The organism is Pseudomonas sp. CNPSo 3701 (assembly GCF_028674975.1).
GTDB lineage: Bacteria > Pseudomonadota > Gammaproteobacteria > Pseudomonadales > Pseudomonadaceae > Aquipseudomonas > Aquipseudomonas straminea.
Genome location: NZ_JAQZSI010000002.1, coordinates 227825 through 283235 on the forward strand (window position 1 = coordinate 227825; position 55411 = coordinate 283235).

General features: G+C 62.3%; 55 protein-coding genes and 4 tRNA genes (2 of these 59 cut by a window edge). 28 read left to right on the plus strand and 31 right to left on the minus strand.

All coding sequences use genetic code 11. From position 1 onward, the window contains the following. Together PVA39_RS07845 and PVA39_RS07850 are read right to left on the minus strand one after the other, a co-directional pair. Positions 1–462: the 5' portion of a TauD/TfdA dioxygenase family protein gene (locus tag PVA39_RS07845; RefSeq protein ID WP_274123602.1), read on the minus strand. 432 nt of this gene lie to the left of the window's left edge; the window shows 462 of its 894 coding nt (coding positions 1–462); it begins with the start codon at positions 460–462; its stop codon lies beyond the left edge, outside the window. Positions 463–861: 399 nt separating this feature from the next. Continuing rightward, positions 862–1641 (minus strand): MetQ/NlpA family ABC transporter substrate-binding protein, encoded by a 780-nt coding sequence (locus tag PVA39_RS07850; protein WP_274123604.1) that lies wholly within the window; start codon positions 1639–1641, stop codon positions 862–864. A 220-nt stretch (positions 1642–1861) separates the two neighbouring features. On the opposite strand from PVA39_RS07850, the gene PVA39_RS07855 reads away from it, so the two are divergent. From PVA39_RS07855 to tcyN, 4 genes are all read left to right on the plus strand, one after another. Continuing rightward, complete coding sequence (locus tag PVA39_RS07855) at positions 1862–2860, plus strand: D-cysteine desulfhydrase (protein ID WP_274123605.1); 999 nt, start codon at positions 1862–1864, stop codon at positions 2858–2860. Between the two features lie 103 nt (positions 2861–2963). Further along, the gene (gene tcyJ / locus PVA39_RS07860; protein ID WP_274123606.1) at positions 2964–3761 is read left to right on the plus strand and encodes a cystine ABC transporter substrate-binding protein; all 798 of its coding nucleotides are present in this window, start codon (positions 2964–2966) and stop codon (positions 3759–3761) included. After that, on the plus strand, positions 3758–4426 hold the full coding sequence (gene tcyL, locus PVA39_RS07865; RefSeq protein WP_070887340.1) for a cystine ABC transporter permease: 669 nt from the start codon (positions 3758–3760) through the stop codon (positions 4424–4426). Before tcyJ ends, tcyL begins: the two co-directional genes overlap by 4 nt. A gap of 11 nt (positions 4427–4437) precedes the next feature. Continuing rightward, entirely contained in the window at positions 4438–5199 is a 762-nt protein-coding gene (tcyN, locus tag PVA39_RS07870; RefSeq protein WP_274123607.1) for an L-cystine ABC transporter ATP-binding protein TcyN, read from the plus strand. Positions 5200–5247: 48 nt separating this feature from the next. On the opposite strand, the gene PVA39_RS07875 is transcribed toward tcyN, so the two are convergent. Beyond that, positions 5248–5871 carry a trimeric intracellular cation channel family protein gene (locus PVA39_RS07875; protein ID WP_274123608.1) on the minus strand — a complete coding sequence of 208 codons (624 nt, stop codon included), beginning with the start codon at positions 5869–5871 and terminating at the stop codon, positions 5248–5250. 7 nt (positions 5872–5878) lie between these two features. Next, positions 5879–7234 (minus strand): glutathione-disulfide reductase, encoded by a 1356-nt coding sequence (gene gorA / locus PVA39_RS07880; RefSeq protein ID WP_274123609.1) that lies wholly within the window; start codon positions 7232–7234, stop codon positions 5879–5881. 117 nt (positions 7235–7351) lie between these two features. Here gorA and PVA39_RS07885 point away from each other — a divergent pair, with 117 nt between their 5' ends. Next, positions 7352–7774 carry a VOC family protein gene (locus PVA39_RS07885; protein ID WP_274123611.1) on the plus strand — a complete coding sequence of 141 codons (423 nt, stop codon included), beginning with the start codon at positions 7352–7354 and terminating at the stop codon, positions 7772–7774. Between the two features lie 76 nt (positions 7775–7850). On the opposite strand, the gene galU is transcribed toward PVA39_RS07885, so the two are convergent. Continuing rightward, complete coding sequence (gene galU, locus PVA39_RS07890; protein WP_093504591.1) at positions 7851–8687, minus strand: UTP--glucose-1-phosphate uridylyltransferase GalU; 837 nt, start codon at positions 8685–8687, stop codon at positions 7851–7853. Between the two features lie 147 nt (positions 8688–8834). Between galU and PVA39_RS07895 the strand changes: the two genes are divergently transcribed. Both PVA39_RS07895 and PVA39_RS07900 read left to right on the plus strand, forming a co-directional pair. Continuing rightward, positions 8835–9086, plus strand: a complete 252-nt coding sequence (locus tag PVA39_RS07895) for a hypothetical protein (protein WP_093504589.1) — start codon at positions 8835–8837, stop codon at positions 9084–9086. Between the two features lie 234 nt (positions 9087–9320). Then, entirely contained in the window at positions 9321–10109 is a 789-nt protein-coding gene (locus PVA39_RS07900) for an outer membrane protein OmpK (RefSeq protein ID WP_274123612.1), read from the plus strand. Between the two features lie 31 nt (positions 10110–10140). Here PVA39_RS07900 and PVA39_RS07905 read toward each other — a convergent pair whose 3' ends face one another. The 6 genes from PVA39_RS07905 to PVA39_RS07930 all read right to left on the minus strand — a co-directional run bounded on the left by PVA39_RS07905 (position 10141) and on the right by PVA39_RS07930 (position 12747). Then, positions 10141–10710 (minus strand): GNAT family N-acetyltransferase, encoded by a 570-nt coding sequence (locus PVA39_RS07905; RefSeq protein WP_274123614.1) that lies wholly within the window; start codon positions 10708–10710, stop codon positions 10141–10143. A 75-nt stretch (positions 10711–10785) separates the two neighbouring features. Continuing rightward, a tRNA-Leu gene (locus PVA39_RS07910) sits at positions 10786–10872 on the minus strand. Between the two features lie 143 nt (positions 10873–11015). Then, entirely contained in the window at positions 11016–11351 is a 336-nt protein-coding gene (locus tag PVA39_RS07915) for a DUF883 family protein (RefSeq protein ID WP_013791518.1), read from the minus strand. Positions 11352–11444: 93 nt separating this feature from the next. Further along, positions 11445–11696 (minus strand): hypothetical protein, encoded by a 252-nt coding sequence (locus PVA39_RS07920; protein ID WP_093504583.1) that lies wholly within the window; start codon positions 11694–11696, stop codon positions 11445–11447. A gap of 80 nt (positions 11697–11776) precedes the next feature. Beyond that, on the minus strand, positions 11777–12028 hold the full coding sequence (locus PVA39_RS07925) for a DUF1652 domain-containing protein (RefSeq protein ID WP_093504581.1): 252 nt from the start codon (positions 12026–12028) through the stop codon (positions 11777–11779). A gap of 515 nt (positions 12029–12543) precedes the next feature. After that, positions 12544–12747: a hypothetical protein gene (locus tag PVA39_RS07930; protein ID WP_274123615.1), complete on the minus strand. Its 204-nt coding sequence runs from the start codon at positions 12745–12747 to the stop codon at positions 12544–12546. Positions 12748–13012: 265 nt separating this feature from the next. Between PVA39_RS07930 and PVA39_RS07935 the strand changes: the two genes are divergently transcribed. Beyond that, positions 13013–13303, plus strand: a complete 291-nt coding sequence (locus tag PVA39_RS07935) for an Arc family DNA-binding protein (RefSeq protein WP_013791523.1) — start codon at positions 13013–13015, stop codon at positions 13301–13303. Between the two features lie 250 nt (positions 13304–13553). Here PVA39_RS07935 and PVA39_RS07940 read toward each other — a convergent pair. From PVA39_RS07940 to gacA, 5 genes are all read right to left on the minus strand, one after another. After that, positions 13554–13627, minus strand: a tRNA-Cys gene (locus PVA39_RS07940). A gap of 38 nt (positions 13628–13665) precedes the next feature. Then, positions 13666–13741 (minus strand) — tRNA-Gly (locus PVA39_RS07945). Positions 13742–13807: 66 nt separating this feature from the next. Further along, positions 13808–14368: a CDP-diacylglycerol--glycerol-3-phosphate 3-phosphatidyltransferase gene (pgsA, locus tag PVA39_RS07950; RefSeq protein WP_093504579.1), complete on the minus strand. Its 561-nt coding sequence runs from the start codon at positions 14366–14368 to the stop codon at positions 13808–13810. A 33-nt stretch (positions 14369–14401) separates the two neighbouring features. Continuing rightward, complete coding sequence (gene uvrC / locus PVA39_RS07955; RefSeq protein WP_274123809.1) at positions 14402–16225, minus strand: excinuclease ABC subunit UvrC; 1824 nt, start codon at positions 16223–16225, stop codon at positions 14402–14404. Between the two features lies 1 nt (position 16226). Continuing rightward, positions 16227–16871: a response regulator transcription factor GacA gene (gene gacA, locus PVA39_RS07960; protein WP_147177636.1), complete on the minus strand. Its 645-nt coding sequence runs from the start codon at positions 16869–16871 to the stop codon at positions 16227–16229. A gap of 329 nt (positions 16872–17200) precedes the next feature. Here gacA and PVA39_RS07965 point away from each other — a divergent pair, with 329 nt between their 5' ends. Next, on the plus strand, positions 17201–17407 hold the full coding sequence (locus PVA39_RS07965; protein ID WP_074888029.1) for a hypothetical protein: 207 nt from the start codon (positions 17201–17203) through the stop codon (positions 17405–17407). A gap of 479 nt (positions 17408–17886) precedes the next feature. On the opposite strand, the gene PVA39_RS07970 is transcribed toward PVA39_RS07965, so the two are convergent. Further along, positions 17887–17977, minus strand: a tRNA-Ser gene (locus tag PVA39_RS07970). Positions 17978–18158: 181 nt separating this feature from the next. Between PVA39_RS07970 and PVA39_RS07975 the strand changes: the two genes are divergently transcribed. Beyond that, positions 18159–18827 (plus strand): Bax inhibitor-1/YccA family protein, encoded by a 669-nt coding sequence (locus tag PVA39_RS07975; RefSeq protein WP_013791529.1) that lies wholly within the window; start codon positions 18159–18161, stop codon positions 18825–18827. Positions 18828–18884: 57 nt separating this feature from the next. Here PVA39_RS07975 and PVA39_RS07980 read toward each other — a convergent pair whose 3' ends face one another. The 4 genes from PVA39_RS07980 to PVA39_RS07995 all read right to left on the minus strand — a co-directional run bounded on the left by PVA39_RS07980 (position 18885) and on the right by PVA39_RS07995 (position 23970). Next, entirely contained in the window at positions 18885–19484 is a 600-nt protein-coding gene (locus PVA39_RS07980; RefSeq protein ID WP_274123616.1) for an START domain-containing protein, read from the minus strand. Between the two features lie 30 nt (positions 19485–19514). After that, positions 19515–19775: a YkgJ family cysteine cluster protein gene (locus PVA39_RS07985; protein WP_274123810.1), complete on the minus strand. Its 261-nt coding sequence runs from the start codon at positions 19773–19775 to the stop codon at positions 19515–19517. Positions 19776–19852: 77 nt separating this feature from the next. Continuing rightward, positions 19853–21757: a sensor histidine kinase gene (locus tag PVA39_RS07990; protein ID WP_274123617.1), complete on the minus strand. Its 1905-nt coding sequence runs from the start codon at positions 21755–21757 to the stop codon at positions 19853–19855. Next, entirely contained in the window at positions 21757–23970 is a 2214-nt protein-coding gene (locus tag PVA39_RS07995) for an EAL domain-containing response regulator (protein WP_274123619.1), read from the minus strand. Before PVA39_RS07995 ends, PVA39_RS07990 begins: the two co-directional genes overlap by 1 nt. 168 nt (positions 23971–24138) lie before the next feature. On the opposite strand from PVA39_RS07995, the gene PVA39_RS08000 reads away from it, so the two are divergent. Together PVA39_RS08000 and ppnP are read left to right on the plus strand one after the other, a co-directional pair. Beyond that, the gene (locus PVA39_RS08000; RefSeq protein ID WP_274123620.1) at positions 24139–24702 is read left to right on the plus strand and encodes an exonuclease domain-containing protein; all 564 of its coding nucleotides are present in this window, start codon (positions 24139–24141) and stop codon (positions 24700–24702) included. Between the two features lie 61 nt (positions 24703–24763). Then, positions 24764–25045, plus strand: a complete 282-nt coding sequence (ppnP, locus tag PVA39_RS08005) for a pyrimidine/purine nucleoside phosphorylase (protein WP_013791535.1) — start codon at positions 24764–24766, stop codon at positions 25043–25045. A gap of 71 nt (positions 25046–25116) precedes the next feature. Here ppnP and PVA39_RS08010 read toward each other — a convergent pair whose 3' ends face one another. Beyond that, positions 25117–25593, minus strand: a complete 477-nt coding sequence (locus PVA39_RS08010; protein WP_274123621.1) for a DUF1289 domain-containing protein — start codon at positions 25591–25593, stop codon at positions 25117–25119. Between the two features lie 396 nt (positions 25594–25989). Here PVA39_RS08010 and acnB point away from each other — a divergent pair, with 396 nt between their 5' ends. Both acnB and PVA39_RS08020 read left to right on the plus strand, forming a co-directional pair. After that, complete coding sequence (acnB, locus tag PVA39_RS08015; RefSeq protein ID WP_274123811.1) at positions 25990–28599, plus strand: bifunctional aconitate hydratase 2/2-methylisocitrate dehydratase; 2610 nt, start codon at positions 25990–25992, stop codon at positions 28597–28599. A gap of 271 nt (positions 28600–28870) precedes the next feature. Further along, positions 28871–30220 (plus strand): pyridoxal phosphate-dependent decarboxylase family protein, encoded by a 1350-nt coding sequence (locus tag PVA39_RS08020; protein WP_274123622.1) that lies wholly within the window; start codon positions 28871–28873, stop codon positions 30218–30220. A gap of 3 nt (positions 30221–30223) precedes the next feature. On the opposite strand, the gene ampC is transcribed toward PVA39_RS08020, so the two are convergent. After that, positions 30224–31387: a class C beta-lactamase gene (gene ampC, locus PVA39_RS08025; protein ID WP_274123623.1), complete on the minus strand. Its 1164-nt coding sequence runs from the start codon at positions 31385–31387 to the stop codon at positions 30224–30226. A gap of 235 nt (positions 31388–31622) precedes the next feature. Between ampC and alaC the strand changes: the two genes are divergently transcribed. The 8 genes from alaC (at position 31623) to PVA39_RS08065 (ending at position 41877) form a co-directional block, all read left to right on the plus strand. Next, the gene (gene alaC, locus PVA39_RS08030) at positions 31623–32867 is read left to right on the plus strand and encodes an alanine transaminase (protein WP_013791540.1); all 1245 of its coding nucleotides are present in this window, start codon (positions 31623–31625) and stop codon (positions 32865–32867) included. Between the two features lie 72 nt (positions 32868–32939). Continuing rightward, entirely contained in the window at positions 32940–34340 is a 1401-nt protein-coding gene (locus PVA39_RS08035; RefSeq protein WP_274123624.1) for a sigma-54 interaction domain-containing protein, read from the plus strand. 289 nt (positions 34341–34629) lie between these two features. Next, on the plus strand, positions 34630–36021 hold the full coding sequence (locus PVA39_RS08040; RefSeq protein ID WP_274123625.1) for a GntP family permease: 1392 nt from the start codon (positions 34630–34632) through the stop codon (positions 36019–36021). A gap of 43 nt (positions 36022–36064) precedes the next feature. Further along, positions 36065–36835, plus strand: a complete 771-nt coding sequence (locus PVA39_RS08045; RefSeq protein ID WP_274123626.1) for a 3-hydroxybutyrate dehydrogenase — start codon at positions 36065–36067, stop codon at positions 36833–36835. A 63-nt stretch (positions 36836–36898) separates the two neighbouring features. Then, positions 36899–38245: a short-chain fatty acid transporter gene (locus PVA39_RS08050; RefSeq protein WP_274123627.1), complete on the plus strand. Its 1347-nt coding sequence runs from the start codon at positions 36899–36901 to the stop codon at positions 38243–38245. 12 nt (positions 38246–38257) lie between these two features. Further along, positions 38258–40213 (plus strand): acetoacetate--CoA ligase, encoded by a 1956-nt coding sequence (locus PVA39_RS08055; protein WP_274123628.1) that lies wholly within the window; start codon positions 38258–38260, stop codon positions 40211–40213. A gap of 144 nt (positions 40214–40357) precedes the next feature. Further along, positions 40358–41074, plus strand: a complete 717-nt coding sequence (locus PVA39_RS08060) for a substrate-binding periplasmic protein (RefSeq protein WP_274123630.1) — start codon at positions 40358–40360, stop codon at positions 41072–41074. Positions 41075–41358: 284 nt separating this feature from the next. Further along, entirely contained in the window at positions 41359–41877 is a 519-nt protein-coding gene (locus PVA39_RS08065) for a thioredoxin family protein (protein WP_274123631.1), read from the plus strand. A gap of 4 nt (positions 41878–41881) precedes the next feature. Here PVA39_RS08065 and PVA39_RS08070 read toward each other — a convergent pair whose 3' ends face one another. Then, the gene (locus PVA39_RS08070) at positions 41882–42481 is read right to left on the minus strand and encodes a DJ-1/PfpI family protein (RefSeq protein ID WP_274123632.1); all 600 of its coding nucleotides are present in this window, start codon (positions 42479–42481) and stop codon (positions 41882–41884) included. A 103-nt stretch (positions 42482–42584) separates the two neighbouring features. Then, entirely contained in the window at positions 42585–43796 is a 1212-nt protein-coding gene (locus tag PVA39_RS08075; RefSeq protein ID WP_274123633.1) for a PilT/PilU family type 4a pilus ATPase, read from the minus strand. 141 nt (positions 43797–43937) lie between these two features. On the opposite strand from PVA39_RS08075, the gene PVA39_RS08080 reads away from it, so the two are divergent. Beyond that, positions 43938–44216 (plus strand): peptidylprolyl isomerase, encoded by a 279-nt coding sequence (locus tag PVA39_RS08080; RefSeq protein ID WP_013791549.1) that lies wholly within the window; start codon positions 43938–43940, stop codon positions 44214–44216. A 91-nt stretch (positions 44217–44307) separates the two neighbouring features. Beyond that, positions 44308–45246, plus strand: coding sequence for an L-threonylcarbamoyladenylate synthase (locus PVA39_RS08085; protein ID WP_274123812.1), 939 nt, complete (start codon positions 44308–44310; stop codon positions 45244–45246). A gap of 13 nt (positions 45247–45259) precedes the next feature. On the opposite strand, the gene PVA39_RS08090 is transcribed toward PVA39_RS08085, so the two are convergent. Then, entirely contained in the window at positions 45260–47704 is a 2445-nt protein-coding gene (locus PVA39_RS08090) for a YbcC family protein (RefSeq protein ID WP_274123634.1), read from the minus strand. After that, positions 47701–49254, minus strand: coding sequence for an NADH-quinone oxidoreductase subunit L (locus tag PVA39_RS08095; protein ID WP_274123635.1), 1554 nt, complete (start codon positions 49252–49254; stop codon positions 47701–47703). Before PVA39_RS08095 ends, PVA39_RS08090 begins: the two co-directional genes overlap by 4 nt. A gap of 102 nt (positions 49255–49356) precedes the next feature. Between PVA39_RS08095 and PVA39_RS08100 the strand changes: the two genes are divergently transcribed. Both PVA39_RS08100 and sseA read left to right on the plus strand, forming a co-directional pair. Beyond that, positions 49357–50217, plus strand: a complete 861-nt coding sequence (locus PVA39_RS08100; protein WP_274123636.1) for a LysR family transcriptional regulator — start codon at positions 49357–49359, stop codon at positions 50215–50217. 115 nt (positions 50218–50332) lie between these two features. Continuing rightward, positions 50333–51184, plus strand: a complete 852-nt coding sequence (gene sseA / locus PVA39_RS08105; RefSeq protein ID WP_274123637.1) for a 3-mercaptopyruvate sulfurtransferase — start codon at positions 50333–50335, stop codon at positions 51182–51184. A gap of 49 nt (positions 51185–51233) precedes the next feature. Here sseA and PVA39_RS08110 read toward each other — a convergent pair whose 3' ends face one another. Next, positions 51234–52109, minus strand: coding sequence for an MBL fold metallo-hydrolase (locus tag PVA39_RS08110; protein ID WP_274123638.1), 876 nt, complete (start codon positions 52107–52109; stop codon positions 51234–51236). A gap of 74 nt (positions 52110–52183) precedes the next feature. Between PVA39_RS08110 and PVA39_RS08115 the strand changes: the two genes are divergently transcribed. Together PVA39_RS08115 and PVA39_RS08120 are read left to right on the plus strand one after the other, a co-directional pair. Beyond that, on the plus strand, positions 52184–52498 hold the full coding sequence (locus PVA39_RS08115; protein ID WP_274123639.1) for an ArsR/SmtB family transcription factor: 315 nt from the start codon (positions 52184–52186) through the stop codon (positions 52496–52498). A 4-nt stretch (positions 52499–52502) separates the two neighbouring features. Next, entirely contained in the window at positions 52503–53021 is a 519-nt protein-coding gene (locus PVA39_RS08120; RefSeq protein ID WP_274123640.1) for a rhodanese family protein, read from the plus strand. 211 nt (positions 53022–53232) lie between these two features. On the opposite strand, the gene PVA39_RS08125 is transcribed toward PVA39_RS08120, so the two are convergent. The 3 genes in view from PVA39_RS08125 to PVA39_RS08135 are tightly spaced (at most 2 nt apart) and all read right to left on the minus strand, a layout consistent with a single transcriptional unit that may run on beyond the window. Next, the gene (locus tag PVA39_RS08125) at positions 53233–53964 is read right to left on the minus strand and encodes an ABC transporter ATP-binding protein (protein WP_274123641.1); all 732 of its coding nucleotides are present in this window, start codon (positions 53962–53964) and stop codon (positions 53233–53235) included. Beyond that, complete coding sequence (locus PVA39_RS08130; RefSeq protein WP_274123642.1) at positions 53961–54782, minus strand: ABC transporter permease; 822 nt, start codon at positions 54780–54782, stop codon at positions 53961–53963. The genes PVA39_RS08125 and PVA39_RS08130 overlap by 4 nt, the downstream gene beginning before the upstream one ends. Positions 54783–54784: 2 nt before the next feature. Further along, positions 54785–55411 carry the 3' portion of an aliphatic sulfonate ABC transporter substrate-binding protein gene (locus tag PVA39_RS08135; protein ID WP_274123643.1) on the minus strand. It continues 366 nt past the right edge of the window, so only the last 627 of its 993 coding nucleotides appear in the window; its start codon lies beyond the right edge, outside the window; it ends in the stop codon at positions 54785–54787.

Genomic DNA, 55411 nt, shown 5'->3' on the forward strand with positions numbered 1-55411 from the left:
GAAGGCCAGCTGCTGGCTGGCGAACAGGGTATCGCCGCCCTCTTCCGGCAGCTCCTGGGCGTAAAGCATGGAGCCCAGGCTGGGAAACTCCTTGTAGGAGAGATCCGAGTGCCAGAACTTGCCGGCATCGCCCAGGCCGATCGGCTGACCGTTCTCCTTGATGTTGGAGATGATGAAGATTTCCGGGTGGCCTTCCAGCAGGAACTGCTTGAGCACGTGGATCTGCAATACGCCGAAGCGGCGGCTGAAATCGATCTGCTGCTGTGGCGTGATGCGTTGATCGCGGAACACCACTACGTTGTAGTCGAGGTGCGCCTGATGAACGCGGGCGAAATCGGCGTCGTTCAGCGGGCGGCTGAGGTCGAGGCCGACGATCTCGGCACCGACTGCAGCGGAAAAGGGGCGTACTTCAAAATTCTGCGTTGGCTGGTGATTGGCAGAACTCAACGACACGGCGGGCATTTGCGTAACTCCACACGGTAAGGGCGCCAACTGGGCGCGTCTCAGAAGCAGGTGTTCGGCACCTGTATTCAGTCGTGCGGCGCGCCGGTTAGCCAGCGGGTACGCATGGGCGAACTATATCGATATAAAAAAATTAATTTAAATACCTTTTTAGCATTTGCTTATGGCGATCCGCATTCGCCTGCATAAATGAAAACGCCGACAGGGTTCAGCCCTGTCAGCGTCTGGTACAGCAAGCCTGAACCCCAGAGCCCGCTCATGACCTTTCGGCTCCACCCCAGCGCCTTGACTGCAACGCCGCGAGAGTGGCAGTGAGGCGCCCCACAATGGATCGGCGACCGGCCGCTTTTGCCTTGCAGCCGCCTCTTCATGTCGCCGAAAAAGATCGTGGAAAGGGCCTTAGAACGCGGGCAACACGGCGCCCGAGTACTTCTTCTCGATGAAGGCTTTCACGTCCGGGCTGGTCAGCGCATCGGCGAGCTTCTTGATGGTTTCGCTGTTCTGGTTATCCGGGCGGGCAACCAGGTAGTTCACGTACGGCGAATCCTTGTTCTCCAGCACCAGCGCATCCTTGTTCGGATTGAGCTTGGCTTCCAGCGCGTAGTTGGTGTTGATCAGCGCCAGGTCGACCTGATCCAGCACGCGCGGCAGCATGGCCGCCTCGAGCTGCTTGAACTTGAAATTGTGCGGGTTGGTAGCCAGGTCCTTCGGACTGGCCTGAATATTGGCCGGGTCCTTCAGGGTCAGCAGGCCGGCATGTTGCAGCAGCTGCAAGGCACGACCGCTGTTGCTCGCTTCGTTGGGGATGGCGATGGTGGCGCCGTCCGGCAGCTCGTCGAGGCTCTTGTATTTGCGCGAGTAGCCGCCGAAAGGCTCGACGTGCACGCCTTTGACGATCACCAGGTGAGTGCCACGGCTTTCGTTGAAGCTGTCCAGATAAGGCTTGGTCTGGAAGTAGTTGGCATCGAGTTGCTTCTGCTCGACCTGCAGGTTCGGCTGCACGTAATCGGTGAACACCTTGATCTCCAGGTCGACGCCCTGCTGCGCCAGCTTCGGCTTGATCAGCTCGAGGATTTCAGCATGAGGAACCGGCGTAGCGGCCACGGTGAGTTTTTCCGCAGCGAATGCCTGGGTGGTCAGGACAGAGGCCAATGCAGCCAACAGAAGCGTTTTTTTCATGTTTATTCTCGGTAGTTGCCGTTGGATCGACAGCGGCATGGGGATGATTGGCCGGACCGGATAGGGTCGGCGCACTGACAATACGGCCCTCAGTTATACGTGGAAAATACTTTTAATTCATTCTCATATTTCTTATCAGAATAAGCAGAGGTCGGCGCACTTGTTGTGTTTCGGGCGGTCACTTCTAAAGTGAAGACACCCCTATTGCGGATTGATGAACATGATCAGCGAAGCCCTGAGCCGTTTCGAACGCCTGGAACTGGTTCCCCATGCCACCCCGCTGCAACACCTGTTGCGCCTGTCGCACCATGTGGGCCGCGACATCTATGTCAAACGCGATGACCTGACCCTGTTCGCCCTCGGTGGCAACAAGGCCCGCAAACTGGAATACCTGGGTTCCGACGCACTGGCACAGCACGCCGATACGCTGATCACCGCGGGCGCCATCCAGTCCAATCACGTACGCCAGACCGCCGCGCTGGCCGCCAAGATGGGCCTGGCCTGCGTGGCCCTGCTGGAAAACCCCATCGATACGCAGGAGCAGAACTACCTGCACAACGGCAACCGCCTGCTGCTGGACCTGTTCGGCACGCGCGTCGAGCACGTCGACAACCTCGAGGAGCCAGACCTGATGCTGATGGCCAAGGCCGACCGCCTGCGCGCCACCGGCAAGAGCCCCTACGTAATCCCGATCGGCGGCTCCAACGCGCTAGGCACCTTGGGTTACGTCAAGGCGGGCCTGGAGTTCGCCGAACAGGTCGCTGACAAGGGCCTAGACAGCGGCACCCTGGTGCTGGCTTCGGGTAGCGGCGCGACCCATGCTGGCCTGGCGCTGGCGCTGGCTCACGTGCTGCCCGAGTGGCGCGTGCTCGGCATCACCGTATCGCGCCCTGCCGATCTGCAACGCCCCAAGGTAATGGGCCTGGTGCAACGGACCGCGGAACTGCTCGGCGTCAACGTGCCGCAAGCGCTGACCATCGAACTGTGGGACGAGTACTACGGGCCGCGTTATGGCGAGCCGAACACCGGTACGCTGGATGCCATCCGTCTGCTGGCGAGCAGCCAAGGCCTGCTGCTCGACCCGGTCTATACCGGCAAGGCGTTCGCAGGCCTGCTCGACGGGGTGCACAAAGGCGCGTTCGAGGAAGGCAAGCCGATCGTGTTCCTGCATACCGGCGGTGCGCCGGCGTTGTTCGCGTATCAGTCCTTGACTCTCTGAACGGCATATACAAATAATTTTTTATTATTTTCTCGACTACTCAGGCAACCGTAGAGTGCCGCGTCCCGAACGCACCTGACAAACCACCCACCGAGGCTCGATCATGATAATCGCCACCCTGCGTCGAAATTTCCTTATTGGCAGCCTCGGTCTGGCGCTGTTCGCCGGCTTCGGTGGCCAGGCTCATGCAGCCGATGACCTGCAGAAGATCAAGGACAGCGGCAGCATCAAGGTAGGCCTGGAAGGCACTTATCCACCCTTCAACTTTCAGGACGAAAGCGGCAAGCTCGCCGGCTTCGAAGTGGACCTGGCCAATGCATTGGCCAAGGAGCTGGGCGTGACCGCGAGCTTCCAGCCGACCAAATGGGACGGCATTCTCGCCTCCCTCGAATCGGGCCGCATCGATGTGGTGATCAATCAGGTCACCATCTCCGACGAGCGCAAGAAGAAGTACGATTTCTCCACGCCCTATACCGTCTCCGGCATCCAGGCGCTGACCCGCAAGAGCGAAGCGGACAGCGTGAAAACCGCCGCGGACCTGGCCGGCAAGAAGGTCGGTGTGGGCCTGGGCACCAACTATGAGCAGTGGCTGAAGGAAAACGTGCCGCAGGCTGACATCCGTACCTACGACGATGATCCGACCAAGTTCCAGGACCTCAACGTGGGCCGCATCGACGTGGTACTGGTCGACCGCCTGGCCGCATTCGAAATGGTCGCCAAGACCGGTGAGCGCATGGCCGTTGCCGGTAACGCCTTCTCCCGTCAGGAATCGGGCATCGCGATGCGCAAAGGCAACCCGCAACTGCTCGCGGCTATCGACAAGGCCCTTGCCAAGCTGCGCAGCGACGGCACCCTGAAACAGCTCTCCGAGAAATGGTTCAAGGCTGACGTCACTCAATGATGCCGGACACCTTCCAGCTGGTGCTGGACTCCCTGCCCTTTCTCCTCAAGGGCGCGATTTGGACCATCGTTCTGAGCCTTGGCGGCATGTTCTTCGGCATGCTGCTTGGCTTCGGCCTTGCCCTCGTCAGGCTCTACGCCATCGCCCCACTGGGCTGGCTGGCCAGGGTCTACATTTCGTTCTTCCGCGGTACGCCGCTGCTGGTACAGCTGTTCGTCATCTACTTCGGCCTGCCTGAACTGGGGCTGCAGCTCGAGCCCCTGACCGCGGCGCTGATCGGCTTCTCCCTGAACATGGCGGCCTATGTCGCCGAGATCATGCGGGCGGCCATCGCCTCCATCGACCGTGGTCAGTGGGAAGCAGCTGCCAGCATCGGCATGAGCAAGAGCCAAACGATGCTGCGCGCCATCCTGCCGCAAGCGATGCGCACTGCCCTGCCGCCGCTGGGCAACAGCTTCATCTCGCTGGTCAAGGACACCGCCCTGGCGGCCACCATCCAGGTGCCGGAGTTGTTCCGTCAGGCCCAGCTGATCACCGCGCGCACTTACGAGGTGTTCGCCATGTACCTGGCGGCAACGGTGATCTACTGGATTCTCTCCAGCCTGCTCGCCCACTTGCAGAACCGCCTGGAAGCACGCGTCAACCGTCACGAGGCGGACAACTGATGGCTTCGAGCATGATCACCGTTCGCAACCTGAGCAAATCCTTCAAGGGCCAGAGCGTACTCAAGGGTATCGACCTGGATATCGCTCCCGGCGAGGTCGTCGCCATCATCGGCCCCAGCGGCTCGGGCAAGACCACCCTGCTGCGCTGTCTCAACCTGCTGGAAACGCCCGATGGCGGCAGCATTCGCGTCGGCGACATCGAAATCGATGCCGGCAAGCCGATCGGCCAGCAACAGGGGCTGATCCGCAAGCTGCGCCAACACGTGGGTTTCGTGTTCCAGAACTTCAACCTGTTCCCCCATCGCAGCGCCCTGGAGAACGTCATCGAAGGCCCGGTGGTGGTCAGGAAGCAGCCGCGCGACCAGGCCATCGAGCTGGGCCGGAAGCTACTGACCAAGGTCGGCCTGGCCGGCAAGGAAGACGCCTACCCCAAGCGCCTGTCCGGCGGCCAGCAACAGCGCGTGGCCATCGCCCGGGCGTTGGCGATGGAGCCGGACGTGATCCTGTTCGACGAACCCACCTCGGCCCTGGACCCGGAGCTGGTCGGTGAAGTGCTGGCGACCATCCGCGCGCTGGCCGAAGAGAACCGCACCCTGGTGATCGTCACCCACGAGATGAGCTTCGCCCGTGACGTGGCCAACCGAGCCATCTTCATCGACGGCGGCGTGATCGTCGAACAGGGCGACGCCCGCGAACTGTTCAGCGCGCCCAAACAGGCACGCACCCAGCAGTTTCTCAGCAAGTTTCTCGGTAACGAGCCCGCACGTCCCTGAAGCGAACCTCGACGCAGCCAAATGAAACGCGCCATTCCTGGCGCGTTTTTATTCGCGGTCGAGCAGATGAAAACTCGGCAGCGAAAACCGCCAGCGGATGGCGGCCAGGCGAATGCCCAGCACCACCAGCATGGCCACGCCGGTATCCAGCCAGTGCGGGGTTTCCAGCATGCGCAGCAACACGAAGGTCACTGCGCCGGCCAGGCAGGCGGTGGCGTAGATTTCCTTCTTGAAGATCAGCGGTATCTCGTTGCAGATCACGTCGCGCATCACGCCACCGGCTACGCCGGTCATGATGCCCATGATCACCGCTGTGCTGGAGGGCATCGCGTATTGCAGCGCGACCTCGGTGCCGATCACGGTGAACACGGCCAGCCCGAAGGCGTCGGCGATCAGCAAGCCCTTCTCGTGGATCGGCCGGGTCATGCGCACCCAGATCACCGTGCCCAGGGCTGCCAGGGTAGCGACCAGGATGTAGGTGTCGTTGCGAATCCAGCTGACCGGGTGGTTGTCCAGAATCACGTCACGCAGGGTGCCGCCGCCCAGGGCGGTGATGATGGCGATCACCAGCACGCCGAACAGGTCCATGGACTTGCGTCCGGCCATCAGCGCGCCGGTGATGGCGAACACCGCCACCCCGAACAGATCCGCGAAATAGAACAGCTGGTTCATCGACAAGTCAGTTCACCGGTGTACGCAAGGTCACGAACTCTTCGGCAGCGCTGGGGTGCACACCGATGGTTTCATCGAATACCTGCTTGGTCGCCCCGGCCTTGAGCGCGACCGCCAGGCCCTGGACGATTTCGCCGGCATCGGGCCCGACCATGTGGCAACCCAGCACGCGATCGGTCTTGGCATCGACCACCAGCTTCATCAGCGTGCGCTCGTCGCTCTCGGTCAGGGTCAGCTTCATCGGCCGGAAGCGGCTCTCGAAGATCTTCACTTCGTGCCCCGCTTCGCGCGCCTGTTCTTCGCTGAGCCCCACGGTGCCGATGTTCGGCAGGCTGAACACCGCCGTCGGGATCATCCGATAGTCGACCTTGCGGTATTCGTCCGGCTTGAACAGGCGTCGTGCCACCGCCATGCCTTCGGCCAGCGCCACGGGGGTGAGCTGCACGCGACCGATCACGTCGCCGATGGCCAGAATCGACGGTGCGCTGGTCTGGTATTCGTCATCGACCTCGATGTAGCCCTTGTCGTCCAGGCTGACCGAGGTGTTTTCCAGACCCAAGTTGTCGAGCATCGGGCGGCGGCCGGTGGCGTAGAAGATGCAGTCGGCCTCAAGCGTCCGACCATCCTTGAGGGTGGCCTTGAGGCTGCCGTCGGCTTGTTTGTCGATGCGCGCGATGTCGGTGTTGAATTGCACGTCCAGGCCGCGCTTGCCGAGCTCTTCATGCAGGTGGGTCCGCAGGGAATTGTCGAAGCCACGCAGGAACAGATCGCCACGGTACAGCAGCGAAGTTTGCGCGCCGAGGCCGTTGAAGATCGAGGCGAACTCCACCGCGATGTAGCCACCGCCCACCACCAGAATGCGCTTGGGCAGCTCTTCCAGGAAAAACGCCTGGTTGGAGTTGATCGCATGCTCATGGCCCGGGATCTCGGGCACATGGGGCCAGCCGCCGGTGGCGATCAGAATCCGCTCGGCACTGTAGGTCTTGCCGTCGACTTCCACCCCATGCTCGTCGAGCAAACGCGCATGGCCCTCGACCAGGGCAACGCCACTGCCCACCAGCAGTTTGCGGTAGATGCCGTTGAGGCGTTCGATCTCGCGGTTCTTGTTGGCGATCAGCGTCGGCCAGCTGAAGCTGGCCTGGCCGGGCGTCCAGCCGAAGCCTTCGGCGTGTTCGAACTCATCGGCGAATTGCGCCCCATAGACCAGCAGCTTTTTCGGCACGCAGCCAACGTTGACGCAGGTACCGCCCAGATAACGGCTTTCCGCCACGGCCACCCGGGCGCCATAGCCCGCCGCGAAGCGTGCCGCGCGTACACCGCCGGAGCCGGCGCCGATTACAAACAGATCGAAATCGTAGGTCATAGAAGCCTCCTGAACAGACGCAGAGCATACCGTAAACGCAGCGCACTGCCCGCCTGGCACATGGGGCAAACTTGTCATCGCCACATTGGGTCTAGAGCCGAGAGGAGGAACCAAACCATGCGCCCGATTCTCACCCATCTCGCCCTGCACGTACCGGATCTGCAGGCATGCATCGACTTCTACAGAGACTTCTGCGGCATGCGGGTCATCCACCGGCGCCCTGGCAAGGGGTCGCAGATCGTGTGGATGGCCGAGCCAGGCCGTGAGAGTGACTTCATCTTCGTAATCATGCCCGGAGGCGTGCCTCGCCAGTTGGCCCCAAGCGATTACAGCCACTTCGGCTTCGCCCTGCAGAGCCGTGACGATATCGACGCTGTGGTGGCCAAGGCCGAAGCCGCCGGATGCCTGCTCTGGGCGCAACGCGACGAGCCTTACCCGGTGGGCTATTACTGCGGCGTCCGCGACCCGGCAGGTCATCAGATCGAGTTCAGCTATGGCCAGCCACTGGGCCCCGGTGCGACGCCGATCAACGCCAGCTGAACTGGCCCTAGTTAAATACCGCAGGCATAAAAAAACCGCCCAAAGGCGGTTTTTCCAAGCACGAGGCAGGCGAGGCTCAGCCTTTACCGGTCTTGTACAGATTCTCGAAGCAGAAGTTGGTCGCCTCGATGTAACCCTCGGCGCCGCCGCAATCGAAGCGCTGGCCCTTGAACTTGTACGCCAGCACACAACCGTCCTGCGCCTGTTTCATCAGCGCATCGGTGATCTGGATCTCGCCGCCTTTGCCCGGCTCGGTCTTCTCGATCAGCTCGAAGATGTCCGGGGTCAGGATGTAGCGGCCGATGATCGCCAGGTTGGACGGCGCATCTTCGGCCTTGGGCTTCTCGACCATGCTGTTCACGCGGAAGATGTCGTCGCGGATCATCTCGCCGGCAATCACGCCGTACTTGTGGATCTCGTCCATCGGCACTTCCTGCACCGCCACGATCGAGCAGCGGAACTGGTTGTACAGCTTGACCATCTGGGTCAGCACGCTGTCGCCATCGAGGTTCAGGCACAGGTCATCGGCCAGGACAACGGCGAACGGCTCGTCTCCGATCAGCGGACGGCCGCTGAGAATGGCGTGGCCCAGGCCCTTCATTTCAACCTGGCGGGTGTAGGAAAAGGTGCAGTTGTCGATCAGGCGACGGATACCGACCAGGTACTTTTCCTTGTCGGTGTTGCGGATCTGCTCTTCCAGCTCGTAACTGATGTCGAAATGATCTTCCAGCGAACGCTTGCCACGACCGGTCACCATGGCGATTTCGGTAAGGCCGGCGGACAGCGCTTCCTCCACACCGTACTGGATCAACGGCTTGTTCACGATTGGCAGCATTTCCTTGGGCATGGCCTTGGTTGCCGGGAGAAAACGAGTGCCGTAGCCAGCGGCAGGAAACAAGCATTTCTTGATCATGGAAGTCCCTGAATGAGAGAGGGTTATCGACGCCGCAGCAGTCTAGCAGGACGCGCAAGGCTTACAACGGGAGCAATGCAAACAGCTCAAACGTTTGCGGCAGCGGGCAGTCACAACAGGTGAAACCCACCGCAACGCGAGGTTCGCATGTCCATCGACAATGACCTGAAGAAAGAAGTTCTCACTCGTCTACTGCACGCGCATCCGGCAGGCCTGGGCAAAGAGGTGCTGGACAATTTCCGCGGCGAGTACGCGGTCGTGGACGTGCTCAGGCATCTGCACAAAGGCGGCCTGATCCACGATGGCAACCTATCCGAATCGGACGGCGAACTGTCCATCCATTACCCCATCAAGCTCAGCTCATCCGGCGTCGAGACGGCCAAGCAACTCGACGCCTGATCCGCCCCGCACTCCGTTCAATTTGCGCCGTTTCCCCTTCAAGGGGCAGCGGCGCAGCTGTTTCTGAGGCTCGCTCGAGAGACGCCGTATCGAATACCGGCAAATCCTGTAAACTCCCGCGCCGCGCGCAGCCGGGATGGCCATTGCAGAGCCCTCGCCTGTCTGCGCCAACGCCTTGGGCAACCAGCGCGGCGCTGCGTAGCGACTATTCAACACTTGCCGGAACACCTCTCGATGAAACACACCGCAACCTCCCTGTTGCTGGCGGGCAGCCTGCTGGCGCCTGTCCAGGCCATGGCCGATCTGCTGCTGTGGCAGGACAACAGCCTGACCTACCTCAACGGCATCGACTTCAAGGTCGATCCACCTCGCCAGCAGGCGCTGACCTTCGAGCACGCCAGCGGCTGGAGCTTCGGTGACCTGTTCCTCTTCGTCGACGGCATCAAGTACAACACCGACGCTACCAACGGTGCCGGTGACGGCCACACCTTCTACGGCGAGATCAGTCCGCGCTTGTCATTCGGCAAACTCAGCGGTGCAGACCTGTCCTTCGGTCCGGTCAAGGATGTGCTGCTGTCCGCTACCTACGAGTTCGGCGAGGACGATGTCGACGCCTATCTGCTGGGCCCGGCGGTGGATCTGGCGATTCCCGGCTTCGACTACTTCCAGCTCAATACCTACCTGCGCCGCCCGGACGGCAAGCGCGACGGCCGCAACGTGTGGCAGATCACGCCGGTGTGGAGCTACACAATCCCGGTCGGCCGCTCCGACCTGGTGATCGACGGTTTCATCGACTGGGTGGTGGACAACGACGACACCTACCATGCCAACCTGCACATCAACCCGCAGATCAAATATGACCTGGCCAAGGCCATGGGTTGGGGGCAGAAATTCTACGTTGGCGTCGAGTACGACTACTGGAAGCACAAGTACGGCATCGACAACGACAGCCCGCTCGGTGATGACGTGCTCGGTGGCACCAACCAGAGCGCCATCAGCCTGCTGGTCAAGGCGCACTTCTGATGCGCCGAGCTGGCCGTCGCCGTTGCGGCGGTCAGCCTTCCAGCAATACCCGAGCGGCCTGATCGGTGGCCAGTAGGCTGTATTGATGAAGACTCAAGTAGCGACCGTCCTTGTATTCGACATCGCGCAATGTGCCCTCAAAGCTGAAGCCCAGCTTCTCGGCCAGTCGCCAGCTCGCCACGTTCTCCGGCTCGATATCAAGGTGGATGCGGTGAACATTCATGACCACCAGAGCGTGGCGAAGAATGTGCGGCAAGGCCTGCTGCATAAGACCACGCTGCCAGTGATCCGGCAGCAGCCAATAACCCATCTCAATGCCCTGATGCTCATGACTCCAATTATTGAAGCCACAGGCGCCAATCAGCACATTCCGATCATTCGCCAGCGCCCACCAGATGCCCGCTTCGTCTGCCAGCAACTGCTCATACCACTGCATCTGCTCGCCAGCAGCGGCCAGGCTCGGATAGGAAACACCGTAATGGGCGATGACCTGCGGGTGCGATAACCCCGCGTAAACCTGCTTGATATCACCCGGGAGAATGCGCCGCAATCTGTAGCCAGCAAACGAGAATTCGGGAAATGCGGTAGTCGAGCTATCCATGCTTCACTGCTTGCACCGCATAGTGCGTATGAGGAGATAAAGATGCGTGGGCTTCGCATGAGCCGACGCTTGAAGTGGTGCCCCGAGCCGGAATCGAACCGGCAAGGCCTTGCGGCCGGCAGATTTTAAGTCTGCTGTGTTTACCAATTTCACCATCGGGGCGGCGAAATATGCGAGGGCAGGACTATATACGCCCCCACGCAGCGCCGCAACTTTAAAGCATGCAATAAAAAACCTCGTAAATCAGTGATCTACGAGGTTCTTACGGCAAGCTTGCCGATGCTTGATACGATCTGCGCAAGCGGTTACTTGCTGCTGCGACCCACTAGCAGACCAATCAGCAGACCGAAACCGGAGGCAACGGCGACCGAGGTCCAAGGATTGCTTTCGATACGGTCCTGAGCATTGCCGATGGTTTCACGGCCCAGCTCTACAGCCTCACGCCCCTTGTCGGTGATGGTGCCTTTGGCCTCGTTCAGCAACGCGATCACTTTCTCACGAGCCTCATGAGCCTTGTCGCCGGAAAACGACTCGGCATCACCCAGTGCTTTGCTGGCTTGGTCGAGAAGCTTCTTCAGTTCCTTGGCGCTTTCCTGTTGAAACTGATCCAGGCCGCTTTCAAGCGAAGTTTTACGTGCCATTGGCAAGTGCTCCATAACAGTGATTGACACTATCTAGGAGGCACAGCCAAACGGCAGAGTTCAGGCTTTTTACCCTTAATCCAGCTCACGCACTCAGGCATCGAGCGGAATAATACCGGTATGGGCCACATAGTCGCCTGCCATGCCGCGTACCCGCGCACGCAGATCAAAGGGCATGTCCGATCGGAAGGTGACTGCATGCCCGATCAACTGACCATTTTCGTCTACCCGCTCGCGTTCTTCCTGCATCCAGGTCTGCAGCTCGTCCTCCGTCAGGCCGAGCTCCTGAGCCAGCAGTGCATTGAAACGCTCGAGATCGTAGCCATCGAATTTTCCGCCGTCCATATCCTCGCCCTCCTCAGTTCGGTGTTGCTAACTGAGGCCGCCCAGATGAGTCGACAGTTCCACCAGTCTTGACCAATTGCTCAGGCCCGCTGCTCGGCGGTGCCGGAATTGAGCGTGCGCAGATCCTGTCGAAGCTGCATGACCAATTGCGAAATCTGCCGTGACGTGGACAGCTCGGCGCGGGAAATGCCGGTGACATTGAGATAGACCTGGGCGGTGACCGGGTCCCTGATCTGAATGGTCACCGACTCATTGCCATCGATGTAGCAACTGCATGCCAACGGCAGAAAGGCACACTCGACTATGTGACGCTGCTCGAGAACGGACATCATCCTGAATACTCCTTCCTCACATTGATGACGAATGGAGTCTAGCTGGCTCACAAAAACCAGCATGAGACATGTTGTCCCGTCCATCGGTTGGCCATAGCTGAGCGTGAATTACCAGTAGCGAGCTGCTGTGAACCCACTGCGCCACCCTCTCCCACCGTTCAGCGCCCATTCCGGGCTGCTGATAATCGACGATATGAACCATGGCACAGAAGGTCTCAGGCCCTGAACGCATACCCTAATTGGCGATGGAAACGATGGGAATGCCGAGTGACGTCAGACAAGGCTGTGTAGTCGCCTACTCAAGGTCGACTCCTCTACCATGCTGACCAAGCGCGGGCTGACCGGGAACTGCCAACTCAACCTCAGCTGGCGCCTGCAAATTAACCACCAGCCGAACATCAGGCGACGCACTCACGCACGGAAATCCAACGCTGGACGAGGAACGCCACGTGGAAAGTGCACTAGAAGAAACTTTTTTACCGCCAGCGGCCCGATCGTACCTTGGGCACAACGCCCTAGTGAGCGAGCACGATCAGCATGTTGGTGGGAGTAATCTGCGGCAGCAGTTGCCGAACATGGCTGGGCGTATCGATCTTGAAGAATACCCGGTAGCCGCTGCCATCCGGATAAGGCCACGAATGGGTCACCCAATTCGAAACCACGCTCTCGCAGAGGCCGATATCGGTGGCAATTTTCAACAGGGGAATATGAACAGTCATCACGAGTTCCTTCTCGATCATTCAGATAGTGATGCATACATCACGCTGCCGGACTTCCATGCCGGGCCTGGGTTGACAGGCAATATCACTATGCCACATTAGAGCGCGTATAATCATTATTTTTTGGAGCTGCAGCAAAGAGCTGCTTTTTGCCGAGGTGGCGCAGACCGTGGCCTATTAATTCGCTACCAATCGTCTGCCCGACTGAACTATCGCCGTAGCTACCATCAAATAGCTAGTATTACTCGATATGGAGGAACCAATCGTGAGCAAACCCATTTTCAACGCCCGCACCGCGGACAAGTTCGTTGTTCGTCTGCCAGATGGAATGCGCAAGCGCATTGAGGATCTGGCCAATGACAACTACACGAGCATGAACACCGAAATCATCCGCGCCATTGAGGCCCACCTGGAAGGCCAGGCCAGACAGACCCTGCTGATCGATGCGCTGGAAGCCAAGCTGAAAAGCGAACTGCAAACCGCGGCAAAGCCTGGCAAGAAAGCTCAGGAAGCCAATATCGACTACCTCGACGGTCTCAAGACTGGCACGCGCTGATCTACTCGATGCCGTTCGCACAGCTGTTTTCAAGCCCCGTCCTGCCGGGGCTTTTGTTTATATGGTTATCACTGCCTACTCGACCACTCTGAACAGGACATCACACGACGCGTCTAGTGTCGCCTAGGCTCTATTGCAGAGCCTTCTCGCCGCGCAAGCTTCGGAATTCATGCCCGAAAGTATCGGAACGCATCACTTTTCTGCAGGCACAAAAAAAGCCCCGTAGCCAATGGCTACGGGGCTTTGCGTTTGGAGGCTGAGGTCGGAATCGAACCGGCGTTCACGGATTTGCAATCCGGTGCATAACCACTCTGCTACTCAGCCTTAAACTGAACGGGCCGTACGTGACGGCCCGTTGAAACTGGAGCGGGAAACGAGACTCGAACTCGCGACCCCGACCTTGGCAAGGTCGTGCTCTACCAACTGAGCTATTCCCGCTTGTCTTGTCGACGGGCGCCATTCTATAGCTTCACAACGTCCAGTCAAGCCCTTGATTCAAAAAAGTTATTTCTTTTCGGCAGTGACACTCAGATGCGGCCAGGCAGCAAGCAGATACTGAGCCATCGACCACAGCGTAAGTGCTGCTGCAACGAGCAACAACACGTAGCCGACCAGCACCCACAAACCGAACACTGGCGGGTTGCCAAGGAGGATGACCAGCGCGAGCATCTGCGCGGCGGTCTTCCATTTACCGAGGTTGGATACTGCTACATGGGCCCTGGCCCCGAGCTCGGCCATCCATTCGCGCAGCGCAGATACGACGATCTCCCGCCCGATGATGATGGTCGCCGGCAATGTCAGCCACAGGTTCGCGTGCTCGGCCACCAGCAGTACCAGCGCGGTGGCGACCATCAGCTTGTCGGCAACAGGGTCTAAGAAGGCGCCAAACGGTGTGCTCTGCTCCCAGCGGCGCGCCAGGTAACCATCCAGCCAGTCGGTCACTGCCGCGAACGCAAAAACCGCACTGGCAGCCCAGTAGCTCCAAGAAAAAGGCATGTAGAACAACAGGATAAAGATCGGGATCAGCAGAACGCGGAGCACCGTGAGGAGGTTGGGGATATTCATCGGCTCAACTGGACGGTTAGGTGAGGCGGCATTCTACTCGCTGTGCAGTGCCGCATAAATCAAACCGGCTAGCTTTTTACTGATGCCGGGTGCTTTGGCGATTTCTTCCGTGCTGGCTCGGGACAACTCTTGCAGACCACCGAAATGATTGAGCAGTTCACGACGTCTTTTTGGCCCTACTCCTGCTACCTCCTCCAGGCTCGAAGTACGGCGCGCCTTGCCTCGACGCGCCCGGTGCCCGGTAATGGCAAAGCGGTGCGATTCGTCGCGAATCTGCTGGATCAGATGCAGGGCTGGTGAATTACCCGGCAGGGTGAATTCATGCTCGGCGTCATTCAGGTAAAGGGTTTCCAGACCGGGTTTGCGGGTGGTGCCTTTGGCCACACCCAGCAGTATCAGCGGCGGGACCTCAAGCTCGGTAAGCACCTCTCGCGCCATTGCCAGTTGGCCCTTGCCGCCGTCGACCAGCAGGATATCCGGCAGCTTGCCCTCGTTCTGCTTGACCTTGCTGAAGCGCCGGGTCAACGCCTGATGCATGGCCGCGTAGTCATCACCGCCGGTCACGCCTTCAATGTTGTAGCGCCGGTAGTCCGACTTGATCGGGCCTTCAGGGCCGAACACCACGCAGGAGGCGACTGTCGCCTCACCGCTGGAATGGCTGATATCGAAGCACTCCAGGCGCTGCGGCACCTCACCCATATCCAGCGCTTCGGCCAACGCATCGAAACGCCCGGCCATGTGCTCGCGGTTGGCCAGTCTGGCTCCCAGTGCCTGCTCGGCATTGGTGACCGCCAGTGCCTGCCATCGTGCACGCGTACCACGAACCCGGTAGCTGATGGCCAGCTCACGACCGCGTAGCTCCTGAATGGCCGCAATCAACACGGGATAGTCTTCATGAGGCGCATTGACGATCAGTTCGCTCGGCAAGTCCCGCTCGTGACTGCCGAGGTAATATTGGCCGAGAAAGGCGACGAGTACGTCCTGCGCCTCCTCTTCGATCGCTACCTGGGGGAAGAAATTCTTGCTGCCCAGCACCCGCCCGCCACGCACGCTGATCAGGTGCACGCAGGCGCCGCCTGGGTTGACCATTGCGGCGATGATGTCGACATCGCCGCTACCGCCCTCCATGCTCTGCTGGTCCTGGACGCGGCGCAGCAAGGCCATCTGATCACGCAGCTCGGCGGCCTTTTCGAAATCCAGCGCGGCGGACGCCTGCTGCATGCTGGCGGATAGCTCGGCATTCAGGGCATTGCTGCGCCCTTCCAGAAACATCACCGAGTGACGCACGTCCTCAGCATATTCAGCCGGCTCGACCAGGCCTACGCACGGTGCCTTGCAGCGCTTGATCTGATACTGCAGGCACGGGCGTGTGCGATTGCGGTAATAGCTGTCCTCACACTGACGGACCAGAAAGGTCTTCTGCAACAACGCCAGGCTTTCGCGGATCGCGCCAGCACTGGGATAGGGGCCGAAATAGCGACCTTTGCGATTCTTCGCGCCACGGTGGATGTCCAGGCGCGGGTAATCGCCGTCAGACAGGAACACGTAGGGGTAGGATTTATCGTCACGCAGCAGGATGTTGTACGGCGGGCGCCATTCCTTGATCAGCGTCTGCTCGAGCAATAGCGCTTCGGTTTCGTTGCCGGTAATGGTGGTTTCCACTTGGGCGATCTTGCCCACCAGCGCCATGGTCTTGGTCGCCAAACCGGTCTTACGAAAGTAGCTGGAGAGTCGTTTCTTGAGGTTTTTCGCCTTACCGACGTACAGCAGATTGCCGCTCGCGTCGAACATGCGGTAGACGCCCGGGCGCCCACTGCAGGTGGCAAGGAAGGCACTGGAATCGAACACTGGGGTCACTTCAGCTGGTGGCATCGACCATGCCATGACGGACGGCGAGCAGCGCCAGCTCTACATCGCTGGTGATCGCAAGCTTCTCGAAGATCCGGTAGCGGTAGGTATTCACCGTCTTGGGCGACAGGCATAGCTTATCGGAGATGCTCTGTACCTTCTGGCAGCCGGCAATCATAAGTGCGATCTGGATTTCACGTTCGGAAAGCAGGTCGAATGGCGAGTTGCTGCTCTGCGGCTGAAAGGATTTCAGCGCCAGTTGCTGGGCGATCTGCGGACTGATGAAACGCTGCCCGGCAAATACCATGCGAATCGCCTGGACCATTTCTTCAAGGCCGGCCCCCTTGGTCAGGTAGCCGGCGGCCCCAGCCTGTAGCAACCGAGTGGGGAAAGGATCCTCTTCGCACACGGTAACGGCAACAACCTTGAGATCAGGATGGCTGCGCATCAGCTTGCGGGTCGCTTCAAGGCCGCCGATGCCGGGCATCTTCACGTCCATTAACACGACATCGGGCTTGAGTTCGCGGACCTTTTTCAGCGCCTCTTCGCCAGAGCTTGCTTGGCCAATGACCTGCAGGCCCTCAATGTCGGCCAGCATGCGCGAGATACCCGTACGAACGAGGTCGTGATCATCGACAACCAATACCTTAATCAAACGAACACCTCGTACCTGCGCGAGCGCCGCACCGCGACTAACTGAGAGAAATGCACAATAACAAAAAACCTGGCAGGTGAGTTAGCGGTACGCGCCAAATTACAAGCGCCAAACAAGCTGCCGCTCATTGAAAGTGCTACTCGCTCTCCTATGCTCACCAACCTACATCATGCATCTCGTGCCCATAACCACATCGTCAAATCATGTTCCTCATTGAGCTGCGCAACAGAAGAGAAATAACGCATCACTGCTCGATAATTTATTCGGAACGCCCCAGCACAAGCACCGCTCTGAATTTACAGACAGTGCACCACACCGAGGGCTTTACAATGGATATGCTTATCAAGCAGCTGAAGACCGTAACCGCCGGGCGTTATCACATCGTTACCGAAACCTCTGCCGAGGGACTGCAGGTCGACTGCCTAGACCTCCAATGCAACCTGGTGGCAACGCGTCGCCTGACAGCGGCCCAGCTGCAAAACAAGATTCTGATGACCGCGGTGTATGCCGATTTGAAGGGCACGCTGGGCTATTGAGGCAACGATTCAGCGCTTTCAAGCGCGGCCCCATGCATTAGAGCCGCGCTTAAGCCGCTAACTTTCACGCAACCGCCCTCCTCGCCTTATCCCCTCTATTTGCCTGACAAGCGCTTCGTCACTTGTAGCCACACCGATTGTGGTGCCCTTTGGTCGCCGTGCAAACGTGACTGAACGGTCGCACAAATAGCCTGAACGAAGCTGAAAATCGCCGATTCTATTCAGATCATGCACAGCGTTTGTGTCGCTGCAGCGATGCGCTCTGAATAGATATAGGAATGACATGACCATGATCTGGATAACACTCGGCATTGCCCTTTCTATCGCCTCATTACTGGGCGCAGGCATCTATTCGCTTCTGCAAATCCTTGGCGAATTCAGTCAGAACTGAAAATCACAGCGGCAGCGACTCTGGACGTTCGCTGCAAGCCAAACAGCAGGCGAAAAAAAGCCCGGCAGAAGCCGGGCTTTTTTAAAGATGGTGGAGGGCCAGGGATTCGAACCCTGGGAACGCTATTAACGTTCGCCGGTTTTCAAGACCGGTGCATTCAACCGCTCTGCCAACCCTCCAGGTCGACACGAAATGCCTCGGCTCGCCGAAACATTCCTTTGCAACCTTGCAGGCTGCGGGCGGCATCTTACCGGAACGCAACACACTGTCAAACACTCTGACTTGGCAGCACCTAAGGCTCTGTTAAGATGCTTCTCGACCCTTGGTCACTGACCAATAGCATTCACTAGGAGTGTCGCCATGCGCGAACAAGATTACGCACATAGCCCTACACGGGTTGAACAAACCGCAGTCAGCAGCGTTCTGCGCAACACATACGGTTTGCTGGCTCTCACCCTGGCATTCAGTGGCATCGTAGCGTTCATGGCGCAACGCGCCAACGTTCCTTACCCGAATATCTTCGTGGTGCTGATCGGCTTCTACGGCCTGTTCTTCCTTACCGCCAAGCTGCGTGACTCCGGCTGGGGCATCCTGTCGACATTCGCCCTCACCGGCTTCATGGGTTACACCCTGGGCCCGATCCTCAACCGTTACTTGGGTATGGCCAACGGCGCTGAAGTCGTCAGCTCGGCGTTCATGATGACCGCGTTGGTGTTCTGCGGCCTGTCGGCTTACGTGCTGACCACCCGCAAGGACATGAGCTTCCTGAGCGGTTTCATCACCGCTGGCTTCTTCGTTCTGCTGGGCGCGGTACTGGCCAGCTTCTTCTTCCAGATCAGCGGCCTGCAACTGGCAATCAGCGCCGGCTTCGTGCTGTTCTCCTCGGCCTGCATCCTGTTCCAGACCAGCGCGATCATCCATGGCGGTGAGCGTAACTACATCATGGCGACCATCAGCCTGTACGTATCGATCTACAACCTGTTCGTCAGCCTGCTGCAGATCTTCGGCATCATGGGCGGCGATGACTGATCGTCACCGCCCACAAAAAAACCGCCTTGATGGCGGTTTTTTTATGATCAGGAAAAATTACTGCTGAGCCTTTTGGCGCATGCCCTTGAGCGTGTTGAAGGGCGCTTCGACCACGAACTTGTTGGACAGCCAGGAAGGCACGCTGCCACCTGGGTCGGTGTGCGCTTCGTACACCACCTCGACCATGCCGTCGGGCTTGGGCGTCATGGTCCAGCGACCTTCCACACTGGCAACGCGCACGTAGCCTTTTTCCTCAGGCTGATAATTCGGCACGCCGTGCAGGGTACGGGTCACGCTGCCATCGGCACCCTGCTCGGTGGTGACTTCGATGATCGAATCCCGCGGCGTCACCGGCCATGGCGTGTTGAAGCGGGTGTAGGTCCAGCTCTTGTCACCTTCGTGCTTGATCAGTCGCTGCTCCTGGCACTCGTGGATCCACGCGCATGCCCCCACCACATCTTCCTGCAGCGCTCTGAGCTTGGCCACATCGCTCTTGATCAGCGTGACACCGCGGTAAGCCTTGTAAGGAGAGCCGGCCACTTCGCTGAGGTAGACCTTGATGCCCTCCTCGTCTTTGGCCAGGCGCCAGTCTTCGGCATGGGCGGCAGACGCAATACACAGCGCCGCACTTGCTAGCAACAAACGGGTCAACGACATTTTTGTTCTCCGGGGTAGGTCTGTATAGCTTCAGACGGTGGTCGCCGTGACATCTTCCAGCCAGGCCAGCAGGCGGATGGCTTCTTCACGGCTATTACCGCAGACAGCGGAATCGGCTGAAAATGCGGCGCATACGGTAGGTCGGTCATGCCGGCCAAAAATCGAGCAAAGGTTATCCGCAGCCAGATTCACGCAGCGCTCGCCGGCAGCCTTGCCATTGGGCATACCGGGAATAAATGAACTGATCGACGGGGAAATACAGCAGGCGCCACAACCAGGACGGCATTGCATGGAAAGGACCTCGAACAGGGGCACGCAGAAACGCGGCGATTCTAGCTTGCCGTTTTGCCGACCGGCAGCCCCTGTAATCAGTTCAGCTCGAAGCGAATGCTAAAGCGCGACCCTTTTCCCGGCTGGCTTGCGACTTCCAGTTCGGCGCCCAGCACATCAACCGCCAGCTGATGCGTGATGTGCAGGCCCAAACCAGTACCACCCTGGCCTCGGCGTGTAGTGAAGAAAGGGTCGAATATCTTGGCCTGCAACTCTTCATCCATACCCCGGCCGTCGTCGATTACCTCGATGGCGCACTGCCCTTGCGCCTCATCGATCTGAGCACGAACGGTAACCACGCCTTTCACGCCAGGGCCGAAGGCGTGAACCAGCGCATTGTCGACGAGATTCTGTACGATCTGCCCGAGGGGCCCCGGGTAGCTGTCCAGTAGCTGATTCGGCGCCACCTGCACCACGACTCGGTGCTCGCCCTGGCGCAGCTTTGGCTGTAACAGCAACACCACCTCATCCACCAGCTCGCGCAGATCGAAACGTCGCCGCTCGGTACTGGCACGGTCGGTGGCCAGTTGCTTGAAGGCGCGGGTCAACTGCGACATGCGCTCAAGGCTGATGAGAATGATGCTCAGGCCGTCGTCAGTGCGCTGAACGAAACGCTCCAGAGTGGTGCGTTTAAGACCCTCGCGCATCGCGATCTGAAATTCCTGACTGGCTCTCTCCAGGGTCGAAGCAGCCACGCTGGCAGCGCCAATCGGCGTATTCAGCTCATGGGCGACGCCGGCTACCATGGTGCCGAGCGACGACAGTTTTTCCGCCTGCAATAGCGCACGGCGGGTACGCTGCAATTGCTCGACGGTGCGTTGCAATTGCTCGTTGCTAGCGCTCAGCGCTCGGCTGCTCACATGCAAATCGTGCTCAGCCCGCAGCCGCTCTGCCTCGTCGATCGCACGGCGCACGCTGATCAACAGCCCCACGCCCTGCAGCACGCAAAAGAACAGCAGGACACGCCATAGTACGCCCCAACGCAACTCGCTGAGATTAAGAGCAGGTAGATGAGACAGCAGTAACCAATGATCCGCGTCGTTGGAGGTCGCCGAACCGGCATCGCCGGGCCGAAAATGGCTGTAGGCCCAGAACCCAGCTGGGTCGATGAACGAGCCGCGCTGCTCCTCCTGCAAGCGTCTCCAGCTCGAAGGCTGCTGACTGGCGAGGGTCAGTTCGGGCTTGCCCAGTAGAAAGCCCCAGGCGTGTTCGGGACGCTCGCCAAGCATCCAGTAACCTTCATGATCGAGCAGTTGCAGGGAGCCGCCATAGGCTACCGAGGTTTCACGCAGACGCTGGAGCAGCCGCTCGGCACGATAGTCTAGGATCAGCACACCGCGCCGCTCGCCACGCTCGCTGAAAACCGGCACTGCTGCACGCAGGATCGGCTCTATGGATTCTACGGAACCGTCAGGTCGATAACGGCGCTCCACATCGAAGCGCGACAGATACGATTCACCTTTGTAGAGGTGCATGGTTTCCACGAAGTAATAGGCGGCAGAGTCATTCTGCAGATCTGCCTCGGCAACCTGCTGCGCCTCACCAGAGACACTGTCGACGCGGACCCGCTCCAGGCCCTTCTCGTCGAGCCAGCGAATATGCTGATAGGTACCGCGGCTATCGGAAAATTCAGCGAACAGCTCGCTCAGCGACGCCAAACTTTCGGCCGATTCTTGCCTCAAGAGCTGATCGAGCAAGGGCTGCTGGCTGAGAAACTGCAGATCACCACGCAAGCTGGACAGATGACGCTCCAGCACCGCCACACCCTCGTTAAGGCTATCGGTCTGCGCCTCGAGCAGTGGTTCCAGCCGGTCATTGAGCATGCGGTCATAGAGCAGCAGGCTGAGCACGATGATGAGCAGCGACCAAGGCAGAAACAGCACCAGCAGGTTGCGCGGCAGCGGTTTGGCGAGCGCATTTCGCCAGTCGGCGATGCGCCCCATCACCGCGACGAATGCTCGCCCAGCCAGCTCAACAGCCGCTCGAGCGACATTGGCCTGGCGAATAGATATCCCTGGGCCTCCAGGCAATCATGACGTTTCAACCATTGGACCTGGTGCTGGTTCTCAACACCCTCGGCGATCACCGTCATACCAACGCGCCGCGCAATCTGGATGATCGCTTCGGCGATCGCCTGGCCCTCATCCTCTGCGCGCAGCTCTTCGACAAAACTGCGATCGATCTTCAGGCGATCAGCCGGCAACTGGCGCAGGTAACTGAGCGAGGAAAAGCCGGTGCCGAAATCGTCGATGGCGACCTTGACGCCCATGGCGCGCAACGCCAGCAGTTGCTCGCAGACCTGTTCGAACGAGCGCATGGCCACCGATTCGGTGATTTCGAGCTCGACCTGGCTTGCACTTACCCCGGCGGCCTCCAGGTGCAGCGTGAAGCGCGCGATGAAATCGCGCTGCAGCAACTGGCTGGCCGACACGTTGATTGCCACTCTGACATGACCGAACCCCGCCTCGTCCAGGCGCCGCGCCGCCTGTAAGGCCAGACGCATGAGCAGGTCGCCCAAGGGCAGGATGTAACCGGTGGCCTCGGCCAGCGGAATGAACTCCAGTGGCGGTATCGCCTTGCCGTCGGGCTGGTACCAGCGTGCAAGAGCCTCGACGCCAGTGACCACCCCGCTGCGCATATCTACCTGGGGTTGCAACTCGATGCTGATCAAGTCGCTGGCCACGGCGTCACGTAGCGCCAGCAAAAGGCGAAACGATTCGGCGTGGGCGCTCTGCAACCGACGGTCGTGTACCACATGCTGGTCGTGGCCCAGCTGTTTGGCCTGCTTGAGGGTCAGCCGTGCGTCCTGCAGGGCCACGCTGGCGGTGTCGTCGAAATCGCGCAGATAGAGCGTGACAGTGCTCAGGCTATGCACCTGCCCCAACTCATAAGGCCGGTTGGGCCTCCGGAATAGTGCCACTATGTCCTCGGCACGCACCTGCTCCTCAGGGCCTAGCACTGCGAACAGGTCGTCGCGAATCCGTGCGATCAGCACATTGCCATCGAAGGCATCGCGCAGACGGTTGGCTACCAGGCCGAGAATGAAATCACCGTAGCCGGTGCCGAAAGCGGTATTGGCCCCGGAGAAATTGTCGATATCGAGCAGCACCAGCACACGATCAGCCTTGTTTGGGCTACTCAGCGTCATGTCTAGCATGCGAATCAAGGCGTTGCGGTTGGGGATCTTCAGCAAGTCGTCCTGGTAGGCCATCTCTTCCAGGCGGCTGAACAACGCAACGTTGTAAAGGCCGCGGCTGATACTGGCGCTGAACACTTCGAGCAGTTCCAGTTCGGTGTCGTCCAGCGTCCGTTCGGTGGCCACGTAGCAGGCGTAATCGGCGCCAGCCTGGAAGCGCGGAAAGAACAATACGGTGCAATCGTCAAAGCGCAAGGTGCTCTGCTTTTGCAGGCTGCAGCGCAGCGCACTGGCCACCGCTTCATCTCCCAGACTACTGAGGTTACCGTCGATGGAGCCATAGAAACGCCCACTGGCGCTGATCACGTGCGCATCGGGCAGTTCACCCGGAACGGAATCATGGGCTTTGACGCAGACAATCCCTTCAGCCTGCAGATCGAGCAGCGAGGCGATTTCGGAAAGAATCTTGGCCGACAACTCCCGGGTGTTCTTCGAGCAGAACAGCGCATTGCTGGACTCGACGATCATCTGCAGGCCGCGGCGCGCTCGGGCCATGGCCTTGAGCTGTGAATAGCTGCGCAGCCCGGCGGTGAGCACCGTGCGTAAACGCTCCGAGCTGAGTTCGTTCTTGGACCAGTAGTCGTTGATGTCGTAGTCACGCATCACGCTCTGCACCGGCGCCATGCCGGGTTCGCCGGTCAGCAGCACGATGCGGATCTCGGCATTGCCGATGACCTCGCGCAGAGTCTTGACCAGGCGCAGGCCTGCGTCTTCGGTTTCCATCACCACATCGAGCAGGACCAGGGCGAAATCCTGCTGCTCGGCCAGCAGCATGGCCGCCTCGCGGTTGCTGAATGCCTGCTGTATCTCGACACGCCGCCCAAGGATGTCCATTTCGCCGATCGCGAAGGCGGTCGCGCGCTGGAAGTCCGGGTCATCATCAACGGTCAGAATGCGCCACGCCGGGTGAGCGCTGTCAGCCACCGGCTCGTCATCTGAAAACACCACGGAATCATCCATGAACCACACTCACCTTTCATTAGGTATGAAGAAGCACGGCCTGCCGTGCGCAAGTATAGCCATCGGCAGAAAGACACAATGTCCATGATGGCATTTAGTAATGGCACGAATCGCACCACCTGTCGGTCTGAGCAAGGTGAAGCGAACGGCAGCAGGCAAGGAGAGGCAATGGCGTACTGGCTGGTCATCGACCTAGAGGCCACGACCGAAGAAGGCGGCTGGCCAGTCGAACATATGGAGATCATCGAGATCGGTGCCAGCCTGGTGGACGCCGGCGGACACGAAATCGATCATTTTCAGCGCTTCGTGCGCCCGCTGCGTCGCCCCAAGCTGACCCGGTTCTGCCGACAGCTGACCCATATCAGCCAGGCGGATGTGGACAGCGCCGTCACGCTGCCAGTGCTGTGGCCGCAATTCGAGCGCTGGCTGGATCCCTACCACGCACGTCTACGAGGCTGGTGCAGCTGGGGCGACTACGATCGCCAGCAACTGGAGCAGGACTGGCACCAGCACGACCTGGCCAGCCACCTGCAAACCCTGCCACACATGAATCTGAAACAGCGATTCGCCAAGGCCCGCCAATTGGCACGGCCGGTCGGGCTGAATGCGGCGCTGCAACTGGCAGGCATCAGTTTCACTGGCCAGCAGCATCGCGCCCTCAATGACGCGCGCAATACCGCCCGCCTGCTGCCTCTGGTGATCACCGAACGCGGCAGCACGCGCAATACGTGACGCCGCCGAACGCCTTGGGCATACTTGCCAGCCCTTTATTCTGCCGCTCACGAGGATGCACATGTTCAAGGTCAACGAGTATTTCGACGGTACCGTCAAATCCATCGCGTTCGGCATGGCAGAAGGCCCGGCCACGATTGGCGTGATGGCAGCAGGCGAATACGAGTTTGGCACCAGCCAACTGGAGGTCATGCACGTGATCGCAGGCGCCCTGACCGTCAAACTGCCTGGCAGCGACAGCTGGGAAACCTTCACTGCCGGTAGCCGCTTCACCGTGCCGGCAGACAGCAAGTTCCAGCTCAAGGTCGAGCAGGACACCGCCTACCTGTGCGAATACCGCTGACAGGTCTCGCGGCATGAAAAAAGCCCGGCCAAGTGCCGGGCTTTTTTGCATCTATCCGTCGGGCTATCCACTCAGACGCGCAACTCCATACCTTCCTTGAGAAAACGCGGCGCTATATAGCGCTCGAAATGCGCTTCGGAGAGCAGGAAGAATTCGCGGTCGATGGCGTCACGCAGGTCTGGTAGCTCCCAGTCGCGAAATTCCGGCAGAAGTACGATGCCGTAAGCTTCCAGCTGGGTGATCACCCGGGCGCCGCGGGCCAGCAACTGATAAGCCCAGCAATAAGGTGATTGCTGGGGCAGGAAGCGAATCTGTCGCTGCTGCAGTTGCTTGAGTAGCAAAGCCTCATCGAACACCTCAAGCTTGGCGGTCATCACCTGCACCAGCAACATTTCCAGGCGCGTCCACACCGACTGTTTTTCCTCGTCGCTGTAGCCATTCCAGTTGATCACCTCATGATGGAAGCGCTTGCAGCCGCGGCATACAGTATCGCCGAAAACCGTGGAGCAAAGGCCTATGCAAGGCGTCTTGATACGTTGATTGGGCATGCGTTGAATCGACACACAGAACAATAAGGCGTGCATCTTAGCCCTTTGTCTAATAGGGATCACCCCAGAGGCCGATGGGTCTTTCACTTAACTTCGCCAGAAGATTCGGCTAGAATCAGCGCGCCTTGCGAAAGGCGCCAATGTCCGTTGGAAGCTGTTTTCAAAGCGTCACGAGCACAGTCGATCCTGCAGCACGATAGTTGGCGTGGTCACCCTCAGGCCATGCCAGCCCTCATCAGACCCCGTTCTGCAGGCGTAAAACTTTGAAAGCAGCTTCCGGATGGAAGTATCGAAACCATCGTGCTCAGCCCATGAGGCTGCGCGACGGATGTGTTTGATGCATTCCTGCATGCGTCCCGGACTTCCCATTTGGGACCACTGATGAGGGTAATAACTGTGCTTGAAGCCTACCGCAAACACGTAGCAGAGCGTGCCGCCCAGGGTATCGTGCCCCAGCCGCTAAACGCCGAACAAACTGCCGGTCTCGTCGACCTGCTGAAGAACCCGCCGGCCGGCGAAGAAGAATTCCTCCTCGATCTGATCACCAATCGCGTGCCGCCAGGCGTCGACGAAGCGGCTTACGTGAAGGCCGGCTTCCTGTCCGCCATCGCCAAAGGTGAAGCCACTTCCCCACTGCTCGACAAAAAGCGCGCCACCGAACTGCTCGGCACCATGCAGGGCGGCTACAATATCGCCACCCTGGTCGAGCTGCTCGATAGCGCCGAACTGGGCGCCATTGCCGCCGAACAGCTCAAGCACACCCTGCTGATGTTCGACGCCTTCCACGACGTGGCAGAAAAAGCCAAGGCCGATAACGCCAATGCCAAGGCCGTGCTGGAATCTTGGGCTGCCGGTGAGTGGTTCACCAAGCGTCCGGCGATTGCCGAGAAGTACAGCCTGAGCGTCTTCAAGGTACCGGGCGAAACCAACACCGACGACCTGTCGCCGGCTCCGGACGCCTGGTCGCGCCCTGACATCCCGCTGCACGCTCTGGCCATGCTGAAAATGGCCCGCGACGGCATCGTTCCCGAGCAGCCTGGCGCCATCGGCCCGCTGAAGCAGATCGAAGAAGTACGCGCCAAAGGTTTCCCGGTCGCCTACGTCGGTGACGTGGTCGGTACCGGTTCCTCGCGTAAGTCCGCCACCAACTCGGTGCTGTGGTTCTTCGGCGACGACATTCCTTATGTGCCGAACAAGCGCGCCGGTGGCTTCTGCTTCGGCTCCAAGATCGCTCCGATCTTCTACAACACCATGGAAGATGCCGGCGCCCTGCCGATCGAGTTCGACGTGTCGAACATCGAAATGGGCGACGTGATCGACGTCTACCCGCACGCTGGCAAGGTCTGCAAGCACGGCACCGACGAAGTTATCACCACCTTCGAACTGAAGACGCCGGTTCTGCTCGATGAAGTTCGCGCTGGCGGCCGTATTCCGCTGATTGTCGGCCGTGGCCTGACCGACAAGGCACGTGCCGAGCTGGGCATGGGCCCGACCGACCTGTTCGCACTGCCGGAAGCGCCGGTCGACACTGGCAAGGGCTACACCCTGGCGCAGAAGATGGTCGGCAAGGCCTGCGGCCTGCCGGAAGGCAAAGGCGTTCGTCCGGGCACCTACTGCGAACCGAAGATGACCACCGTCGGCTCCCAGGACACCACAGGCCCGATGACCCGCGACGAGCTGAAAGACCTGGCATGCCTGGGCTTCTCCGCTGACCTGGTCATGCAGTCGTTCTGCCACACCGCGGCCTATCCGAAGCCGATCGACGTCACCACCCACCACACCCTGCCGGATTTCATCCGCACCCGTGGCGGCGTGTCCCTGCGTCCTGGCGACGGCATCATCCACAGCTGGCTGAACCGCATGCTGCTGCCCGACACCGTCGGCACCGGTGGCGACTCGCACACTCGTTTCCCGATCGGCATCAGCTTCCCGGCCGGTTCCGGCCTGGTCGCCTTCGCCGCTGCCACCGGCGTCATGCCGCTGGACATGCCCGAGTCGATCCTGGTTCGTTTCAAGGGCAAGCTGCAGCCTGGCATCACCCTGCGTGACCTGGTTCATGCCATCCCTTACTACGCCATCCAGAAGGGCCTGCTGACCGTCGAGAAGAAAGGCAAGAAGAACGCCTTCTCCGGCCGCATCCTGGAAATCGAAGGCCTGGACGAGCTGACCGTCGAGCAGGCGTTTGAACTCTCCGACGCCTCGGCCGAGCGCTCCGCTGCCGGTTGCACCATCAAGCTGCCGGAAAAGGCCATCGCCGAGTACCTGAAGTCGAACATCACCCTGCTGCGCTGGATGATCAGCGAAGGCTACGGCGATGCACGCACCATGGAGCGTCGCGCTCAGGCCATGGAAGCCTGGCTGGCCAACCCGGAACTGCTGTCCGCCGACGCCGATGCCGAGTACGCCGAAATCATCGAAATCGACCTGGCCGACGTCAAGGAGCCTGTGCTCTGTGCGCCGAACGACCCGGACGACGCGCGTCTGCTGTCGACCGTTCAGGGCGAGAAGATCGACGAAGTGTTCATCGGTTCCTGCATGACCAACATCGGTCACTTCCGCGCTGCCGGCAAGCTGCTCGACAAGGTCAAGGGTTCCATCCCGACCCGTCTGTGGCTGTCGCCGCCGACCAAGATGGACGCTCACCAGCTGACCGAAGAAGGCTACTACGGCATCTACGGCAAGGCCGGTGCACGCATGGAAATGCCGGGTTGCTCGCTGTGCATGGGTAACCAGGCACGTGTGGCGGCGAACTCCACCGTGGTATCGACCTCGACGCGTAACTTCCCGAACCGTCTGGGCGATGGCGCCAACGTGTACCTGGCATCGGCCGAACTGGCCGCTGTCGCCTCGATCATCGGCAAGCTGCCGACCGTCGAGGAGTACATGGAGTACGCGAAGAACATCGACAGCATGGCTGCCGACGTTTACCGCTACCTGAGCTTCGACCAGATCGCCGAGTTCCGCGAAGCCGCGGCCAGCGCGAACATCCCGGTCGTTCAAGCCTAAGGCGTCACCCGCGTCCAAAGGAGCCCCGCCCAGTGCGGGGCTTTTTTATGCTTCTTCGCACTTCAGCCGCGAGCCCTTCACAAGCTGTCGCGGATCCCTGGCCCCCTCCCCACGAAGACACCGTTCGCCCGAGAATTGCCGCGAACTGTACCGGATACAGCTGTGCTGGCCGCTTCGCTGTAGCGGACAAGCAGCCGTGGGCTGTATCTGACAGGTCGCCATGGCCCTCGGTTAGGGTTGCACATCGCCGCTAACTGCCGAGACCCACCCAATGCGCACTGCCGAACACGCCCTGCTGAACGACGCCGACCGCCGCGCCATCGCCTATAACGACTCGCTCGAGCAGCGCCGGGTCTATCCCGTTGAGAGCGCCATCGCCGCCCTGGATGCCTTCGACCAGCCCCTGCCAACCACGGGGCAGGATGCCGGACAAGTGCTGCACGCACTCGATGAACTCGGTTCCCCCGCCACCGTCACCAGCAACGGGCCGCGCTATTTCGGCTTCGTGATCGGCGCCACCCTGCCTGCCGCCGCAGCCGCCGAACGGATGGTGCTGGCCTGGGATCAGTGCGCGTCATCCGCGGACGGCTCGCCCATCGCCGACAAACTGGAAAAGGTCGCCGCCCGCTGGGTCTGCGAGGCACTCGGCCTGCCAGGCGAAAGTGCCGTCGGCTTCGGCACCAGCGCCACTGCCTGCACCCTCGCCTGCCTGGCAGCCGCACGTCGCACGTTGCTGGCCAGGCAGGGTTGGGATTTCGATCAGGACGGCTTGACCGGCGCCCCGGAAATTCGTGTGGTGATTTCCGAAACAGCCCATATCACCGTGAAGAAGGCGCTGCGCGTGCTGGGTTTCGGCATGCGCCGGCTGCTTCTGGCTCCGGTGGATCAGCACGGCCGCATCGATCCGGCCCGGCTTCCCGAACTGGACGAACGCACCGTGCTGATTCTGCAGGCTGGCGAGGTCAATACCGGCGAGTTCGACCGCTTCGCCGAACTGATCCCCAGGGCCAAGGCCGCCGGCGCCTGGGTGCACGTCGATGGCGCCTTTGGGCTGTGGGCACGGGCGTCGTCCTCGGCCGGGCTGGCCGACGGCGTGGAGCTGGCGGACAGCTGGACCACCGATGGCCACAAGTGGCTGAACACCCCCTACGACAGCGCCATGGCCATCTGCCGTGACGGTGACGCCCTGGCCGCCGCGATGAACAGCGACGCCGCCTACGCCATGGCCTCGAAGGACTCGCAAAAGAACCTGACCCTGGAGTTCTCGCGCCGCGCGAGGGGCGTCGCGATCTGGGCAGCGCTGGCCAACCTGGGCCGCGATGGCCTGGCCGAGATGATCGACCGGCACATCCGCCAGGCCGGGCACCTCGCCGAGGCGCTTCGTGCCGGCGGCTACCAGGTGCTCAACCGGGTGCGCCTCAACCAGGTACTGGTACGCGCCGACTCGGACGAACAGACCGCCGCGATTCTCAAGGCCGCCCAGGCGTCTGGCGAAGCCTGGTTCGGGTCAACCGTCTGGCAGGGGCAGCCGGCCTTTCGCCTGAGCGTCAGTTCCTGGCGCACCACGGACGCCGATATCGACGCCTTGATCGCCCTGCTCCTACGCCTGAAAGACGCCTGAATCTCAACGGTCAGCTTTCAAGACCTGCTGCAGCAGCTTGAAGGACGCATCGACCCGGGCCTCGAGCGGCACGTTGCGGTTGGCCAGCAGCACCACGCCGATGCGCTCGTCCGGCACGAAGGCGGCGTAACCGCCAAAGCCGTTGGTCGAACCGGTCTTGCCGAACAGCACGCCCTGCTCGCTCGTTTCAGGCTCGGGCAGACGGGTAGCCGGTTGCGCTTCAACAGCCATCGACGGCGCGTTGCCCGCCAGCAGTTGCTCGCGGGAAACGGGCCATGGGTATCGCTCCCACACCATCGCCTGGGTGAAGCGCTCGGTGCGGGTCACGCCCTGGTGCGTCGTCTTGATCGCGGCAGCCAGTGGCGCCGGTGCCCGGGTTTCGCCCAGGTTGATATCGACGAAACGCAACATGTCGTCGATGTTGGACTTCAGGCCATAAGCCTCGGCATCCAGCACGCCAGGGCTGACGCGAATGGCCTTGTTGTTCTGCCGCGCATAGCCGTAGGCGTAATTCGGCATCTGCGCCGCTGGCACCTGAACATGGGTATGGTTCAGCGCTAGCGGAACGAGCACCTGATCATGCAGCGCCTTGGCATAGGCCTCGCCGAACGCCTGGGCGGACACCCGCCCGAGCAGGCCGATGCTGACATTGGAATAGGAGCGCTCATGACCGGCGCCCGTGGTCGGTTTCCATTGCCGCAGCCAGTTCAGCAGGCCGTTGTCATCCTTGACCTGATCCGGCACCTGCAAGGGCATGCCGCTGCTCTGGTGGGTGGCCAGATCAATTAGGCTCAGCTCACCTGCGGAGCTTCCCTGCAGCAACGGCATGCGGGCAGCGAGCGGGTCATCGAGCGACAGCAGCGAGCGCTGCTGAGCCAGCGCCGCCAGGGTGACGTTGAAGGTCTTGCTCAGCGAGCCCAGCTCGAACAGCGTCTCGCGGGAAACCGCCCTGGCCGCCTCACGGTTCGCCAGCCCCTTGGTGAACACGTAGTGCTTGCCTTGCCAGGTCACGCCCACTGCGAGGCCAGGGATGTCGTACTCGGCCATCAATGGCGTGAAGAGCGTGTCGGCCTCGGCTCGAAACTGCTGCTCGGTCATGGCCGCGGCCGGCAGCGTCACGGTGAGGCCGGCGGCCAGCAGGCCCAGGGCGATAGTGCGGTGAGTCATCGGGTATGTTCTCTATCTTGTTGTAGGGCGGCAGCGGAACGAGCGCTGCCTGGAGGATGGGTCAGGATTCGAGTCGCGGCCAAGCATATCGTTCGAGGCGGCCAGCAGGCACTGCGGGAAAAGCGCTTGCAGGCACTCGACAAAGCCCTCGCCGGGCCTTATTGTCCGGCCAGGCCACCCCATGTGGCCAACGTCGCTCGGACGGTTCCGGGCGCTTACGTCTCTCGAGGAAAGCATGGCTGACCAGGCTTCGCGCCGCTTTGCGCGCATCGATCGTCTCCCCCCTTACGTTTTCAACATCACCGCTGAACTGAAGATGGCCGCCCGCCGCCGTGGCGAGGACATCATCGACCTGAGCATGGGCAACCCCGATGGCGCCACACCGCCGCACATCGTGGAAAAGCTGGTGCAGGTCGCCCAGCGAGAAGACACCCATGGTTACTCCACTTCCCGCGGTATTCCGCGCCTGCGCCGGGCCATTTCGCACTGGTACAAGGATCGCTACGAGGTCGACATCGACCCGGAAAGCGAAGCCATCGTCACCATCGGCTCCAAGGAAGGCCTGGCGCACCTGATGCTGGCCACCCTGGATCACGGCGACACGGTGCTGGTGCCCAACCCCAGCTACCCGATCCACATCTACGGCGCAGTGATCGCTGGCGCCCAGGTGCGTTCGGTGCCGCTGGTGCCGGGCGTGGATTTCTTCATCGAGCTGGAACGGGCGATCCGCGAGAGCATCCCCAAGCCGAAGATGATGATCCTCGGCTTTCCATCCAACCCGACCGCGCAGTGCGTGGAACTGGACTTCTTCGAGCGCGTGGTGGCCCTGGCCAAGCAGTACAACGTGCTGGTGATCCACGACCTGGCCTACGCCGACATCGTCTACGACGGTTGGAAAGCCCCGTCGATCATGCAGGTGCCGGGCGCCAAGGACATCGCCGTGGAGTTCTTCACCCTGTCCAAGAGCTACAACATGGCCGGCTGGCGGATCGGCTTCATGGTCGGCAACCCGGAGCTGGTCGGCGCCCTGGCGCGGATCAAGAGCTACCACGACTACGGCACCTTCACCCCGCTGCAGGTCGCGGCCATCGCCGCGCTGGAAGGCGACCAGCAATGCGTGCGCGACATCGCCGAACAATACCGCCAGCGCCGCAACGTGCTGGTCAAGGGCCTGCACGAGCTGGGCTGGATGGTCGAGAATCCCAAAGCCTCGATGTACGTGTGGGCGAAGATTCCCGATGCCTATGCCCATCTCGGCTCCCTGGAATTCGCCAAGAAGCTGCTGGCCGAGGCCAAGGTCTGCGTGTCGCCGGGCATCGGCTTCGGTGACTATGGTGACGATCACGTACGCTTCGCGCTGATCGAGAACCAGGATCGTATCCGCCAGGCGGTGCGCGGCATCAAGGCTATGTTCCGCGCCGACGGGCTGATCGACGCGCCTGCCGCGAAAACATCGCGCAAGGCCAGCGAAGCAGGTTGACCGCCACGGCGCGGCACCGCAAGGGTGCCGCGCCGCGTTATGATCGCCGCTCACCCCGCAGACGAGCGCGCTATGCAGGACCTCGGCAACTACCCCCACATTCGCCAGTCGGCCATCCGTTCGCTGTTCGAGATCTTCGAGCAATCCAGCGAAGGCACCATCATCGTCGACCGCGACGCCCATATCGTCTGGATGAACGAGCGCTACGCCCAGCGCTTCGGCCTGCAAAGCGCCAGCGAAGCCATCGGCCGCCCGTGCGAAAGCGTGATCCCCGGCAGCCTGTTGCGCGATGTGGTGAACAGCGGCCGGCCGATCCTGCTGGACATGATGGACACGCCCCGCGAACCGCTGGTGGTCATGCGCCTGCCCATCCATGACGACGCCGGCCAGGTGATCGGCGCCATCGGCTTCGCCCTGTTCGACGAACTGCAATCGCTGTCACCGCTGCTGGCCCGCTATCAGCGCATGCAGCAGGAGCTGGCCTCGACCCGCTCGCAGCTCAAGTCGCGTCAGGCGAAATACAGCTTCGCCCAGTTCATCGGTACCAGCGCCCGCAGCCTGGAGGTCAAGCGCCTGGCGCGGCGCAGCGCGACCAGCGACTCGGCGGTGTTGCTGCTGGGCGAGACGGGTACCGGCAAGGAGCTGCTGGCCCACGCCATTCACAATGCCTCGCCGCGAGCCAGCAAGCCCTTCGTCAGCCTGAACACGGCGGCGATCCCGGAAACCCTGCTGGAAGCCGAGTTCTTCGGCACCGCGCCGGGCGCCTTCACCGGTGCCGACCGCAAGGGCCGCGCCGGCAAGCTGCAGATCGCCCATGGCGGCACGCTGTTTCTCGACGAGATAGGTGACATGCCGCTGCCCTTGCAAAGCAAACTCTTGCGGGTGCTGCAGGAAAAGGAGTTCGAGCCGGTGGGCTCCAACGAGGTGCTGCGCAGCGACGTTCGGCTGATTGCCGCCACCTCCATCGACCTGGAAGCGGCGGTGCGCAAGGGCACCTTTCGCGCCGACCTGTATTACCGGCTCAACGTGCTGACCCTCGCCGTGCCGCCATTGCGCGAGCGCCTGGAGGATTTGCCGGCGCTGTGCGAGGCGATCTTCGATGCGCTGCAGGGCCGTCACGAACTGCACCCCGAGGCCATGGCCCTGCTCGGTCGCCATGCCTGGCCGGGCAACGTGCGTGAGCTGCACAACGTGCTGGAACGGGCCTGCCTGCTCAGCGATGACAGCGTGCTCGACTGCAAGGCGGTCGCCACCGCGATCGGCACCTTGCATCCTTTGCCCGAGACGCAGGACATCGTTGCGCAAACCGATGAAGTCGAAGACTTCCATCAGGCCCGCGCCAACTTCGAACGCGAGTTGATCCGCAAGGCGCTGGCCGCCACCACCGGCGATGTGCCGCAAGCCGCGCAGCGCCTGGGCTTGGGGCGCTCAACCCTGTACCGAAAGATGCTTGAGTTGGGTCTCTCGTCCTGATTCCGGGACGCATCCCACTTTCGGGATTGGCGCACAGGCCATGCTGGAAGGGGCAATCCTCCATCATCGTCCCAAATTTGGGACGAGCGCCACGGCGCGAGGCCAGGAATAAAATAAAACCCTTCAGATTCAATCGCTTAAAAATATGGCACAGAACTCGCTATAGCCAGGCTGCGGGCTCACCCGCCGCCGACAACAAAAACAAAAGCGCCCACAGCGCCTGAGCGAGTTACTCGAAGGCTAACGGCAGCCTGTCGATTCGCCGCGTTGCAGGGTCAGGAGATCGTCGATGAGTGTCATCATCGCCCTCGCTGCACTGGCTTTACTGATGCTGGCTGCCTACCGGGGCTACAGCGTCATCCTCTTCGCCCCCATCGCTGCGCTCGGCGCGGTACTGCTCACCGATCCCAGCGCCGTGGCGCCCGCGTTCACCGGGGTGTTCATGGAAAAGATGGTCGGTTTCATCAAGCTCTACTTCCCGGTGTTCCTGCTCGGCGCCGTGTTCGGCAAGCTGATCGAGCTGTCCGGCTTCTCGCGCTCGATCGTCGCCGCCGCCATTCACCTGCTGGGCACAGGCCAGGCGATGCTGGTGATCGTGCTGGTGTGCGCCCTGCTCACCTACGGTGGCGTATCGCTGTTCGTCGTGGTGTTCGCGGTCTACCCGTTCGCCGCCGAGATGTTCCGCCAGAGCAACATTCCCAAGCGGCTGATTCCGGCGACCATCGCCCTCGGCGCGTTCAGCTTCACCATGGACGCCCTGCCCGGCACCCCGCAGATCCAGAACATCATCCCCACCACCTTCTTCAATACCACCGCCTGGGCCGCGCCCTGGCTGGGCCTGATCGGCAGCCTGTTCGTGCTGGGTATGGGCATGCTCTATCTGCGCCGCCAGTTGAACAAGGCGGTGCGCGCTGGCGAAGGCTACGGCACCGAGCTGCGCAACGAGCCGGAAACCCCGGATGACATCAAACTGCCAAGCCCCTGGCTGGCCATCGCGCCGCTGATCCTGGTGGGCGTGGCCAACCTGTTGTTCACTCACTGGATTCCCCAGGTCTACGGGCCGACTCACAGCTTGCAACTGGCCGGTATGGCCGCGCCGCTGCAAACCGACGTCAGCAAGCTCACCGCCATCTGGGCCGTACAGGCCGCGCTGCTGCTGGGCATCCTGATGGTGCTGGTCAGCGCCTTCGGGGTGATCCGCGAAAAGCTCGCCGAAGGCACCAAGAGCGCTGTCGGCGGCTCGCTGCTGGCAGCGATGAACACTGCATCGGAATACGGCTTTGGTGCGGTGATCGCCTCGCTGCCGGGCTTCCTGATCCTTGCCGATGCGCTCAAGGGCATCCCCGATCCGCTGGTCAACGAGGCGGTGACGGTCACCTTGCTGGCCGGCATCACCGGCTCGGCCTCGGGTGGCATGAGCATCGCCCTGGCGGCCATGTCCGACACCTTCATCGCCGCGGCCAACGCCGCCAACATTCCGCTGGAAGTCATGCACCGCGTCGCCTCCATGGCCAGCGGCGGCATGGACACCCTGCCCCACAACGGCGCGGTGATCACCCTGCTGGCGGTCACCGGGCTGACCCATCGCGAGGCTTATAAGGATATTTTCGGCATCACCCTGATCAAGACCCTGGCGGTGTTCTTCGTGATTGGCGTCTTCTACACCACTGGCATCGTCTAGTTTTCGTGACAGGTGCGCCTCGCTGCGCACCCAAGGAGTTGTTATGAACCTCAAAGGCAAGACCGCACTGGTCACCGGCTCCACCAGCGGCATCGGCCTGGGTATCGCCCAGGTGCTGGCCGAGGCCGGCGCCGATCTGCTGCTCAACGGTTTCGGCGACGCCCAGGCGGCCATCGACAGCGTGGCCGCATCTGGCGGCAAGGTGCTTCACCACACCGCGGACATGAGCGACCCGGAGCAGATCGAGGCGATGATCGCCTACGCCGAACGCGAGTTCGGCGCCATCGACATTCTGGTCAACAACGCCGGCATCCAGCACGTCTCGCCGGTGGAGGATTTCGCCCCCGAACGCTGGGACGCGATCATCGCCATCAACCTGTCCTCGGCCTTCCACACCACCCGCCTGGTGCTGCCTGGCATGCGTCAGCGCAATTGGGGGCGCATCATCAATATCGCCTCGGCCCATGGCCTGGCCGCCTCTGCCGGCAAGAGCGCCTACGTGGCGGCAAAGCATGGGCTGGTCGGTTTGAGCAAATCGGTGGCACTGGAAACCGCCACCACCGGTATCACTTGCAACGCCATCTGCCCCGGCTGGGTGCTGACGCCCCTGGTGCAGGCGCAGATCGATGCGCGCGCCGCCGAAAGCGGTGACAGCGAGGGTGAACGGCGCAATCTGCTGGCCGAAAAACAGCCCTCGCTGGAGTTCGTCACACCCCGGCAGCTCGGTGAGCTGGCGTTGTTCCTGTGCAGCGACGCCGCTGCTCAAGTGCGCGGCGCGGCCTGGAACATGGATGGCGGCTGGTTGGCCCAGTAATCGCGATAGACTGCAGGAATCGGCGCCAGCAGGCGCCGCACAACAACAATAAGAGGTCACCCGATGTTCAATCGAATCACCCATTGGAGCGTGCAGCTGGTCCAGCGCTACCTGCCCTCGTCGTTCGTGTTTTCCGCCCTGCTCACCCTGTTCGTTCTGGCGCTGGCCATGTACAGCACCGAGCAGAGCCTGCCGGCCATGGTGCGCCACTGGAACGTCGGTTTCTGGGCCTTGCTGGCTTTCGCCATGCAGATGGCTCTGGTGTTCGTCACGGGCCATGCGCTGGCCAGTGCGCCGCCGGTGCGGCGCCTGCTGGACCGGCTGGCGGCCATTCCGCGCACGCCTACCCAGGCCATCGTGACGGTCAGCCTGATCGCCCTGGCCGGCTGCTGGATCAACTGGGGCTTCGGCCTGGTGATCGGCGCGGTGATGGCCCGCGCCCTGGCCCGTCAGGTCAAGGGCGTGGATTATCCACTGCTGGTGGCTTCGGCTTATTCGGGTTTTCTGGTCTGGCACGGCGGCCTGTCCGGCTCCATTCCTTTGGCCCTGGCCGGAGGCGGCCCCGATGTGGCCAAGGTCAGCGGCGGCGTGATCGATGCACCGATCGGCGTAGCGCTGACCCTGTTCACCCCCCTCAACCTGACCATCATCGCTTTTCTGGTGGTCGGCCTGCCGCTGCTCAACCGCGCCATGCACCCGGCGCCTGCGCAGACCAAGGTGGCCGACCCCGAGCTGCTGCGTGAGCCCCAGGCCGAAGTGCCCGAGCGCGAGACCCCGGCCCAGCGCCTGGACGACAGCCGCCTGCTGGGCCTGGCCCTGGTGGCCATGGCCGCGTTGTTCTACGTAGGCCACTTCATGGACAAGGGCCTGGCGCTGGACCTGAACACCGTGATCGGTCTGTTCCTGTTTCTCGGCCTGCTGCTGCACGGCAGCCCGGAACGCTACATGCGCGCGGTGGACATCAGCGTGCGCGGTATCGGCGGCATCGTGCTGCTGTTTCCCTTCTATGCCGGCATCATGGGCATGATGACTGGCGCCAGTGCGGGCGGCGTCTCGCTGGCTGGGCAGATCAGCCAGCTGTTCATCGATGGTTCATCGGCGCAGAGCTTCCCCCTGCTGGCGTTTCTCAGCGCCGGGGTGGTCAACGTCTTCGTGCCCTCGGGCGGCGGCCAGTGGGCCGTGCAGGGCCCGATCATGCTGCCCGCCGGGCAGGCATTGGGCGTCGAGCCGGCAGTCACCGCCATGGCCATCGCCTGGGGCGACGCCTGGACCAACATGATTCAGCCCTTCTGGGCGCTGCCGCTGCTCGGCATCGTCGGCCTGGGCGCCCGCGACATCATGGGCTACTGCCTAATCGCCCTGATCTACTCCGGCCTGGTTATTGCCGGCTGCTTCTATTTTCTCGCCTGACTGGATGTATTGATGAACACACCACTCTGGACACCCTCCGCTTCTCGCGTCGCCACCACCCGCATGGATGGCTTTCGCCGCTTCATCAACCAGCGCCACGGCCTGGACCTGGCTGACTACCCGGCGCTGCACGCCTGGAGCGTGAGCGAGCGAGAGGCGTTCTGGCAGGCCATCGTCGAGGTCTTCGACGTGCGCTTCGACCAGGCGCCGCGGGCGGTGCTCGAAGAAGGACCGGCGATGCCCAGCGCCCATTGGTTCCCGGGCGCTACGCTGAATTTCGCCGAACATTTGCTGCGCCGTCGTGACGACCACCCGGCCATCGTCGCCATCGGCGAAGACGGCAGCCGCGAGCAACTCAGCTACGCGCAACTGGCCACCCATGTCGCCGGCTTGCAGCGCAGCTTGCGTGCGGCTGGCGTGGGCATTGGCGACCGGGTCGCGGCGTTCATGCCCAATACCTGGCAAACCCTGGTCGGCATGCTCGCCACCGCGAGCCTCGGCGCCACCTGGTCGAGCTGCTCGCCGGACTTCGGCACTCAAGGCGTGATCGACCGGTTCGGACAGATCGAACCCAAGGTGCTGATCGCCTGCGCCGGCTATCGCTATGCCGGCAAGAACCTCGACCTGACCGACAAGCTCAACGAAATCCTCACCCACCTGCCGACGCTGCAGCAGCTGGTGGTGGTGCCTTACGCCAACACCGGCTGCAAAGCCGACGATTTCAGGACCCAGGCGACGGTCGCCTGCTGGGACGACTTCTACCAGGCCGAGGGCGAGCCGCAGTTCATCGCCGTGCCCTTCGAGCAGCCGCTGTACATCCTCTACTCCAGCGGCACCACCGGCGTGCCCAAGTGCATCGTCCATGGCGCCGGCGGCACGCTGCTGCAACACGTCAAGGAGCTCGGCCTGCACAGCGACGTGACGGCCGAGGACACCCTGTTCTACTACACAACCTGCGGCTGGATGATGTGGAACTGGCTGGTTTCCGGCCTGGCCCTGGGCGCCACCCTGGTGCTGTACGACGGCTCGCCGTTCCACCCCGAACCCACGCGACTGATCGACCTGATCGACGCCGAAGACATCAGCGTGTTCGGCACCAGCGCCAAGTTCATCGCCGCCCTGGAGAAGGCCGGTGCCAAGCCGCGCAAAACTCATGAACTGAGCCGCCTCAAGGCGATCCTCTCTACCGGCTCACCCCTGGCCCACGAAAGCTTCGATTACGTGTACCGCGACATCAAGACTGATGTCTGCCTCTCGTCCATTTCCGGCGGCACCGACATCGTCTCCTGCTTCGCCCTTGGCAACCCGGTTTCGCCGGTGTACCGCGGCGAAATCCAGTGCAAGGGCCTGGGCATGGACGTGCAGGTGTGGGACGACGCCGGCAAGGCGGTGATCGGCGAAAAAGGCGAGCTGGTCTGCGCCAGGCACTTCACCTCCATGCCGGTGAGTTTCTGGAACGACGCCGACGGCGAGAAATTCCGCAGCGCCTACTTCGAGACCTTTCCCGGCGTCTGGGCCCACGGTGACTACGCAGAACAAACGCCTACCGGCGGGCTGATCATCCATGGCCGCTCCGACGCCGTGCTCAACCCCGGTGGCGTGCGCATCGGTACCGCCGAGATCTACCGCCAGGTGGAAAAGGTCGAGCAAGTGCTCGAATCCATCGCCATCGGCCAGGAGTGGGACGGCGACGTGCGCGTGGTGCTGTTCGTGCGCCTGCGCGACGGCGTAACGCTCGACGAAGCGCTGCAGAAACAGATCTGCCAGGTGATCCGCGCCAACACCACGCTGCGTCACGTGCCGGCGCGCATCGTTGCGGTGGCCGACATTCCACGCACCATCAGCGGCAAGATCGTCGAATTGGCGGTGCGCAACGTGGTGCACGGCAAGCCGGTGAAGAATACCGATGCCCTGGCCAACCCACAGGCGCTGGAGCTGTTCCGCAACCTGCCGCAACTGCAGCAGTGATCCCCCATCGCCCGGGTTCACCACCTGGGCGATGGCCTACCACCGACGGCAGCTCGTCGCTTTTGCTCGCTAATAATCAGCGGTTCACAGATATCTCGCCGGGCAGTTCCTATACTCATGGCATAACGCCAAGGAATGCCCACGTTGCGCCTTCTCACCTGCCTGTTGCCATTGCTGCTTTGCTGCTCGGCAGCCGCCGAACCACGCACCATCCAGCTGTTCATGCCGGATGCCCCGCCCTTGGCGTTGCAAGGCGAGGATGGCCATGGCATCACCGGTGATGCCGCCATCATGGCGTTGCAGCGCGCCGGTTATCGCGTGGCGGTGCAGAACATGCCCTGGCCAAGGGCGCAGAAACGCACCCAGGAACTGCGTGATGCGTTGATCGTGCCCCTGTCCAGAACCACGGAACGCGAGGGCCTCTACACCTGGGTGGTCAATATCCAGCCGCTGTACCGCGCCTTCTTCACCCTCGACGATTCGGTTGCCAGCCTCGAAGAGGCACGTCAGCGCTACCGCATGGTGGCCGTTGGCCTGGGTTCTGCCCAGGAAGAAATCCTCAGGCGCGCCGGTTTCACCCGTGAACAACTGTATGCTCTGAAGCTCGGCGACCGGCCGATTCAGCTGGTCAGACGTGGCAGGGTGGACGCCTGGTTCACCACCGACCTGGAGGGCCGCCACCAGTGGGATGACGGCCCGGCCCTGGCCATGAGCGCCCTGCTCGCGCCCCAAGACATGTTCATTGCCTGCTCCCTGCAGTGCGACCCACAGCTGGTCAAATCGGTCCATGACGCGCTGGAGGGCATGCGCGCCGATGGCAGCCTGCAGCGCATCATCGAACACTATGTGCCCAACCGCTAAAGGCCACCTCTAAAAATCTGTTCATAATCTTGAGCCTAGGCTCGCCGATTTTTGCCGCTAAGGGCCGGGAACGGACGTGTGCGACCTTGTGGGAGCGGTTTTAGCCGCGAGTTTTTATCAAGGTAAATAAAGAGCTCGAGGCTAAAGCCTCTCCCACGAATGAACGGCAGCTTCTGCCTTGTAGTTGCCGCTTCAAACGCATAAGGATCGTGAACAGCCTATAAGGCAGTTGCCCCACTCGGGCTTTACTGCTGGAATGCTGTACCGCTTCACAGGAACACCCCATGCCCAGCTATCGGGACCTTATCGCCATCGGTGAATGCTTCGATGCCTTCGCCAGCCGCGGTCTGCCAGCCGAAATCGAGACAGTACGAACCGCCCAGGCGCTGCTCGGCCAGGCCGACACCCTGAGCGGCAAAATCCATCAACGCCTGGCCGCCATTCAGGGCCGCTACCACCTGCTCGCCGCCGGCGAAATGTGGTGCCCGGACTGCCAGTTGAATCTCGCGGCGATGGACCACCTACAGCGTCTGCAGCCCAAAGTGAGCTTGGCGATTATCTCCAAGGCCCGCGCCGAGCACGCGTTGAAAGCGCAACTGGAACTGGAGCGTATCTCGATTCCGCTGGTGCTGGTACTCGACGATGGGTTCGAACCCATCGGCCGTTTCGTCGAACAGCCCCAGGCGGTAGTCGACGGCGGTGAGGCAGCCAAGATCGACTACCGCGCCGGGCGTTATCTGCAAAGCACGATTACTGAAGTGCTGGCGATCATCGAAGCCCACGAAACTCACCCACAGTGCTGACTCGTTACGGCAGATAGGGCCGGATCACACCCATGGCACGGTCGACAAACGCCTGCTTCTCACCCACCGGCGCCACGTAATGCAGCACCTCGGCACAGGCCTGCTCGCCCGCCAGCCGGGCGATGGCCCAAGCCGCCAGATACGGCGCCGACAGGCAGCCGCCGGCGGTAGCCAGATTGCCGCGAGCGAAGAAAGGTTGGTCAAGCACCTCGAGGCCTGCGTCGATAACCCAGGGCTTTGTGGTGAGGTCCGTGCAGGCCGGCATGCCCTGCAACAACCCCAGGCGGGCCATCAGCAAGGTGCCCGAGCACTGGGCACCGATCAGTTGGCGCTGCGGGTTGAGCTGCAGGCGCTCAAGAGTGCCGGCGTCTGTTGCGATCTCACGGGTCTTGATGCCGCTGCCAAACAGCACCACGTCTGCCTCTCGGGCATACTCCAGCGGCTGCTGAGCGTGGATACGCACGCCGTTCATGGAGCTGACCTCCGCACTCGGGCAGGTGATCGCCGCCTGCCAGCCATGCTCGCGCAGACGATTGAACAGCGCACTGGCAACGAACGAGTCGAGCTCATTGAAACCATCGAATGTCAGAACCGCCACGCGCATAGCCTTCTCCCGGCAAATGGGTTGAGCCGCCAATCTAAGGGGCTCGCCCCATAGACGCCACGCACAGCGCAGCGCCATCTTGCCGGTACAGTCAGAGGCGAACTCAGATGCCCTGACGGCCCGGGTCTTCGGGAGGCGTGTCCTGCTCGATCTCTTCCAGCTTGAGTTCCAGCCCCCAATCGGCCGGGGCGGCGACCTTGGGTGCGCTGGCCGCTGGTGCCACCGGCGCCGCAGCGGGTGCCGGCGTCGTGGACGTTTCGCGGTATAGCTTTAGCTTGAGGCGCACGTTGTTGGCCGAGTCGGCGTTCTTTACCGCCTCCTCCTCGTCGATGGCGCCCTCGTTGACCAGGTCGATCAGCGCCTGATCGAAGGTCTGCATGCCGAGGTTCTTGGACTTTTCCATGATCTCCTTGATCTCGGAAAACTCGTTACGTTTGATCAGGTCACGGATGGTCGGCGTGCCCAGCAGCACCTCGACGGCGGCGCGGCGCTTGCCATCGACGGTCTTGACCAGGCGCTGAGACACGAAGGCTTTGAGGTTGTTGCCCAGGTCGTTGAGCAGCTGCGGGCGACGGTCTTCGGGGAAGAAATTGATGATGCGATCCAGCGCCTGGTTGGCGTTGTTGGCGTGCAGTGTGGAAATCGCCAAGTGACCGGTGTCGGCGAAGGCCAGGGCATGCTCCATGGTTTCCCGGTCGCGGATCTCGCCGATCAGAATCACGTCCGGCGCCTGGCGCAGGGTGTTCTTCAGCGCCGCGTGGAAGCTGCGGGTGTCCACACCGACTTCGCGCTGGTTGATGATCGATTTCTTGTGCCGGTGCACGTATTCCACCGGATCTTCGATAGTGATGATGTGGCCGCCGCTGTTGCGATTGCGGTAGTCGATCAGCGCGGCCAGCGAGGTCGATTTGCCCGACCCCGTACCGCCTACGAACAGCACCAGCCCGCGTTTCTCCATCACCGTCTTGAGCAGCACTTCGGGCAGTTTCAGATCCTCGAAACGCGGAATGTCGAGCTTGATGTTGCGCGCGACGATGGACACCTCGTTGCGCTGCTTGAAGATGTTGATGCGAAAACGCCCGACGCCATTGAGCGAGATCGCCAGGTTCATCTCCAGCTCGCGCTCGAACTCTTCGCGCTGGGCGCTATCCATCACCGCATCAGCGATTTCCGCCACGGCGCCGGCCTTCAGCGGCTCGCTGCTCAGGGCCTTGAGCACGCCGTTGAACTTGGCGCAGGGCGGCGCACCGGTCGACAGGTACAGGTCCGAGCCGTCCTGGCTGGAAAGGATTTTCAGCATTGCGTGGAGATCCATGAGCAGCGTTCCCGTCGACTGAAGCTATTACGTTAGCCAAGATTGAAAAATAGACGACCTTGAAAGGCCGAATAAATGGCGCCATTTAGCTGGCGCCGCGAATACTGGCACAATACGCGCCCGATAACTGAGGAACCTGTCATGGCAAAGGCAATGGCCCGCCACATCCTGGTCAAGACCGAAGCGGAAGCCGCTGCTCTGAAGAAGCGCATCGCCGGCGGCGAAGCCTTCGACGTGCTGGCGCGCAAACATTCGACCTGTCCGTCCGGCAAGAAAGGCGGCGACCTGGGCGAAGTCCGCCCGGGGCAGATGGTGCGGGTGATCGATCAGGTGATTTTCAAGAAGCCGCTGCGCGAAGTGCACGGCCCGATCAAGAGCCAGTTCGGCTATCACCTGGTGCAGGTGTTCTTCCGCGATTGATTGGCACCAGGTGCAAAGCGCCTGTCACCGGCTGCGAAAGATCTTAGAATTGCCCGCTTTCACCCGAATACCACGAGTTACCTTGTCAGCCATGCCCACCATCACCCTCGACATCGAGCGCTGCGCCCGCCAACTGCAGAGCGGCGAACTGGTCGCGATGCCCACCGAAACCGTCTACGGCCTGGCGGCCGATGCCCGCAACGGCGACGCCGTGGCCAAGGTGTTCCAGCTCAAGGGACGCCCGGGCAGCAACCCACTGATCGTTCATCTGGCCGATGCCAGCCAGGCGGCCGACTGGGTCCGCGAGATCTCGCCCGAAGCGCAGATGTTGATGGACGCCTTCTGGCCGGGGCCGCTGACCCTGGTGCTGCCGGCCCGTGACGATGTCCTGCGCAGCGTTACCGCCGGGCAAGACAGCGTCGCCCTGCGCGTACCGGCTCATCCGGGCGCCCGCGCCTTGCTGCAGACCTTCGGTGGCGGGCTGGTGGCGCCGTCGGCCAACCGCTACATGTCGATCAGCCCGACCAGCGCCGCCCACGTCGCCCATCAGTTCGCCGATAGCGAGCTGCTGATCCTCGACGGCGGCGCCTGCCAGGTCGGCCTGGAGTCGAGCATCGTCGCCCTGCTACCCGGCGACAGCCCGCGCCTGCTGCGCCATGGCATGCTCGATCAAGAGCGCCTGCAGCAGGTGCTCGGCCAGGCGCTGGACACCCAGGCCGGCGGCCTGCGCGCGCCCGGCCAACACCGCCGTCACTACGCGCCAGGCACCCTAGCCAGCACCTTTGTCGAGGTACCCAACGCTGCGCTGGATACGCCGGACTGCGGCTGGATCTGGTGCGGCCAGGCCCGTCCGACCCGCGGCCCGGCCATCGACCTGAGCGCCGACCCCGAACGCTATGCCGCGGGCCTGTATGCAGCCCTCTACCAGCTCGATGCTTTGCAGCTGCGCCACCTGCATATCGCCCTGCCGCCACAAGGCGCCGCCTGGGCAGCGGTACACGAGCGCCTGCAGCGCGCCACCACCCAGTAACCCACACGGCGGCTCAGTTCAGCGGCCGCCAGCCGCGGCCATCGCGGATCTGCAACGGCGCACCTGGCTGATTATCCAGGCGCAGCAGGTGCAACCAACCGTTCTCCACCAGTTCCCGCACCACCTGATGATTGGCGATGACCTGATCGATCATCGCGCATGGTGCGGCGATCACCACGCTCAGGCGCAGCGGGCGGTGCATCCAGCGCTGACCGTCGTGCAGCGATTGCCGCGCCAGGCCGATGCGCAGGTCGCCGCCGTTGCCCTCGAACACGCCGATATGACCACCCACCACGTTGTGCAGCACCTTGTTGCCACTGCCGAAACGCCCGTTGTCGGTGGTCGAGGTCAGGTACTGCAGGTTGATCCAGTGCGCCACCACCATGGGCGCGGTCATGATCTGCTCCAGCACCTTGCCGTCTTCGTCCAGGCGCCAGCTGTAGTCGTGCAGAAAGGCACGGCCCTGCAGATTGAGCCCACGGCTGCGCGAACGTGGCGCGGCGATAAAGGCCGCGTTGCCGGCCAGGCCCCATTCCGGGCGGGTCTGGGACCAGTCGTTGGCGCGCCGGAGCAGCGCCTTCAGCAGCCGCCTGGGATTATCGGCCAGATGCTCCAGGCCCAGACTCGGCGCACGCTCCTGACGTACCCGCCGCGCCGCGCCATCCAGTGCCTCGCGCAGGCGCTGCCAGCTTGGCGCAAGTGCAGGCGGCAGAGCCTCAGTATCGAACACCTCTACCTCGTCTGTGGTGGTGTTGTGCAGCCCGGCCAGCACGCGGCACTCGGTAGGCAGCACGATGCCTTGCCCAATCAACCCTTTGCGCACTTGTGGGTCGTTGAGCAGATCGGCCAGCACCCGGGCGTTGATCTCGCCGCTCTGCCCGCAACAGGCACCGCAGTCCAGGCCGGCAGCCTGGGGGTTGTTGGCGCTCTGGCTGCCATGGCCGAGCAGCAGGATCAGTGGCGGGAAGTTCTGCGTCAGGCCCATGGCCCGCAGAATACGCGCGGCCATCTCGACCCGCTGCGAGGCCGAGTCAAGTGCCAGCACCGGACGCAAGCGCTGCCACTCGGCAGGTTTCCAGGCCACCCGCTCGGCCGAATGGCCGGCGCCCAGCAGGCCACAGGTGCGCCCCAGCAGGCTGGCGGCATAACCCAAACCAAGCGACTCGACCAGGCTGAAGCCGGAAGCCGGCAAGCGCTCGAACAGCCGCCAACGCCCCTGGCGCGTCAGCCGCCTCTGGCGGCGTGCGGCCAGCTCGGCGTCATGGCGGGTATCGCCGCTGCTGTCGCCGACCATCAACTGTGGGGCCAGCAAGCCTGGCAATTGCGGCCGCGAGGCACAGGTACCCAGCGGTGTGTAGGCGATGGGCAGGCCGAAGAAACCGGCGAAGCCGCCGGTCTCGACCTCTGGGCAAACCGTTTCCAGCGCGCGGCGCAGCGGCTCGGAGCGCACATCGATGCAGAAGTACAGCTTGGCCAGTGGCACACCTGGTGACGGTTGCGGTTGCTGATTACACAACAGCAGCTGCAACCGCTCCTGCCAGGCCAGCTCCTCGGCACGGTGCCACAGCTGCAGCGCCTGCCAGCTTGATGAGGGCTGCTGCGCGCGGGCGGCCTGCCAGGCACGGCGCCAGTTGTCCCAGCGGCTGCCCGCCTCGCGCCGGCGGTCATCCACCAGCCATTCCCAGGCGGCACGAATGGCCAACAGGTCGAACAGCGTCGCATCGTCGCCACCGCCCTGCCGAGCCTGCCAGCTCCGGTAGGCGCACCAAGATGCCCATCCCAGGTTGCGCAGCAACAGGCAATCGAACCACTCCTCCAGCTCATCGGCGCCGAGGCCCAAACGCTGAACCGCCAGCTCCAGGGCCACTTCGGCCTGCGGCGGCAGCTCGGCGATGCGCGCGCTCAGTTCGGGGCAGGCGCTGAGTACGCTCAGCCCGCGATCATCCTGCATGGCCTGGCGCCAGGCCTGGTACAGGCCGCCCTGACGATTCACATGCCAGTCGGCCTGGCTTTCATCGAACCAGGCGGCGCAACACTGGCCGATCTGCTGGGTGATCAGGGTCGGCCAGCCCGGTAGCGCGATATCGGCGTCGACCATGTCCTCCAGCAGCGGCAAGCCACGGGACTTTTCATCGGCGCCTTGCATGGCCTGCAGCAGATGCTGCGACGTCCAGCCAAGGGAGTTCTCCGCCAGCGCCTGCTGCAGGTGACGCTCACCAATCGCACCGCTGGTCCAGGCCTGGCGATAGTCCTCGGCGTTCAGGGTCAGCCGGCTGCCGGCGCGGCGCCAGAGTTGCTCGGCCACCTCGGCCCAGCTCTGCTGGCGGCGCTCCCACAACGGGTTGACGGCGATCAGGCGATCCGGCGGCCAGGTCGGTGCGATGCGCTCGCAGGCCCTCGCGGCGGCGGCATGCAGGGTGTCGCGGTCGAGCACGAAGAAGTATTCGATGGCATTCATGGGCGCTCTCCGATAACGGTCAAGGTGGCTTGCTGCGGGCGTTGCGGCAGCGGCCGTACCGGCCACAGGCGGAAGGTCAGGCGGGTGAAGTGTTCATCGAGAAAGAAGCCGGCGAAGGCCGCCGGATACAGGCGCCGCGCCAACGCATCTTGCGGCCGCGCGACGATCCACGCCTGCAGCAGGTAGAGCGCGAGGAACAGGCCCAGAGCGAGCACGCTCAGGGCCAGCGGAGCGTCAGGCAGCGGCTCGTGGCTGGCGAGAATCCAGCTCGCGGCCAGGTGCCAGAGCAGATACAGACTCAGCAGCGCCGCCAGCGTGGCAGCGGCGTAGAACGGCTGGCCGCGGCGCAGGCACCAGGGCGCCAGCCCCACGGCGAGAATGGCCAGTGCCTCCAGCGGCAGCGGCTGAGCCGGCACGAAATGGCGCCACAGTTGGTCGAGCAGAACCACGGCCAGCGCCGCCAGCAACAGCGCCAGCAGCAAGGCCGCGAGATTCGGTGCCGGGCGCGCCGGCTGCAGGGCGTGGTGACGCACCTGTAGCACCGTTTCGCCGGAGGCCAGGAAGGCATGGGCCTTGTACAACGAGTGCGCCAGCAGGTGCACCAGCGCTAGCTCGTATAGGCTAAGGCCGATTTCGAGCAGCATGAAGCCCATCTGCGCGCAGGTCGACCAGGCCAGGCGTACCTTGATGCTGATGCGGGTCATCATCACCAACGCGGCGAGCACCGCGGTCAGCCCACCAATCACCACCAGCAGCGTCTGCGCGACCGGCGCGGCAGACAGCAACGGCGCGAAACGCAGCAGCACGAAACCACCGAGATTGACCAGCCCGGCATGCAGCAGCGCGGAGACCGGCGTCGGCGCTTCCATCACCTGAATCAACCAGCCGTGCACCGGCAGCTGCGCCGACTTGAGTATCACCGCCAGCACCAGCAGCACCGCCGCCAGGTGCAGATCCCAACCCAGAGCGCTGCCCTGCTGCAGGCGCAGCGTCACCTGCTCGGTAATCAACGCCAGCTCGCTGCTACCGGCCGCGCGTACCAGGAGCACACTGGCTACCAGTAGGCAGACATCGGCCAGGCGACTGGCGATGAATTTCTTGTGCGCCACCACCAGGGCCATGGGCCGGTCGGGGTAGAAGGTCAGCAGTTGGTGCAGGCACAGGCTGGAAACGATCCAGGCGGCCACCAGGGCGTACAGGTCGCGGCTGGTGACCACCAGCGCCACCGCCGCCAGGGTGCCGAGCAAAGCTAGCAAATATCGGCGCTGGCCCGACTCGCCCTGCAGGTAGCGCGCGGAGAACTCGACGATCACCAGCGCCAGCAGGCTGACCAGGCTGGCCATGGCCAGCCCCAGGCGGTCAGCGGGTTGGTCGTCCAGACCAGCCTGTAGCAGCGCCGCCAGCACCAGCGCCACACCAGCTATAGCCGCCAGGCGACCCGCGCACCACAGGCTTTTGGTCAGGCGCGCAGGCCACAGGGCGACAGGCACCAGCGCCAGGGCGTACAGCCACGGCAGCCAGTTGGCTAAATAAGAGAGTGTGGGGTACATGAGCGATCTCCAGAGCTAGATAATGGCGGTAGTCTCCGGGAGCGCTTTACTTAATTAAAATAGATTGATAAGAACCAAACATTCGCTTTTAGAAAACATCGTATGCGTCGCCTGAATTTTCATCACCTGCACTACTTCTGGGCCGTGGCCAAGGAAGGCAACCTGACCCGCGCCGCCCAGACCCTGCACGTGGCGCAGTCGGCGCTGTCGACGCAGATCCGCGCACTCGAGGAGCAGCTCGGCCACGCCCTGTTCATTCGCTCCGGGCGCAACCTGCTGCTGACCGAGGCCGGCCAACTGGTGCTGGATTACGCCGACAGCATCTTCGCCTTGGGCAGCGAGCTGCAGATGACGCTGCAGGGTGCCTTGCAGGCCAATCAGCAACTGCGCATCGGCGCGGTGGCAACGCTGTCGCGTAACTTTCAGGAGAACCTGCTGCGTCCCTTCCTGGGCCGTGGCAAGCTGCGCATCGTGCTGGAGTCCGGCGGTCTGAACGACCTGCTGGAGCGGCTGGCGCTGCACAAACTGGACGTGGTGCTGACCAACCAGGCGGTGAGCAGCGACGCTCAGCGTTCCTGGCGCTGTCGCCTGCTGGATCGGCAGAGCGTTTGCCTGGTCGGCCCGCCGCGCGCTGATGGCTTCGACTTGCAGCGCGATCTGCAGCAGGCCCGGCTGATCGTACCGGGGCGCAGCAGCGACATCCGCAGTCAGTTCGATTTGTTCTGCGACAGTCACAGCCTGCGCCCCGACATCTGCGCGGAAGTCGACGACATGGCCATGCTGCGCCTGTTGGCCCGCGACTCCGGCGACATGGCCCTGCTGCCGGCGGTGGTGGTGCAGGACGAGCTGCAGGCCGGCGTGCTGCAGCTGTATGCCGAGATTCCCGAGATCGCCGAGCAGTTCTTCGCCGTTACCCTGCAGCGGCATTTCAACCTCAGCATTCTCGAAGAGCTGCTGGCTTGAACGCGGCTGCCTTACATGTATAGACAAAATCGGTCTGTTCAGCCGGTCGCCAAAGGCTGCACCGCGCCCGCCAAGCTGGCAGGATGAACGCCAACGCTACGCAAGGAGACGAAGCATGACATTTGGCCCTCTGGTAACAACCGACTGGCTGGCGCGCGAAAGTAATACCGCGGACTTGGTGCTGTTCGACGCCAGTACCTACCTGCCCAACGAAGGAAAAAATGGCCGCGAAGAATTCCTCAAGGCGCATATTCCCGGTGCCCGCTTCTTCGATATCGACGCCTTTTCCGACCCCGACACCCCGCTTCCCCACACCCTGCCCTCCCAGGGCCGCTTTGCGCGGCTGGCCGGCGCCGAAGGCGTGGGCAACGACACCCGCGTGGTGGTGTACGACCAAAAGGGGCTGTTCTCCGCCGCGCGCGCCTGGTGGCTGTTTCGCTACTTCGGCCACCAGAACGTCGCAGTGCTCGATGGCGGCTTGCCCAAGTGGCTGGTCGAACAGCGCGCCACCGAAACCGGCGAGCCGGCGGCTGCCCAGCCGCGAAGCTTCCAGGTCAATGTGCACGCCCGCAAGGTACGCGGCCTGGGTGACGTGCTTGAGGCCATCGAGCGTGAAGACACGCTGATTCTCGACGCCCGCGCCGCCAACCGCTTCGACGGCAGCACCGCCGAAGCACGCCCAGGTGTCGCCTCCGGGCATATTCCGGGCAGCCAGAATCTGCCGTATAGCCGCCTGTTGCGTAGTGACCACACCCTGCAGCCCGCGGAGACCCTGCGCACCCTGTTCAGCGCAGCAGGGGTCGATGGCAAGAAGCCGGTGATCACCAGCTGCGGCAGCGGCGTTACCGCGGCAGTGCTGCTGCTCGGCATGGAAGTGGCCGGTCTGCCGGAGGGTGCGCTGTACGACGGTTCCTGGACCGAGTGGGGCAGTCGCACCGACACACCAAAGGCCACCGGCGTGGTCTAACGCGTTAACGCCGCCTTTCTTGGTAGGCGCTAACGCCGCTTGGGATTGACTACCTGTGCCCCGCTTTCCATTTGACTGGAATACGCAAATAGCTCACGCCGTTTGCCTCGGCTTCGACGAAATGCCCGGCGCGGATGTTGACCTGGATCGAGGGCAGCAGCAGCTTCGGTACTGAGAGGCGAGCGTCGCGCTGCTCGCGCAGCGCAACGAACTCGTCCTCGCTCACGCCGTCATGGACATGCACGCTCGACCGGCGCTGCTCGCCCACCGTCGTCTGCCAACGATAGTCATCGCGGCCCGGGGCCTTGTAGTCGTGGCACAAGAAAAGGCGCGTCGAGTCAGGCAGCGCCAGCAGGCGACGAATCGAGCGATAGAGCGTACGCGCACTCCCGCCGGGGAAGTCGGCACGGGCGGTGCCGTAGTCAGGCATGAACAGCGTGTCGCCGACGAAGGCTGTATCGCCAATGCGATAGGCAACATCGGCAGGCGTATGGCCCGGAACATGGAGCACCTCCACCTGCAGGGCGCCGATAGCGAAGCGATCGCCATCTTCGAATAGTCTGTCGAAGTCCGAACCATCGGTCTTGAGATCGTCCATCGCGAACACGGGCCGGAAAATTTTCTGCACGTCACGAATATGTGCACCGATACCGATCCAGGCACCGGTATGCGCGGCGATGAATGGAGCCGCCGACAGGTGGTCGGCGTGCGCGTGTGTTTCCAGCACCATCGCAATCCGCCAGTCATGGTCGCTGGCGAAGGTAACGATCCGCTCGGCCGAGCGAGTGTCCGCGACGCCACTGGCCATATCGAAGTCGAGCACTGGATCGATCACCGCTGCTGTCCGCGTCGCGGGATCACCGACAAGGTAGCTGATCGTGTTGGTCGGCTCGTCGAAAAACGCCTCGATGAAGGGTTGGCTCATGATTTCCTCCGCTAGCGCTTGCGAATATATTTTAGACAATGCTAAATAAGCAATATCTAATTTAGAGGTGAGCGATGCTCAAAGCACCTATGGATCTGGCGACTTTCGAGACGAAAGCCGAACAGGTGGCCGGTACGCTGAAGGCGATCGGCAATACACGACGACTGATGCTGCTTTGCAAGTTGGTTGAGCATGGCGAGATGACGGTCGGCGACCTGGCCCGCGATATCGGTCTGTCGCAATCGGCCTGTTCCCAGCACCTTGCCAAGATGCGCGACGAAGGTCTCGTGACTTACCGGCGTGAGAGACAGACGATCTGGTACGCCATCGCAGACGCCCGTATAGAAACCTTGCTCGCCACCCTCTATCAGCTGTACTGCAAGGATTGATGCCATGACACTCAAGACCCTTTCCCCTGCTGAAACACAAGCGGCTATCGACGCCGGTGCCCGGCTGATCGACATTCGCAGCGCTGACGAACATGCGCGCGAGCATATTCCAGGCCCAATCAACGTACCGCTCGAGCGGCTCAATGATCTACCCCATGACGGCGGCGCGATCATCTTCCATTGCAAGTCGGGGATGCGTACCGCCGCCAATAAAACCCAGCTCGGCGCAGCGGCAGGCGATGTACCCGTCTATATCCTCGACGGCGGCATCGATGCGTGGCGGCAGGCTGGACAGCCGACGGTGACCGACCGCTCGCAGCCGCTGGAAATCATGCGCCAGGTTCAGATCACTGCCGGTGCGCTGGTGCTGACCGGCGTTCTGCTGGGTCTGGTGGTCACACCCGCCTTCTTCGGCCTATCGGCGTTTGTCGGTGCCGGACTGATGTTTGCGGGTGTGACAGGCTGGTGCGGGATGGCCAACCTGTTGCGCGTCATGCCATGGAATCGACGCGCAGCGGCCTGACAGGATCATGGCCAGCGTGACAAACCCTGTCAGCCCGATAGGCCATGTAAGCGCCAGAGCGGTCATCGGCGCATTATCTGTGGGGAACGGGCCATGCCCGCGAAAATCCCGGGAATGGAGTAGGCGCTCCGGCCCGCTCCCATCGGCAAACCAATAACGTCTGCTCTAGCCTTGTATTCGAACGCATGCATAGAAAGATGCGAACAGGCGCTTATAGCGCATGGGACTGATACAGCTCCGTCAGCGCCTCACCGCGCAACTGCGCCAGCTGTGGCGAGCGACGATCTCGGGGACGCGGTAACGGCACCGCTAGCTCACGCTGCAAACGGCTAGGAGCGCCACCGAGAATCAGCACGCGATCGCTCAGGTAGAACGCCTCGTCCAGGTCATGGGTGACCAGCAGCACGGCAATCCCGTAGCGGGCAGCCAGCTCGGCCACCAGGTCCTGCAGCTTCATCCGCGTGAAGGCATCCACCGCGCTGAACGGCTCATCGAGCAGCAGCACCTGGGGTTTTCCGTACAGCGCTCGGGCAATCGCCACACGCTGCGCCTGGCCGCCGGACAACTGCTTGGGCAAGGCGTCACCGCGCCCCTGCAGGCCGACGTCACGCAGCAGCTGTTGCACCCACTTGTCCTCGGCGATCCAGCCGTCGGCAAAACCGACATTGTGCGCCACGCTCAACCAGGGCATCAGCCGCGGCTCCTGGAACACCACGCCGATGCCGTTGCCGCGCCCGCGCGGCAGGTGCGCGCCGAGCTGCAAATCGCCCTGGTATTCGCGGTCCAGCCCAGCGGCGATTCGCAGCAAGGTGCTCTTGCCGCAGCCGCTGGGGCCGAGCAGGCTGACCACCTCGCCGGTAGCGAGGCTCAGGCTGACGTCTTCGAGCACCCGCACATCGGCGAAGGCCTTATGAATGTTCTGTAATTGCAGAAGCGCATTCATGCTCCACCCTCCCCACCCTGATAGCTGTCGCGCCAGCGCAGGGCACGGTTTTCCCAGGCCTTGAGCAGGCTGTCGCTGAGTTTGCCGAGCAGCGCCAACAACAGAATGGCGGCGATCACCAGATCCGGTCGCGAGGTTTCCCGACCATCGCTGAGCAGGTAACCGAGGCCGCGGGTGGCGGCGATCAGTTCGGCGGCGACCAGGAACATCCAGCTCAGGCTCAGCGAGCCACGCAGGCCCGTGAACAGGCTTGGCAGTGCGGCCGGCAGGAGAATGCGGCGTACCAGCGTCAGTGGCGGCAGGCCATAAAGCTGCCCCACTTCCACCAACTTGCGGTCGATATTGCGGATACCGGCCAGCAGCGCCAGGTACACCGGAAAGAAGGCCCCCAGGGCGATCAGCACGATCTTCGGCGTTTCATCGATGCCCAGCCAGAGCAGCAACAAGGGTACCCAGGCCAGACTGGGAATCGCCCGCAGCGCCTGGAACGTCGGCTCCAGATACGCCTCGGCGCGCCGGCTCAGCCCGACCCAGGTGCCGATGACGATGGCCAGCGCCGCACCGATCACGAAGCCAGCCCCGACCCGCAGCAGGCTGGCACTCAGATGCCGCCACAGCTCACCGCTCTGCGCCAGCAGGTACAGCGTTTGCGCCACTTGGCTGGGCGCCGGCATCTGGTGGCTAGGCAACAGGCCCGTGCGCACCAGGGTTTCCAGCAGCGCCAGCAACAGCAGCGGCACCACCCAGCCACGCAGGTCGTTGAGTCTGAGCCGCCAGATGGGCAGACCGCGGCTGATGGCGAAGCTCAGGGCTTTCATGGTTACTGTCCTGCCTTGGCTACGGACTGACCGATCGCCTTGGCCGCCAGCTGCGGCGTGATCAGCTGATCGACCACCTGAGCAACGTCGGTGCCCGGGCGTACCAGGCCCTCTTCAAGCAGGATCGGAGCCGCCGCCTTCAGCGCATTGATATGTTCGGCGCCGGGCTGCGAGTTGCTGAAGTCGGTACGCGACAGCTGCAGCTTGGCCACTTCCAGTGGCAGCTTGGCTTCATCGGCGAGCAGCTGGGCCAATGCATCCGGGTTGGCAATGGCCCACTGGCGCGCCTGCTCGTAGGCCGCGATGACCTGTTCGATCAGCGCCGGCTGCTGCTTGGCGAAGGTTTCGGTCACGCTGAGCACGCTGTAGCTGTTGAAGTCGCGGTTGCGATACAGCAGGCGCGAGCCGGCCTGCAACTCGCTCGACGCCATCAGCGGGTCGAGCCCGGCCCAGGCCTGTACGTCGCCCCGTTCCAGGGCCACACGACCATCGGGGTGCTGCAGGTGGACGATCTCCACGTCGTTCTTGTTCAGCCCGGCTTTCTGCAGGCTCTGCAACAGGAACAGGAAGGGATCGGTGCCCTTGGTAGCTGCCACCTTCTTGCCCTTGAGGTCAGCCACGGTCTGGAT

Bases quoted from the DNA above. Each gene is read 5' to 3' on its own strand.
- PVA39_RS07850 (WP_274123604.1), bottom strand. From the start codon at position 1,641: ATGAAAAAAACGCTTCTGTTGGCTGCATTGGCCTCTGTCCTGACCACC.
- PVA39_RS07855 (WP_274123605.1), top strand. From the start codon at position 1,862: ATGATCAGCGAAGCCCTGAGCCGTTTCGAACGCCTGGAACTGGTTCCC.
- tcyJ (WP_274123606.1), top strand. From the start codon at position 2,964: ATGATAATCGCCACCCTGCGTCGAAATTTCCTTATTGGCAGCCTCGGT.
- tcyL (WP_070887340.1), top strand. From the start codon at position 3,758: ATGATGCCGGACACCTTCCAGCTGGTGCTGGACTCCCTGCCCTTTCTC.
- tcyN (WP_274123607.1), top strand. From the start codon at position 4,438: ATGATCACCGTTCGCAACCTGAGCAAATCCTTCAAGGGCCAGAGCGTA.
- PVA39_RS07875 (WP_274123608.1), bottom strand. From the start codon at position 5,871: ATGAACCAGCTGTTCTATTTCGCGGATCTGTTCGGGGTGGCGGTGTTC.
- gorA (WP_274123609.1), bottom strand. From the start codon at position 7,234: ATGACCTACGATTTCGATCTGTTTGTAATCGGCGCCGGCTCCGGCGGT.
- PVA39_RS07885 (WP_274123611.1), top strand. From the start codon at position 7,352: ATGCGCCCGATTCTCACCCATCTCGCCCTGCACGTACCGGATCTGCAG.
- galU (WP_093504591.1), bottom strand. From the start codon at position 8,687: ATGATCAAGAAATGCTTGTTTCCTGCCGCTGGCTACGGCACTCGTTTT.
- PVA39_RS07895 (WP_093504589.1), top strand. From the start codon at position 8,835: ATGTCCATCGACAATGACCTGAAGAAAGAAGTTCTCACTCGTCTACTG.
- PVA39_RS07900 (WP_274123612.1), top strand. From the start codon at position 9,321: ATGAAACACACCGCAACCTCCCTGTTGCTGGCGGGCAGCCTGCTGGCG.
- PVA39_RS07905 (WP_274123614.1), bottom strand. From the start codon at position 10,710: ATGGATAGCTCGACTACCGCATTTCCCGAATTCTCGTTTGCTGGCTAC.
- PVA39_RS07915 (WP_013791518.1), bottom strand. From the start codon at position 11,351: ATGGCACGTAAAACTTCGCTTGAAAGCGGCCTGGATCAGTTTCAACAG.
- PVA39_RS07920 (WP_093504583.1), bottom strand. From the start codon at position 11,696: ATGGACGGCGGAAAATTCGATGGCTACGATCTCGAGCGTTTCAATGCA.
- PVA39_RS07925 (WP_093504581.1), bottom strand. From the start codon at position 12,028: ATGATGTCCGTTCTCGAGCAGCGTCACATAGTCGAGTGTGCCTTTCTG.
- PVA39_RS07930 (WP_274123615.1), bottom strand. From the start codon at position 12,747: ATGACTGTTCATATTCCCCTGTTGAAAATTGCCACCGATATCGGCCTC.
- pgsA (WP_093504579.1), bottom strand. From the start codon at position 14,368: ATGAATATCCCCAACCTCCTCACGGTGCTCCGCGTTCTGCTGATCCCG.
- PVA39_RS07965 (WP_074888029.1), top strand. From the start codon at position 17,201: ATGGATATGCTTATCAAGCAGCTGAAGACCGTAACCGCCGGGCGTTAT.
- PVA39_RS07975 (WP_013791529.1), top strand. From the start codon at position 18,159: ATGCGCGAACAAGATTACGCACATAGCCCTACACGGGTTGAACAAACC.
- PVA39_RS07980 (WP_274123616.1), bottom strand. From the start codon at position 19,484: ATGTCGTTGACCCGTTTGTTGCTAGCAAGTGCGGCGCTGTGTATTGCG.
- PVA39_RS07985 (WP_274123810.1), bottom strand. From the start codon at position 19,775: ATGCAATGCCGTCCTGGTTGTGGCGCCTGCTGTATTTCCCCGTCGATC.
- PVA39_RS07990 (WP_274123617.1), bottom strand. From the start codon at position 21,757: ATGGGGCGCATCGCCGACTGGCGAAATGCGCTCGCCAAACCGCTGCCG.
- PVA39_RS07995 (WP_274123619.1), bottom strand. From the start codon at position 23,970: ATGGATGATTCCGTGGTGTTTTCAGATGACGAGCCGGTGGCTGACAGC.
- PVA39_RS08000 (WP_274123620.1), top strand. From the start codon at position 24,139: ATGGCGTACTGGCTGGTCATCGACCTAGAGGCCACGACCGAAGAAGGC.
- ppnP (WP_013791535.1), top strand. From the start codon at position 24,764: ATGTTCAAGGTCAACGAGTATTTCGACGGTACCGTCAAATCCATCGCG.
- PVA39_RS08010 (WP_274123621.1), bottom strand. From the start codon at position 25,593: ATGCCCAATCAACGTATCAAGACGCCTTGCATAGGCCTTTGCTCCACG.
- PVA39_RS08020 (WP_274123622.1), top strand. From the start codon at position 28,871: ATGCGCACTGCCGAACACGCCCTGCTGAACGACGCCGACCGCCGCGCC.
- ampC (WP_274123623.1), bottom strand. From the start codon at position 31,387: ATGACTCACCGCACTATCGCCCTGGGCCTGCTGGCCGCCGGCCTCACC.
- alaC (WP_013791540.1), top strand. From the start codon at position 31,623: ATGGCTGACCAGGCTTCGCGCCGCTTTGCGCGCATCGATCGTCTCCCC.
- PVA39_RS08035 (WP_274123624.1), top strand. From the start codon at position 32,940: ATGCAGGACCTCGGCAACTACCCCCACATTCGCCAGTCGGCCATCCGT.
- PVA39_RS08040 (WP_274123625.1), top strand. From the start codon at position 34,630: ATGAGTGTCATCATCGCCCTCGCTGCACTGGCTTTACTGATGCTGGCT.
- PVA39_RS08045 (WP_274123626.1), top strand. From the start codon at position 36,065: ATGAACCTCAAAGGCAAGACCGCACTGGTCACCGGCTCCACCAGCGGC.
- PVA39_RS08050 (WP_274123627.1), top strand. From the start codon at position 36,899: ATGTTCAATCGAATCACCCATTGGAGCGTGCAGCTGGTCCAGCGCTAC.
- PVA39_RS08055 (WP_274123628.1), top strand. From the start codon at position 38,258: ATGAACACACCACTCTGGACACCCTCCGCTTCTCGCGTCGCCACCACC.
- PVA39_RS08065 (WP_274123631.1), top strand. From the start codon at position 41,359: ATGCCCAGCTATCGGGACCTTATCGCCATCGGTGAATGCTTCGATGCC.
- PVA39_RS08070 (WP_274123632.1), bottom strand. From the start codon at position 42,481: ATGCGCGTGGCGGTTCTGACATTCGATGGTTTCAATGAGCTCGACTCG.
- PVA39_RS08075 (WP_274123633.1), bottom strand. From the start codon at position 43,796: ATGGATCTCCACGCAATGCTGAAAATCCTTTCCAGCCAGGACGGCTCG.
- PVA39_RS08080 (WP_013791549.1), top strand. From the start codon at position 43,938: ATGGCAAAGGCAATGGCCCGCCACATCCTGGTCAAGACCGAAGCGGAA.
- PVA39_RS08085 (WP_274123812.1), top strand. From the start codon at position 44,308: ATGCCCACCATCACCCTCGACATCGAGCGCTGCGCCCGCCAACTGCAG.
- PVA39_RS08090 (WP_274123634.1), bottom strand. From the start codon at position 47,704: ATGAATGCCATCGAATACTTCTTCGTGCTCGACCGCGACACCCTGCAT.
- PVA39_RS08095 (WP_274123635.1), bottom strand. From the start codon at position 49,254: ATGTACCCCACACTCTCTTATTTAGCCAACTGGCTGCCGTGGCTGTAC.
- PVA39_RS08100 (WP_274123636.1), top strand. From the start codon at position 49,357: ATGCGTCGCCTGAATTTTCATCACCTGCACTACTTCTGGGCCGTGGCC.
- sseA (WP_274123637.1), top strand. From the start codon at position 50,333: ATGACATTTGGCCCTCTGGTAACAACCGACTGGCTGGCGCGCGAAAGT.
- PVA39_RS08110 (WP_274123638.1), bottom strand. From the start codon at position 52,109: ATGAGCCAACCCTTCATCGAGGCGTTTTTCGACGAGCCGACCAACACG.
- PVA39_RS08115 (WP_274123639.1), top strand. From the start codon at position 52,184: ATGCTCAAAGCACCTATGGATCTGGCGACTTTCGAGACGAAAGCCGAA.
- PVA39_RS08120 (WP_274123640.1), top strand. From the start codon at position 52,503: ATGACACTCAAGACCCTTTCCCCTGCTGAAACACAAGCGGCTATCGAC.
- PVA39_RS08125 (WP_274123641.1), bottom strand. From the start codon at position 53,964: ATGAATGCGCTTCTGCAATTACAGAACATTCATAAGGCCTTCGCCGAT.
- PVA39_RS08130 (WP_274123642.1), bottom strand. From the start codon at position 54,782: ATGAAAGCCCTGAGCTTCGCCATCAGCCGCGGTCTGCCCATCTGGCGG.